At 70.1% G+C, this 56,007-nt stretch carries 51 protein-coding genes and 1 tRNA gene (2 of these 52 running past the window's edge); 21 read left to right on the forward strand and 31 right to left on the reverse strand.

Annotated elements, in window-relative coordinates; translation table 11 throughout:
- The 3 genes from phoU to CVO96_RS09085 all read right to left on the reverse strand — a co-directional run.
- On the reverse strand, nt 1-236 hold the 5' end (the start) of the coding sequence (phoU, locus tag CVO96_RS09075; RefSeq protein ID WP_103311959.1) for a phosphate signaling complex protein PhoU. It extends 409 nt beyond the left edge of the window; the window shows 236 of its 645 coding nt (coding positions 1-236); the start codon lies at nt 234-236; its stop codon lies beyond the left edge, outside the window.
- A 96-nt stretch (nt 237-332) separates the two neighbouring features.
- On the reverse strand, nt 333-1,265 hold the full coding sequence (locus CVO96_RS09080) for a sensor histidine kinase (protein ID WP_243398247.1): 933 nt from the start codon (nt 1,263-1,265) through the stop codon (nt 333-335).
- Nucleotides 1,266-1,291: 26 nt separating this feature from the next.
- Entirely contained in the window at nt 1,292-1,981 is a 690-nt protein-coding gene (locus CVO96_RS09085) for a response regulator transcription factor (protein ID WP_103311961.1), read from the reverse strand.
- A gap of 536 nt (nt 1,982-2,517) precedes the next feature.
- Here CVO96_RS09085 and metK point away from each other — a divergent pair.
- The gene (gene metK / locus CVO96_RS09090) at nt 2,518-3,750 is read left to right on the forward strand and encodes a methionine adenosyltransferase (RefSeq protein ID WP_103311962.1); all 1,233 of its coding nucleotides are present in this window, start codon (nt 2,518-2,520) and stop codon (nt 3,748-3,750) included.
- A 130-nt stretch (nt 3,751-3,880) separates the two neighbouring features.
- Nucleotides 3,881-5,422 (forward strand): hypothetical protein, encoded by a 1,542-nt coding sequence (locus CVO96_RS09095; RefSeq protein WP_103311963.1) that lies wholly within the window; start codon nt 3,881-3,883, stop codon nt 5,420-5,422.
- A 145-nt stretch (nt 5,423-5,567) separates the two neighbouring features.
- On the opposite strand, the gene CVO96_RS09100 is transcribed toward CVO96_RS09095, so the two are convergent.
- The 5 genes from CVO96_RS09100 to CVO96_RS09120 all read right to left on the reverse strand — a co-directional run bounded on the left by CVO96_RS09100 (nt 5,568) and on the right by CVO96_RS09120 (nt 9,423).
- Nucleotides 5,568-6,287: a LuxR C-terminal-related transcriptional regulator gene (locus CVO96_RS09100; protein WP_243398249.1), complete on the reverse strand. Its 720-nt coding sequence runs from the start codon at nt 6,285-6,287 to the stop codon at nt 5,568-5,570.
- Nucleotides 6,280-7,767 (reverse strand): sensor histidine kinase, encoded by a 1,488-nt coding sequence (locus CVO96_RS09105; RefSeq protein ID WP_243398252.1) that lies wholly within the window; start codon nt 7,765-7,767, stop codon nt 6,280-6,282. Before CVO96_RS09105 ends, CVO96_RS09100 begins: the two co-directional genes overlap by 8 nt.
- 117 nt (nt 7,768-7,884) lie before the next feature.
- The gene (gene coaD, locus CVO96_RS09110; RefSeq protein ID WP_103311964.1) at nt 7,885-8,433 is read right to left on the reverse strand and encodes a pantetheine-phosphate adenylyltransferase; all 549 of its coding nucleotides are present in this window, start codon (nt 8,431-8,433) and stop codon (nt 7,885-7,887) included.
- Complete coding sequence (locus CVO96_RS09115; RefSeq protein ID WP_103311965.1) at nt 8,430-9,077, reverse strand: RsmD family RNA methyltransferase; 648 nt, start codon at nt 9,075-9,077, stop codon at nt 8,430-8,432. Before CVO96_RS09115 ends, coaD begins: the two co-directional genes overlap by 4 nt.
- A 10-nt stretch (nt 9,078-9,087) precedes the next feature.
- The gene (locus tag CVO96_RS09120) at nt 9,088-9,423 is read right to left on the reverse strand and encodes a hypothetical protein (protein WP_243398254.1); all 336 of its coding nucleotides are present in this window, start codon (nt 9,421-9,423) and stop codon (nt 9,088-9,090) included.
- A gap of 43 nt (nt 9,424-9,466) precedes the next feature.
- Here CVO96_RS09120 and CVO96_RS09125 point away from each other — a divergent pair, with 43 nt between their 5' ends.
- Together CVO96_RS09125 and CVO96_RS09130 are read left to right on the forward strand one after the other, a co-directional pair.
- Nucleotides 9,467-9,775, forward strand: a complete 309-nt coding sequence (locus tag CVO96_RS09125; RefSeq protein ID WP_103311966.1) for a DUF3248 domain-containing protein — start codon at nt 9,467-9,469, stop codon at nt 9,773-9,775.
- Between the two features lie 24 nt (nt 9,776-9,799).
- The gene (locus tag CVO96_RS09130; RefSeq protein ID WP_243398257.1) at nt 9,800-10,399 is read left to right on the forward strand and encodes a DUF3809 family protein; all 600 of its coding nucleotides are present in this window, start codon (nt 9,800-9,802) and stop codon (nt 10,397-10,399) included.
- Nucleotides 10,400-10,760: 361 nt separating this feature from the next.
- Here the strand turns inward: CVO96_RS09130 and rsfS are convergent, their stop codons facing one another.
- The 5 genes from rsfS to cdaA all read right to left on the reverse strand — a co-directional run bounded on the left by rsfS (nt 10,761) and on the right by cdaA (nt 15,325).
- Nucleotides 10,761-11,165, reverse strand: coding sequence for a ribosome silencing factor (gene rsfS / locus CVO96_RS09135; protein WP_103311967.1), 405 nt, complete (start codon nt 11,163-11,165; stop codon nt 10,761-10,763).
- Nucleotides 11,162-12,484: an LCP family protein gene (locus CVO96_RS09140; protein ID WP_243398259.1), complete on the reverse strand. Its 1,323-nt coding sequence runs from the start codon at nt 12,482-12,484 to the stop codon at nt 11,162-11,164. Before CVO96_RS09140 ends, rsfS begins: the two co-directional genes overlap by 4 nt.
- Nucleotides 12,415-13,017, reverse strand: a complete 603-nt coding sequence (yqeK, locus tag CVO96_RS09145) for a bis(5'-nucleosyl)-tetraphosphatase (symmetrical) YqeK (protein WP_103311969.1) — start codon at nt 13,015-13,017, stop codon at nt 12,415-12,417. The genes CVO96_RS09140 and yqeK overlap by 70 nt, the downstream gene beginning before the upstream one ends.
- Before the next feature lie 311 nt (nt 13,018-13,328).
- Entirely contained in the window at nt 13,329-14,348 is a 1,020-nt protein-coding gene (locus CVO96_RS09150) for a CdaR family protein (RefSeq protein WP_243398262.1), read from the reverse strand.
- On the reverse strand, nt 14,345-15,325 hold the full coding sequence (gene cdaA, locus CVO96_RS09155) for a diadenylate cyclase CdaA (RefSeq protein ID WP_423739361.1): 981 nt from the start codon (nt 15,323-15,325) through the stop codon (nt 14,345-14,347). The genes CVO96_RS09150 and cdaA overlap by 4 nt, the downstream gene beginning before the upstream one ends.
- Before the next feature lie 407 nt (nt 15,326-15,732).
- Here cdaA and CVO96_RS09160 point away from each other — a divergent pair, with 407 nt between their 5' ends.
- A complete protein-coding gene (locus CVO96_RS09160; protein ID WP_103313392.1) occupies nt 15,733-16,413 on the forward strand; it encodes a metal-dependent hydrolase in 681 nt (226 codons plus the stop codon).
- A gap of 160 nt (nt 16,414-16,573) precedes the next feature.
- Here the strand turns inward: CVO96_RS09160 and CVO96_RS09165 are convergent, their stop codons facing one another.
- Nucleotides 16,574-17,482 carry an acyltransferase gene (locus tag CVO96_RS09165; RefSeq protein WP_165795253.1) on the reverse strand — a complete coding sequence of 303 codons (909 nt, stop codon included), beginning with the start codon at nt 17,480-17,482 and terminating at the stop codon, nt 16,574-16,576.
- Between the two features lie 277 nt (nt 17,483-17,759).
- Between CVO96_RS09165 and CVO96_RS09170 the strand changes: the two genes are divergently transcribed.
- The 5 genes from CVO96_RS09170 to CVO96_RS09190 all read left to right on the forward strand — a co-directional run bounded on the left by CVO96_RS09170 (nt 17,760) and on the right by CVO96_RS09190 (nt 23,235).
- Nucleotides 17,760-19,589, forward strand: a complete 1,830-nt coding sequence (locus CVO96_RS09170; protein ID WP_103311970.1) for a DUF4900 domain-containing protein — start codon at nt 17,760-17,762, stop codon at nt 19,587-19,589.
- Entirely contained in the window at nt 19,586-20,080 is a 495-nt protein-coding gene (locus tag CVO96_RS09175) for a pilus assembly FimT family protein (RefSeq protein WP_165795254.1), read from the forward strand. Before CVO96_RS09170 ends, CVO96_RS09175 begins: the two co-directional genes overlap by 4 nt.
- A 28-nt stretch (nt 20,081-20,108) precedes the next feature.
- Nucleotides 20,109-20,567, forward strand: a complete 459-nt coding sequence (locus CVO96_RS21060) for a type IV pilus modification PilV family protein (RefSeq protein ID WP_103311972.1) — start codon at nt 20,109-20,111, stop codon at nt 20,565-20,567.
- Nucleotides 20,560-21,360, forward strand: a complete 801-nt coding sequence (locus CVO96_RS09185; protein ID WP_103311973.1) for a PilW family protein — start codon at nt 20,560-20,562, stop codon at nt 21,358-21,360. The genes CVO96_RS21060 and CVO96_RS09185 overlap by 8 nt, the downstream gene beginning before the upstream one ends.
- 141 nt (nt 21,361-21,501) lie before the next feature.
- A complete protein-coding gene (locus CVO96_RS09190) occupies nt 21,502-23,235 on the forward strand; it encodes a dynamin family protein (RefSeq protein WP_103311974.1) in 1,734 nt (577 codons plus the stop codon).
- A 9-nt stretch (nt 23,236-23,244) separates the two neighbouring features.
- On the opposite strand, the gene CVO96_RS09195 is transcribed toward CVO96_RS09190, so the two are convergent.
- Nucleotides 23,245-23,763, reverse strand: coding sequence for a DinB family protein (locus tag CVO96_RS09195; protein WP_103313394.1), 519 nt, complete (start codon nt 23,761-23,763; stop codon nt 23,245-23,247).
- Nucleotides 23,764-24,000: 237 nt separating this feature from the next.
- On the opposite strand from CVO96_RS09195, the gene CVO96_RS09200 reads away from it, so the two are divergent.
- The 3 genes from CVO96_RS09200 to CVO96_RS09210 all read left to right on the forward strand — a co-directional run bounded on the left by CVO96_RS09200 (nt 24,001) and on the right by CVO96_RS09210 (nt 26,772).
- A complete protein-coding gene (locus tag CVO96_RS09200; protein WP_103311975.1) occupies nt 24,001-24,750 on the forward strand; it encodes a ThuA domain-containing protein in 750 nt (249 codons plus the stop codon).
- Nucleotides 24,747-25,796, forward strand: a complete 1,050-nt coding sequence (locus tag CVO96_RS09205; protein ID WP_103311976.1) for a Gfo/Idh/MocA family protein — start codon at nt 24,747-24,749, stop codon at nt 25,794-25,796. Before CVO96_RS09200 ends, CVO96_RS09205 begins: the two co-directional genes overlap by 4 nt.
- Before the next feature lie 94 nt (nt 25,797-25,890).
- On the forward strand, nt 25,891-26,772 hold the full coding sequence (locus CVO96_RS09210) for a hypothetical protein (protein ID WP_133161772.1): 882 nt from the start codon (nt 25,891-25,893) through the stop codon (nt 26,770-26,772).
- Between the two features lie 54 nt (nt 26,773-26,826).
- On the opposite strand, the gene CVO96_RS09215 is transcribed toward CVO96_RS09210, so the two are convergent.
- The 6 genes from CVO96_RS09215 to CVO96_RS09240 form a co-directional block, all read right to left on the reverse strand.
- Nucleotides 26,827-28,683 (reverse strand): glycoside hydrolase family 43 protein, encoded by a 1,857-nt coding sequence (locus CVO96_RS09215; protein ID WP_103311978.1) that lies wholly within the window; start codon nt 28,681-28,683, stop codon nt 26,827-26,829.
- Nucleotides 28,684-28,928: 245 nt separating this feature from the next.
- Nucleotides 28,929-29,645: an IclR family transcriptional regulator gene (locus CVO96_RS09220; RefSeq protein WP_103311979.1), complete on the reverse strand. Its 717-nt coding sequence runs from the start codon at nt 29,643-29,645 to the stop codon at nt 28,929-28,931.
- Between the two features lie 305 nt (nt 29,646-29,950).
- On the reverse strand, nt 29,951-31,021 hold the full coding sequence (locus CVO96_RS09225; protein ID WP_103311980.1) for a M42 family metallopeptidase: 1,071 nt from the start codon (nt 31,019-31,021) through the stop codon (nt 29,951-29,953).
- Nucleotides 31,021-31,440: an isochorismatase family protein gene (locus CVO96_RS09230; protein WP_112778683.1), complete on the reverse strand. Its 420-nt coding sequence runs from the start codon at nt 31,438-31,440 to the stop codon at nt 31,021-31,023. Before CVO96_RS09230 ends, CVO96_RS09225 begins: the two co-directional genes overlap by 1 nt.
- A gap of 47 nt (nt 31,441-31,487) precedes the next feature.
- Entirely contained in the window at nt 31,488-32,036 is a 549-nt protein-coding gene (locus tag CVO96_RS21270; RefSeq protein WP_112778684.1) for an ankyrin repeat domain-containing protein, read from the reverse strand.
- 449 nt (nt 32,037-32,485) lie between these two features.
- On the reverse strand, nt 32,486-33,271 hold the full coding sequence (locus CVO96_RS09240; RefSeq protein ID WP_103311981.1) for an enoyl-ACP reductase FabI: 786 nt from the start codon (nt 33,269-33,271) through the stop codon (nt 32,486-32,488).
- A 141-nt stretch (nt 33,272-33,412) separates the two neighbouring features.
- Here CVO96_RS09240 and pgeF point away from each other — a divergent pair, with 141 nt between their 5' ends.
- The 4 genes from pgeF to CVO96_RS09260 all read left to right on the forward strand — a co-directional run bounded on the left by pgeF (nt 33,413) and on the right by CVO96_RS09260 (nt 38,805).
- Nucleotides 33,413-34,174: a peptidoglycan editing factor PgeF gene (pgeF, locus tag CVO96_RS09245; protein WP_243398264.1), complete on the forward strand. Its 762-nt coding sequence runs from the start codon at nt 33,413-33,415 to the stop codon at nt 34,172-34,174.
- Nucleotides 34,171-34,677, forward strand: a complete 507-nt coding sequence (locus CVO96_RS09250) for a YqeG family HAD IIIA-type phosphatase (RefSeq protein WP_103311983.1) — start codon at nt 34,171-34,173, stop codon at nt 34,675-34,677. Before pgeF ends, CVO96_RS09250 begins: the two co-directional genes overlap by 4 nt.
- Nucleotides 34,678-34,862: 185 nt before the next feature.
- Entirely contained in the window at nt 34,863-37,541 is a 2,679-nt protein-coding gene (locus CVO96_RS09255) for a type II/IV secretion system protein (protein ID WP_103311984.1), read from the forward strand.
- A gap of 25 nt (nt 37,542-37,566) precedes the next feature.
- On the forward strand, nt 37,567-38,805 hold the full coding sequence (locus CVO96_RS09260; RefSeq protein WP_103311985.1) for a type IV pilus twitching motility protein PilT: 1,239 nt from the start codon (nt 37,567-37,569) through the stop codon (nt 38,803-38,805).
- 132 nt (nt 38,806-38,937) lie between these two features.
- Here CVO96_RS09260 and lon read toward each other — a convergent pair whose 3' ends face one another.
- The 3 genes from lon to clpP all read right to left on the reverse strand — a co-directional run bounded on the left by lon (nt 38,938) and on the right by clpP (nt 43,341).
- Nucleotides 38,938-41,373, reverse strand: a complete 2,436-nt coding sequence (gene lon / locus CVO96_RS09265) for an endopeptidase La (RefSeq protein WP_103311986.1) — start codon at nt 41,371-41,373, stop codon at nt 38,938-38,940.
- Between the two features lie 151 nt (nt 41,374-41,524).
- On the reverse strand, nt 41,525-42,739 hold the full coding sequence (clpX, locus tag CVO96_RS09270; RefSeq protein WP_103311987.1) for an ATP-dependent Clp protease ATP-binding subunit ClpX: 1,215 nt from the start codon (nt 42,737-42,739) through the stop codon (nt 41,525-41,527).
- Nucleotides 42,736-43,341: an ATP-dependent Clp protease proteolytic subunit gene (gene clpP, locus CVO96_RS09275; protein WP_165795255.1), complete on the reverse strand. Its 606-nt coding sequence runs from the start codon at nt 43,339-43,341 to the stop codon at nt 42,736-42,738. Before clpP ends, clpX begins: the two co-directional genes overlap by 4 nt.
- Before the next feature lie 179 nt (nt 43,342-43,520).
- On the opposite strand from clpP, the gene CVO96_RS09280 reads away from it, so the two are divergent.
- A complete protein-coding gene (locus CVO96_RS09280; RefSeq protein ID WP_103311988.1) occupies nt 43,521-44,462 on the forward strand; it encodes a hypothetical protein in 942 nt (313 codons plus the stop codon).
- Between the two features lie 52 nt (nt 44,463-44,514).
- On the opposite strand, the gene CVO96_RS09285 is transcribed toward CVO96_RS09280, so the two are convergent.
- Entirely contained in the window at nt 44,515-46,188 is a 1,674-nt protein-coding gene (locus CVO96_RS09285) for a ribonuclease J (protein WP_103311989.1), read from the reverse strand.
- A gap of 596 nt (nt 46,189-46,784) precedes the next feature.
- Nucleotides 46,785-46,859 (reverse strand) — tRNA-Glu (locus CVO96_RS09290).
- Between the two features lie 306 nt (nt 46,860-47,165).
- Between CVO96_RS09290 and dnaX the strand changes: the two genes are divergently transcribed.
- Complete coding sequence (gene dnaX, locus CVO96_RS09295; RefSeq protein ID WP_103311990.1) at nt 47,166-49,589, forward strand: DNA polymerase III subunit gamma/tau; 2,424 nt, start codon at nt 47,166-47,168, stop codon at nt 49,587-49,589.
- 63 nt (nt 49,590-49,652) lie between these two features.
- Here the strand turns inward: dnaX and CVO96_RS09300 are convergent, their stop codons facing one another.
- A complete protein-coding gene (locus CVO96_RS09300) occupies nt 49,653-50,120 on the reverse strand; it encodes a hypothetical protein (protein ID WP_103311991.1) in 468 nt (155 codons plus the stop codon).
- A 138-nt stretch (nt 50,121-50,258) separates the two neighbouring features.
- On the opposite strand from CVO96_RS09300, the gene CVO96_RS09305 reads away from it, so the two are divergent.
- Nucleotides 50,259-51,995 carry a glycoside hydrolase family 10-like protein gene (locus CVO96_RS09305; protein WP_103311992.1) on the forward strand — a complete coding sequence of 579 codons (1,737 nt, stop codon included), beginning with the start codon at nt 50,259-50,261 and terminating at the stop codon, nt 51,993-51,995.
- 126 nt (nt 51,996-52,121) lie between these two features.
- On the opposite strand, the gene CVO96_RS09310 is transcribed toward CVO96_RS09305, so the two are convergent.
- The 3 genes from CVO96_RS09310 to CVO96_RS09320 form a co-directional block, all read right to left on the reverse strand.
- Nucleotides 52,122-53,147: an aldo/keto reductase gene (locus tag CVO96_RS09310; RefSeq protein WP_103311993.1), complete on the reverse strand. Its 1,026-nt coding sequence runs from the start codon at nt 53,145-53,147 to the stop codon at nt 52,122-52,124.
- A 112-nt stretch (nt 53,148-53,259) separates the two neighbouring features.
- Nucleotides 53,260-54,051 (reverse strand): hypothetical protein, encoded by a 792-nt coding sequence (locus CVO96_RS09315; protein WP_103311994.1) that lies wholly within the window; start codon nt 54,049-54,051, stop codon nt 53,260-53,262.
- Nucleotides 54,048-54,428, reverse strand: coding sequence for a RidA family protein (locus CVO96_RS09320; protein ID WP_103311995.1), 381 nt, complete (start codon nt 54,426-54,428; stop codon nt 54,048-54,050). Before CVO96_RS09320 ends, CVO96_RS09315 begins: the two co-directional genes overlap by 4 nt.
- Nucleotides 54,429-54,570: 142 nt before the next feature.
- Between CVO96_RS09320 and CVO96_RS09325 the strand changes: the two genes are divergently transcribed.
- Nucleotides 54,571-55,851, forward strand: a complete 1,281-nt coding sequence (locus CVO96_RS09325) for an MFS transporter (RefSeq protein ID WP_103311996.1) — start codon at nt 54,571-54,573, stop codon at nt 55,849-55,851.
- A 31-nt stretch (nt 55,852-55,882) separates the two neighbouring features.
- Here the strand turns inward: CVO96_RS09325 and CVO96_RS09330 are convergent, their stop codons facing one another.
- On the reverse strand, nt 55,883-56,007 hold the final stretch of the coding sequence (locus tag CVO96_RS09330) for a hypothetical protein (RefSeq protein WP_103311997.1). 1,420 nt of this gene lie beyond the right edge of the window; only the last 125 of its 1,545 coding nucleotides appear in the window; its start codon lies off the right edge, out of view — the gene reads right to left on this strand; the stop codon is at nt 55,883-55,885.

Genomic DNA, 56,007 nt, shown 5'->3' on the forward strand with positions numbered 1-56,007 from the left:
ATCCGCAGATCGCGCGCCACCGGCTGGTGCAGCGCGATGATCCGCAGGCACTCGGCCTCGATCTGCGCCTCCTGCGCATCGACCTCCAGATCCAGGGCCTGTACCTCGCCCAGGCGCTCGATCTTCTCGTGCAGCAGGACGTCGGCCGCCACCGGCATCATCCGCTCGACCGTGCCGAGCATGTTCAGGGCGCCGCTCAGCACGGCGCGCAGATCGGTTTCAAGGGCTTCACGCATAGTCAGGACTCCTGAGAGGAACGTACCATCTGGAAGGTCTGGGCGAGGTCAGGGCGCCGGGACACCCGGCCAGGCAGGAGGCAGGCGGCGGCAGGGCTATCCCAGCCCCGCCACGCCGGGCAGCGTGAAGCAAAAGGCGTTGCGCTCGCCGCGCCGCTCGACCCAGGCCTGTCCACCCCAGCCCTGCACGATGCTCCGCACGATGTACAGGCCCATGCCGCTGCCCTGACCGGGCGCGCCCGCGCCGCGCGTGTGCGCCTGGAACAGGCTGTCGGTGTCCGGAATGGAGGGGCCGTGGTCGAGCACGCAGACCTCGATCCAGGTGCCCCGCTCGGCGGTCTGCACCTCGATGCCCTTGCCGACCGGGCCGTATTTCAGGGCGTTCTCGATCAGGTTCAGCAGCACCTGCAGCAGCTTGTCCGGGTCGGCCCGCACCAGATGATCCGGCCCGAAGGTCAGGGAAGCCTGCCGGGCGCCCAGCTCGGTGCCCAGCAGCCGCTCGGCGCGGGTGAAGGCCTCGGCCAGCGGCAGGGTGCGGGCGCGGGTGGGCCGGAAGCCCACCGCGAGGTCTTCGACCAGCCGGGCCAGGCGCTCGGTTTCCTGCAGCCCCTGGCGCACGAAGTTCTGCGAGAGTTCGCGCGGCATGTCGTACTCCAGCGCCTCCAGCACCCCGCGCAGCGCCGCGACCGGGGTGCGGAACTCGTGGCTCAGCACGGCGGTCGCCTCGCGCAGCTCGGCCTCGCGGCGGCGGTGTTCGGTGACGTCCTCCACGATCAGGGCCGCCGCCGTGCCCTCGCGGGTGGCCGCGCAGCGCAGGGTGCGTCCGCTGACCTCCAGCTCCAGCTCGCCGCCGCGCTCCAGCAGGGTCTCCAGGGTGTGGCGGCGCACGACCTCCAGCACCGGGCGGCCTTCCGCGCGTTCCTGCGGCACGCCCCACAGCCGGGCGGCGGCGGCGTTCAGGCGGGTGACCACGCCGCCCTCGGTGAGCAGCACGGCCTGCGCCAGGGTGTCCATCCAGAGGTCAGGCATCGACGTTCCTCCCCGCACGGCCCCGGTCATGCGCTGTCCGTCCAGGGACGCATCCGGTAGCCCTTACCACGCACGGTTTCCAGAAAGCCGGGGCGCCCCGGGTCGTCGCCCAGGTGGGCGCGCAGCTGCGTGATGTGCTGATCCACGGTGCGCTCGCCGCCCAGGAAGTCCGCGCCCCAGACCTTATCGAGCAGCTCGGTGCGCGAATAGACCCGGCCCACGTTCTGCGCCAGGAAGGTCAGCAGATCGAATTCGCGGCGGGTCAGGTTCAGCCGCTGGGGGCCGATCCGGGCCTCGGCCGCGCTGATCTCCACGATGAGCGGCCCGTTGGAGAGCACCGCCTGCGTCTCGGGCTGGGAACGGCGCAGCAGCGCCCGCACCCGCGCCACCAGTTCCGCCGCGCTGAAGGGCTTGGTGAGGTAGTCGTCGGCGCCGGATTCCAGGCCCTCGACCCGCTCGGCCTCGGCGGCGCGGGCGGTGAGCATCAGCACCGGCAGGCGGCGCAGCTCGGCGTCGGCGCGCAGACGGCGCAGGAAGCCCAGTCCGCTCTCGCCGGGCAGCATCCAGTCCAGCACCAGCGCGTCCGCCTCGCCCAGAACCTCGAAGGCGCCCGCCGTGGAGGGCAGCGCCGTGACCTTCAGCCCGGCCCGCTCCAGGTGGAAGTGCAGGACGTCGCGTACCGTCCCCTCGTCCTCGATGACAACGACGTGGCTCATTCCCCTCCATTCTGGGGGCAGAGGTCAGGTCGGTGTCAGCCCCGCAGCCCCTCTCCTCCGGGTGTCCCGCGAGGGACGGGGTGCATGACAACGGGGGAAACGAGTGGGCCTAAACACTCCAAGCGTCAAAAAAGCGCCCGGAGTGACAGCTCCGGGCGCCTGGAAAGGAGGTGAATCCTTAGGGCTAGACACCGTAAGGATACGCCGAACCGTCCGCGCAGGCAACTCAAACCCGCCGAAATCGCGGCCCTCGGGGCAGCGGTCGGCGCGGTGCCGAGCGGTCTGGCGGCGATGCTGGCAGCCCTGAAGTCAAGCCCTCCCGGCCCCCGGTCGTGCCCCTTCCCCCCGAGCGCCCGGTGTGGGCGTTTTCCTGTTCTCCATGATCCGGTCTGCCTGGGGCCACTTGCGTTACCCTGGAGGGCACGGCGCTTCCCAATGGAGCGCGGGCCGGCCGGGCACACGAGGCTTGACTGTGGGGCGACATCCCTCTCCAGGTGGTTCTGTGAGACGCACCCGGCACGGATCAGGAGTGAGTTATGCGGAAGTTCTATACCTCGGAATCGGTGTCGGAAGGGCACCCGGACAAACTCGCGGATTTCATCTCGGACAGCATTCTGGACGAGTTCCTGCGCCAGGAACCCACCAGCCGGGTGGCCGTGGAGACCCTGCTCACCACCGGCATGGCGGTCGTGGCCGGCGAGGTCACCGCGCACGACGCCCGCGTGGACATCCAGAAGACCGTGCGCGACGCCGTGATGAAGGTCGGCTACACCCGCGCCAACTACGGCTTCGATGCCGAGTACAGCGCGGTGCTGGTCGCCATCCACGAGCAGTCGCCGGAGATCGCGGGCGGCGTGAGCAGCTCCGAGGAGTGGCGGGCCATGAGCAAAGCCGAGCGCGCCCGCCCCGAGAACGCCTTTTCCGAGGTCGGCGCCGGCGACCAGGGCCTGATGTTCGGCTACGCCACCGACGAGACGCCCGAGCTGATGCCGCTGCCGATCTCGCTGGCGCACAAGCTCACGCGGCGGCTGGCGCAGCTCCGCAAGGACGGCACGCTGACCTACCTGCGCCCCGACGCCAAGGCCCAGGTTACGGTCGTGCGCGACGGCGAACCGCACGAGGCTGGCGACACCTTCGTGGATACCGTGGTGATCAGCACCCAGCACAGTGACGACGTGACCCAGGAGCAGATCCGCGCCGACATGATCGAGCACGTGATCCGGGCCGTGATTCCCGCCGGGTACCTGACCCCCGAGACCAAGTACTTCATCAACCCCTCCGGCCGCTTCGTGATCGGCGGGCCGCACGGCGACACCGGCCTGACCGGGCGCAAGATCATCGTGGACACCTATGGCGGCGCGGTGCCGCACGGCGGCGGGGCCTTCTCGGGCAAGGATCCCACCAAGGTCGACCGCAGCGCGGCCTACTATGCCCGCTTCATCGCCAAGAACATCGTCGCCGCCGGGCTTGCGCGCCGGGCGCTGGTCGAGGTGGCCTATGCCATCGGCCGGGCCGCGCCGGTCAGCCTGCGGGTCGATACCTACGGCACCGGCACCCTGAGCGACGAGCGGCTGGCCGAGCTGGTCGCAGCGCACTTCGACGCCCGCCCGCAGGCGATCATCGCGGAGCTGGAGCTGCGCAGGCCCATCTACGCCCAGACTGCCGCCTACGGGCATTTCGGCCGCGAGGAATTTCCCTGGGAGCAGACCGGGAAGGCGGCGGTGCTGCGGGCAGCGGCGGGCGAGCTGCGGGAGCCGGTGGAGGGCTGAGGGCAGACAGCTCAGGGTGGAGAGGGCCGGGGCAGACGCTTCCGGCCCTGTGCTTTGACCATGCTCTGCGTGAGGTGATCATGGACTGGTCACGGGGCCCAGCGCAGGCTGCAGGTAGGGGGGAACCACTATGCCGCACCTTCGTTCTACGACCGCCCTGTCCAGAACCCTCACGCTGAGCCTCGCCCTGACCTTCGGCGGAGGCGCCCACGCCTTCGACACCGGGCACCACGCCGACCTGACCCGCGAGGTGATGGCGGAGGCCGGCATGAACGACACGGCCATCCGCGCCGCGCAGGTGGAGAACTGGCTGGTGGACTACTACAGTACCGACGCCTTCAACATTCCGGCAAGCATCCGTCGGGAAGCGGCCAAGCTGCACGCCGACAACCTGTTCTCCCGCGCGGCGGTGACGAACTACTGGAACCGCTACGCGGCGAACGCGAAAGCCGCCTTTCAGGAGGCAGCCCGCAACAACAATCCCCGGCAGGTGGTCGCGCTGCTGGGCATGAGCCTGCACACCGTACAGGACTTCTACACGCACGCCAACTGGCCCGAAACCCAGGCCCCACCCGCCGGGGCGGATTACGCCACCGTCACGTGGTTCGACGCCACGTCGGCCCAGCGCGAGGGCGTCAAGACCGGCAAGGCCAGCACCAGCCCCGACACCAGCCAGACGCCGCACGGCGGCTACACCAGCGGCATGAACCACGATTCCTACGTGCGGCCGAACTGGGATCGGGCCTACGTGTTCGCCTACGCCGGGGGGCGCCAGTGGGTCAACCAGGCCCGGTTGTGGGTTGCGGAGATCAACCCGGCGGTGTGGGAGAGCGCGAAGGGGCTGAGCCTGGAAGGCAAGTACCTGAGCCGCCTGAACAGCGACTACACGGCCATGTACCGTATTTCCGAATGGGTCAAGGATGGCCCCGAGGACGGGCACTGGAAGGGCAACCGCAGCGGTGTCCGCAAGGATTTCCTGGCCTACGCTGCAACGTGGGTGGCCTTCACACTGGATTCGGTGTTTGTGGAAGACTTCAAGAACCGCAGGTGGCACCAGCTGCTGTCCGGCGGCCTGCGCGGCGCGCTCGACCTGAACGTGAACGCCCCGCCGCCGAGTCCAGCGCCCAGCGTGGCCCGGGTCGGCCTGAACAAGCGCGCCGTGTTCCTGAGGACGGTCGCCGTGCGCGACCTGAACGGCGCAGACAAGCGGCTGGGTCTGGGCTCAGACGCCGACATGTTCGCCCGCATCAAGGTGCAGAACCAGGAGTTCATCGAGGCCATGCAGCTGGACAGAGAGAGCATCCGCCCGGCCTGGACGACCATCCGGTTCATCGATGCGGATATTCCCACCGTGATCGTGCACTACGAACTCTGGGACGAAGATCTCCCGTACAGCGGCGACGAGCACCTGGACGTCCACCCGGACGGACGCTTCAAGGATCTGGACTTTTTTTACAACATGAACACCCACCAGATGGGCGGGATTGGCATCGAAGGCGTGTTCGACTCGGCGGCGCGGCCGTTCACCACCCAGGGCACCGCCGATGACCGGGCGCGGCTCCAGTTCTTCGTGACCACGAAGACGCTGGCCCGCACGGTGGTGCGCCCATTCCAGCCACCCGTGGGGCCGCTCCCGCCGATCACTCCGGTGGAGCCGCCGGTCGTCCGCTAGAGCATTTGTCCGAATGGAAGCATCAGACCAAGGGCGTCTGATGCTTCCATTCTCTGCTTCGCAGCTTTGCAGGCCCCAAAGACTCCATTACATTCACTCACTCCGTTCGGTCAAAAGTGAACCGCTCTTTTGACAAAGTTGTAGGTCAGCGCCCGGCCTCGCGCTGGGCCAGCAGGGCGGCCTCCACGCGGTTGCGTACCTGGAGCTTTTGCAGGATGTTGGTCATGTAGTGCTTGACGGTCTTTTCGGTCAGCTCCAGGGCGCGGCCGATCTCCTTGTTGCTCTGGCCGTTGGCCACCCCTTCCAGGATCTGCAGTTCGCGGGGGGTCAGCTCGCTCAGGGGGTGGTGCTGGGCCCGGCCGGGGCCGGCCATCTCGATCAGCACGCCCGCCGCCAGGGTCGGGGTGATGTAGACCTCGCCGGCCTGCACGCCCCTCACGATCCGCCTGAGTTCGCGCCCGGACACGCCCTTGAGGATGTAGCCGCGCGCTCCGGCCTTGAGCGAGGAGAGCACGTCGGCCTCCTCCTCGCTGAAGGTCAGCATCACGATCTTGGTGACCGGGCAGGCGGCGGTGACCGCCCGCGCCGCCTGCAGGCCGCTGCCGGGCAGGTTCAGGTCGAGCAGCAGCAGATCGGGCAGCAGCTCGCGCGCCAGCCTCAGGGCGTCGTCGGCGCTGCCGCCCTCGCCCACCACCTCCAGATCGGGGTCGGTGCTCAGGGTGGCCGCCACGCCCTCGCGGAACAGGGGATGGTCGTCGATGATCACGATGCGGACGGAATCCGTCCGGGCCAGCTCGGGCGGGGCCGGATCGGTGCGGCTGGCCTCTGGACTTACGGGGAACTGGGGGCTCATCACGTCAGACATCGGTCTCCTCCGGCCGCAGCGGCAACCGGGCCTCCACACAGGTGCCGCCCTGGGGCCGCAGGGTCACGGTGAAGGTGCCGCCCAGGCTCTCGGCACGCTCGCGCATTCCCACCAGCCCCAGGTGCCCCTCCAGCGCCTCGCCGCCCCAGGTGAAACCGGGGCCGTGATCGAGCACCTGCAGGATCAGCCAGCCCTCCTGCACCGCCGCCGTGACCGTCACCCCGGCGGGGCTGGGCGCGTGCCGCGCGGCGTTGTTGAGCGCCTCCTGCACGATCCGGAAGGCGGTGATCTTGACCGGCAGGGGCACGTCGGCGGGGAGTGGGCCGGCGTCGAGCTGCGTGCCGGGGGGCGCCGCGCCGCCGGAAGGGGCCAGACTGGGCAGCAGCCCGTCGCGGCTGGCCCCGATGTCCGTGCGGCGGCGGTGGTCGCGGATGGCGCGCTCCAGGGCCTCGCGCAGCCCCAGGCCCAGCAGATCGGGCAATCTCAGGTCCGTGGCGATGGCGCGGATCTCGCGCAGGGCCGATTCCAGGGAATGCTCGACCGTGTGCAGGGCGCGCTCGGCCTGGGCGTGCCCCGCCGCGTGAACGGCCAGACTCTCCAGCCGCAGCAGCGCGAAGCTCAGATCCTGCGCGGGGCCGTCGTGCAGGTCGCTGGACACGCGCATCAGGAAGCGTTCGCTGTGGGCGGCGTTGCGGGCGGCGGCGCGGCTGACCCGGCCGTGCAGCTCCGCGTTCTGCGCCAGCACGCTCTCCAGGGTGCCTACATGCTCCTGCAGCGCCTGCTGCTGGCGCGCGATGGTGTCCGAGCCGCGCCGCACCAGACCGGAGAGCAGCACGTAGGCCAGCAGGGTGGTCAGCCCGACCACCGCCCAGGAGCGGCGCTGCGCCACGGCGATCTCGGCGTCCAGCGGCGCGGTGGACTGGTAGAACTCCGCCACGGCGATCACCCGGTCGGAGCCCTCGATCCGCATGGGCACGTAGGTCTCGATCAGGCGTGTGAACCGGCCGCGCTGGGAGGCGTTCTCGTGATCCTGCAGGTTGGTGATGTCCGACCACACCACGCCCTTCCAGGCCTGTTCCTGGTCGTCGGTGACCGGAAAGGTCTGGCCGGCGTTCTCGCCGTACACCACGCGCCCCCCCGGCGCCCAGATCTTGACGCTGACGATCTCGCGGCCCAGGGGCGTGCTCGCCAGCAGCTTCTCGATGGCCGCGACCCGCGCCGGGGAGAGCCAGGTCGAGGAGCCCAGCTCCTGCAACTGCACGACCAGGAAATTCTCGATATACAGAGCGGTCGTGGCCGCCGTGCGGTGGATCACGCCCTGACGGATCTGCGCGCCCACCCACCAGCCGGTCAGGCCCATGCTGAGCAGCAGTACCACCAGGCTGGTCAGGTTGTAGCGCGCCGCCAGGCTCAGGGCGTTCCAGCCCCGGCGCCGCGCCGCGTTCGCGCGGGGCAGCCTTCCAGAGACGGACAGGGCCATGGATCATTATCCGCCTGCGCGGCGTTCCTGGGAGCCGACCTTGGTCGGGCGGGGCCGGGGGTCGTCAGACAGGATCTTGATCGGAGGCGAACCTTCTCAGGGGGGGGTCGGGCTCGGTCAGACGGTCGGGGTCTGGTCGGCCGCGCTGCGGGCGGCCCCGGCCTGGGCCGCCTCGCGCTCGGCGTACACGTCCGCGAACTTCTGCCGCAGGGCGCCGGCACTGGCTCGCGGCACCATCTCGCTGACGTCGCCGCCGTAGCTGGCGATCTCGCGCACCATCGAGGAACTGACGAAGCTCCAGCGGGTCGCCGCCATGATGAAGACCGTCTCGGCGTCGCCGATCTGGCGGTTGAGGTGCGCGATCTGGAGTTCGTACTCGTAGTCCGACACGGCCCGCAGGCCACGCAGGATCACGCCGCCGGGCTGCCGGGCCATGTAGTCCACCAGCAGCCCTCCGAAACTGTCCACCGAGACGTTGCCGAAGTGCGCGGTGGCCTGGCGCAGGATCTCCAGGCGCTCGTCGAGCGTGAACAGGTGGCGGCCCTGCTTGCGGGCGTTGTGCATGACCGTCACGGTGACGTGGTCGAAGATCTTCACGGCCCGCGTCAGCACGTCCATGTGTCCGCTGGTGATCGGATCGAACGATCCTGGAAAGACGGCGTTCATTCGGCTGACAGCTTAGCCTGTCCGCCCGTGCCGGCGTCCCTGGGCTGGTCGTCCCCGTCCTGGGCATCGGGGCTGTCCACACTGGGGCTGTGCACGTCAGGGCTGTGGGCGTCAGGGCTGCGGGTGTAGAGGCTCAGGGTGTTGCTGCCGTACTCGCGCACCTCCCGCCCGAAGCCCGGCACGTCCGGCAGGCGCAGGCGATCCGGATGCTGGCAGATCAGCAGGCCGCCGGGGGCGAGCAGCCCGCTGCCCAGCACCCGGAGGGTCAGTGCGGGGATATCCGCCTCGTAGGGGGGATCGCTGAACACCAGATCGAAGGTGCCCAGCCGCCCCAGCAGCGTGCCCGAATCCCCCCGCACGATCCGCACGCGCAGCGAGAGGCTGCGGGCATTGGTCTCCAGATCCTTCACGGCCCGCGAGTCCTTCTCGACCAGCGTGACCGTGTAGCCCCGGCTGGCGGCTTCCAGGCCCACCGCGCCGCTGCCCCCGTGCAGATCCAGGAAGCTGGGGAAGGCCGAGACCGGCGCGCGGGCGGCGAGCAGGTCGAACAGACTCTTGCGGATACGCGCGCTGCTGGGCCGGGCGCTGGCGGGCACGCGCAATTCGCGGCCCTTGGCGCTGCCGCCCAGGATTCGCAGACTCAAGTGGACACCTTCATGGCTCCAGGGTACTGCCCCCTCCACTGCCGGCCGCTCCCGTGCTGTCCGCTCCGGGCCCGCCGAGCGCCGCCAGGGCCGGGAAGCCCGCCAGCGCGCCGGGCTCCAGCCACCAGTCCTCACCCTCGCGCCGGGCCTGACCTGCCTGCACCAGCCGGTTGAGTTCGGCCTCCACGCGCTGCTGCACGCGCCGCAGCGGCATGGCCCCGGCGCCCTCCAGCCCGCGCCAGCTCAGAAAGGCCCGGTGGAAGTCGGGCAGGGCGTCCAGGCCCACGCGGGTCTCCAGGGCCCGCCAGCTCAGTGGGCCCGCCTTGTCGCCTGGGGGGTGGGTCATGTCCTCTGTTTTACCCCCGCCCCTGGCCGCGTACAATGCCCGCATGACCGATCTGCCCGGCGACCCTGGCGACCTGGCCCTGCCGGAGCCGCCCCAGGACACCCCTGCCGTTCCCGGAGAGCCGACTGGAGCGCCGGGCCCCCTGGAACTCCAGCGGCAGCTCGAGGCCCTGGGCGGGCAACTGGTGTGGCGGATCGGTAAGGACGAACTCAGCGACGAGGTGGTGGTGCGCCTGGGCTACGCCTCGGCCACGCCGCGCTTCGCCCACCTGTCGCGGCTTCGCAGCGCCGGCGACGCCGAACTGCAGGCCGCCCTGGCCGAGCACCGCGTCGTGATCGAGTGGGTGGACTGAGATGACGGGTGGACGGATCGGGAGATGCGGCGCGCCGAGAAGCCCCGCCCGGTGATCATCGAGTCCGCGCAGCAGTTCACGCTGGTGTACCCCGGCCCCCCGGAGGGCGCCCTGGCCTTCGTCCGTGACCCGGCGTGGTCGCTGTCGCGGGTGCGCTTCCTGAGTGGGCTGCGGGCCACCGCCCGCGAGCTGCGAGGTGACCTGCTCGTGCATCTGCCGGTGCTGGGCCAGGTCGATCTGCCCTTTTCCAGCGTGCTGCAGCTGACTCCTGTGGGCGCGGCCCTGGATCCGCAGTCCCTGGAGCACGAACGAGCCTGGGTCGAGGTCAGCGGTGTGGCCCAGGTCGAGCTGGTGACCTCGGTTCCGGACACAGGTGCCCCGGACAGAGGCGCCCTGACCCCGGTGAGGTTCAGCTTCCAGTTCCGCGCGCATCTGGCGACTCCGGACGGCGGCGGGCCAACGGGCGGCGGCGGCGTGGGATGGGGCGGAGCCGCCTTCGGCAAGATGGTACGCGCCGCCGCCACTCGCACGCTGGAGCGGGTGGCGCAGGAGTTGCCAGAGGGGATCCGTCAGGCGATGGAGGCGGGGCCACGGTCACGGGCCATGCAGACGGACTCCGACTGACTCCGGAAACAGAACGGATTTAACAATGATTCGGACACTTCCGATGAACAGCAGGGAGCCGACTTGAAGCGCTCCATCTGGAACGTCATGCCCGCTCACCCCCTCTGTTGCACAGCTCTGCGAGTCCCAACCTCCCCCCTCCAGGAGGAGGGGTGAAACACACTGTCCAGATCGGCATTGAGGGGTGAGCGGTTTGGAAAGTGTCCGCAAGATTGTTTAAGCGGAACCACTCCCGGTCTCCCACCGCTGCTTCGACGGGCCTGTGCTCCGATGAATCAGCACACGGCACAGAGCCACCCCCGAACGGTGCCCGGAGCTGTGTCCGGGGGGTTCGGGGGTGGCAGACGGTGCGGAATCCGGCTCAGGCGTGCTGTTCGGGGAAGTCCAGCGAGCGGGCGTCGCTCCAGAGGCCTTCGAGGTCGTAGTACTCGCGGGCGTCCTTGGTCATGATGTGCACGACCACGCTGCCGCCGAAGGCCAGCAGCAGCCAGCGCTCGCTGGGGCCTTCCACGCTGGGGCGGGGCAGGCCGGCTTCCAGCGCCTTCTGGCGCACGTTCTCCTGCACGGCGTTGAGCTGCAGGCCGGCAGTGGCGGTGCAGATCACGAAATAGTCCAGCGTGGAACTGACCTGGCTCAGGTCGAGCACCACGACGTCCTCGGCGCGGCGTTCACGGGCGGCGTCCACGATGGCGCGCAGCTGCTGCTGGATGCCGGGCTGCGGGGTGGGTTCGGAAGTGGTGGTCGATGGTGCGGGATCTGAATTCATGGGGTCTCCGGGGTGGGGCTCAGCCGCTTGAGCGCAGCCAGAGGGGTGAGGGCGTCCGTGCCCAGCAGGATACCGACCTCGCCTGCGCCAACCGGGAAACGTTCACCCTGCAGTCGGGGCAGGTTCAGCGCGTCGGCCAGCACCGTCGCCTGGGCGACGTCCTGCTGCGTGAACACCTGGCTGGGCTCGCGGCTCGCGGGGGAGACGCTCACCTGAACCCTACGGTATCCCAGCGCGCGCAGGGCCTGGGCCAGCCCGGCGCCGTAGCCCTGCCCGCTGGCGTCCATCACGCTGACCTGCACGTCCGGCAGCTCGCCCTGGGTGGCGGCGCTGACCCCCCAGACCTGCGCCAGCCGCTCCCGGTTCACCGCCAGATTGAAGGTGCCGGGAATTGGGTCGGTCGGCAGCGTGGCGAAGCTCAGTTTGAGCTGCGAGAGGTAGGGGCGCAGCGACAGCAGCAGGTTGGGATCGGCGTTGGTCTCCACGCCGTTGTCCACGCCGCCCAGGATCACGGGCAGGGCCGCCAGCCCCTGCGCGCTCTTGAGGCGCCCCGCGAGCTGCGCCAGCGCCTGCTTCTGGTGGTCGATGCGGCCGTAGTCGTCGCCGAAGCCCTTGCGGACGCGCAGGAACAGCACGCCCTCGGCGCCCCCCAGGTGGTGGTCGCCCGGGGCGAGTTTCAGGTTCACGCCCGCCGCCTGATCCACCCACTCGATCCCGCCCTCCGGCACGGTCACGTCCAGCCCGCCCAGCGCGTCGATCACCCGCTCGACGTAGTCCGAGCGCACCACCACGTAGCTGTCGACCCGCTCCCCGGTGATGGTCTCGACCGCGCTCACCAGCGCCTGGGGGCCGCCCGCCCAGTAGCGGCTGTTCACCTTCTGCTCGGCGCGGCCCAGAGTGGGGTCGAAGTCGCCCACGTTGGTGTCGCGGGGGATATTGAGCACATGCACGTCCGGGCCGCTGACCTTGACCAACATCAGGGTGTCGGTGTTGGGCACCTGGATCAGGCCGGTGCGCTGGTTCTGATCCTTGCAGGGCTGGCGGTAGTAGCAGTAGCTGATGTCCCGGCCGGCGATCAGCACGCTGAAGCTGGGGGCCTGGCCGCTGGGCAGCGCGGCCGCCGCCGCGGTTCCGGCCTGGCTGACCACCGCCAGCCCGCCCAGCGTGAGGGCCGCCACGCTCAGCCCGAAGACCTGCAGGGCCCGCAGGGCCGCGAACTGGCGCCCACGGTGTCCGGAGGGCGGCCCGCTCATCCGCCGGGACTGGGCGGCAGTGGGGTAGAACTCTTGGGGGTGGTGGGGGAGGTCGGGACGCTGCACGGCAAGGCATGATAGGCCCGCAGGGTGCGCGGATGTACCTGGATGCCCCGCCCCTGCAGATACGTGACCTTGGACACGATGGCCCGCTCCAGCGCGGCGTTCAGGTCGCGCAGCGCCAGCTCGCGGATATCGGCGTTCACGCCCCGGCCGGGCTCCGACACGTCGGCGATGTACACGCAGGCGGCCACCGGATTGCCGCCCCGGGGGCCGGTGGTGTGATCCTCCACCGCTTCGAGCACCGTGGGGTCGGCGTAGCCCCAGTGTGTCAGCAGCGTGCGGGCGGCCCGGCCGTGCAGGGCCAGCGGATGCGCGGCGTCGATCTCGCACTCCGGGGGCGCCAGCCTCAGCAGTTCGCTGTCCGGCAGGTCGCGGGCGATGTCGTGCAGGAGCCCGGCGGCGTAGGCCCGGCCCTCGTCGAGGCCGTTGCTGCGGGCGATCTGGGCCGAGAGGTCGGCCACCCGCTGAACGTGTTCGTAGCGCCGTGGCCGCACCATCAGCCGGACGCGCCGTTCCCAGGCCCCCCAATCGGTCATGCGACAATCCGCAGACACCTGGGGGGGGAGGATGTAGGCAATCACTGCTTCATGTGGTCGCTTCCCCACATCATGAGCAAACTATACGACGCTGACTGGCCAGTCACCTGACGAAGCCGTCAGTTTGTCTGAAAAATTCTCTTAGTGACCGCTCATGGCCTCCGGGGGCGGCACCGCGCGTGGGGGCTGCACACCGTCCAGCGCAGATCCGGTGCGGCCCACGTCTCGTCGGCCTCCCCCCAGCGGTGGCGGGCCCTCCGACTTCTGTCCTGATCGGCCGGACATGTTGACCTGGGGATGAGCCTTCAGGCTCAGGGGGAATCGGGTTGCCTCAGCGGCGCCGGGGTCGGGGGCGCGGCGAGCGCCTCCACCGTCAGGCGCACGCTCACCGGCTCCAGCGCCTGGGCCCCGGCGGGCAGGGTCAGGGTCACGGGGGCCGTGTAGGTGCCCACCCGGTAGGCCACGCGCCCGCCGACCTCGCGCAGCCGGGAGAGCAGTTCGGGCGCGGCCACCACCCGCACCGTGCTGGGCTGCACGCTCACGGCCCGGATCCGCAGGGTGGCGGGCGGATCGCTCAGCACCACCGGCAATGTCTTGACCGGCAGCTCGCCGGTGTCCAGGCGCCGGAGCGTGACCGAGGCGGGCCGGGTCACCACGCCGTCGACCGGCCGGCCCTCGGCGTCCAGCGCGATCAGGGTGGTTTCCCGCTCCGAGCCGGCCGGCACCAGGGCCGGACTGGTCACCAGCCGCTGCACCGTGGCGACCACCCGGCCCGGCCCCGCCACGCTGGCGCTGGCCGGACTGACCTCGTAGCGCGGCAGACTGCTTTCAGACGGGGTGCTCACGCTCAGGGTCACGGGCAGGGTGCGGACGATCTGGGTGTCCACGAAGCCCTGCACCCGCTCGGGCGTGCGCCGGCTCACGGTGGTGCCATTGGGCGGCGAGACCGTGACCGGCCGGGTGAAACTGCCCTCGGGCTCCCCGGTCACGTCCACCACCGCCTCGATGCTCTCGGGCCGCAGTTCGCGCAGCCGCTCGGGCCGCCCCGACAGCGTGACCCGCACGGTTTTCGGGTTCAGGTCGCTGACCGCCCGGGTGCCCTCGCCGCGCCCGCCGGTCGTGTCGCGCACCGTGACCTCGACGTCGAAGCCCTGTTCCACGTTGGCCCGCCGATCCTGCGTCGCCAGGAACCAGAGGGTCGTGGCGACCAGCAGGGCCAGCAGTTTCAGCCCCAGGTTGTGCACCCCGCGCGCCCAGATGTAGCGGGGCTCCAGCCAGCGCCGCCCCGCCTCCAGTGTGGCCTTCCAGGCCGGCCCCTGCGGATCGCTCACGCCTGCTCCCTCACCGTCTCGGGCTCCCGCACTGTCTCTGGCGAGGCCGCGTCCGGTCGGGCGGCCTCCGGCGGCGCGGCTCCCGGTGGGCCGGCGTCGGGCAGCGCTCCCTCGGCGGCGGCCCTGTCTCCAGCGGCCCTGTCTCCAGCAGCCCTGTCTCCGGCCGCCCCACTGCCTTCCTCCCGCTGCGGTCTGTCCCGGAGCAGCACGCCCCCGCTGCCTTCCGAGGACGCGCGGTCGTAGATCAGGCTGCGGAGCTGCTCACGGAGTTCCGCGCCGTTCAGATCCGGCCCCAGGCGTCCGCCCAGCGCGATCCGCATACTGCCGCGTTCCTCGCTGACCACCAGCACCACGGCATCGGTGACCTCGGACAGCCCGATCGCGGCGCGGTGGCGGGTGCCGTAGCGGCGGTAGGTGCCGTCGCTGGACTGCAGCGGGAACAGGCAGCCGGCCGAGACCACCCGCGAGCCCTGGATGATCACGCCGCCGTCGTGCAGCGGCGCGTTGCGCGCGAACAGCGCCTCCAGAAAGGGCACGCTGACCAGCGCGTCCAGCGTGACCCCGGTCGCGGCGTATTCGCCCAGCGGCGTGCGGCGCTCCACGGCGATCAGCGCGCCGATGCGGCGCTCGGCCAGCCGCTCCATGGCGCGGGCCAGGGCCTGCAGCGCGGCCACCCCGGCGCTCAGATCCCGCCCACGGGGGCGGCCGACCCGCTCCAGCGCGGCGCGCAGCTCGGGCTGGAAGAGCACGACCAGCGCGAACAGGCCCACCGTGCCGGCCCGGCCCAGCAGATAGCTCAGGGTGGTCAGGTTGAGGAGCTGCGCTGCCGCCCACACGCCCGCGAACACCAGGATGCCGCGCACCACGTTCACGGCCCGTGTGCCTTCCAGCAGCAGGTAGGCCTGGTACACCAGGAAGGTGACCAGCAGAATGTCCAGCACATCCCGGACACTCACCTGACCAAAGACTGTGGACATCGGGCGGGGCGGGCTCCTTTCGGGCGAGGGCAGACGGACGACGCGGGTGCTGCGCGCCCACTATACGTCCTGCGGATGTGCTCCTGCTGCGGCCTGGCCTGCTGCACAGCCTCGCGGCCACGGGCACCGGGATGCCCGGAAGCCGGGGGCGCCGCCCAGCCTGTCTCCGGCCGCGCCCGCGTCCCGTGCCGACGTGGCCGCCCCAGCGAACCGGCGGCGTTGCCCAAGCCTTTAGGCAGGCCGGGTGCGGAAAAGCCGGTGACCTATCCTTGGGCGCAGTGTTTTCAACGGCAGTGTCTTTATAGACAGTGCTTTGGGGGAGCAGTGGGCCGCGCCCGTGGTGGCGTGCCCCGGATTCACGGAGACCCTCCGTGGTTCGCCTGCCCCCGACCCTGGAGGTCATCCCCATGCAGATCCGGTTCCTGGGCCACAGCGCCTTCCTGTTGCAGAGTGGCGAACACCGCCTGCTGATCGACCCCTTCATCCAGGGCAATCCCGGCTGCCCCGTGACCCTGGCCGAAGCACTGGCCTGGGAGGTCAGCGCCGTGCTGATCAGCCACGCCCACGGTGACCACTGGGGCGACGCCCTGGAGTTCGGCCGGGCCGGAGTGCCTATCATCGGCACGGCCGAAATCGGCGGCTACGCCCAGAAGCACGGTGCACACAGCGCCGTCGCCATGAACATCGGCGGCACCTACCGCGCCGACTGGGGCAGCCTGACCCTGACGCCCGCCTGGCACAGTTCCTCCTTCCCCGACGGTACCTACGGCGGGATGCCCACCGGCCTGCTGATCGAACTGGGCGGCCAGCGCCTCTACTTCGCCGGCGACACCTGCCTTTTCTCGGACATGCGCCTGATCGGCGACCGTGGCCTGGACGCCGCGCTGCTGCCGGTCGGCGACCACTTCACGATGGGGCCCGAGGAGGCCGCCCGCTGCCTGGAACTGCTGCGCCCCAGGGTGGCGGTGCCCATGCATTACGGCACCTTCCCGCCCCTGACCGGCGACCCGCAGGTCTTTGCGCGGGCCGGGCAGGCGCTGGGCGTGGACGTGCGCGTGCTGCGTCCGGGAGACCGCACCGAGCTGTAGCGTTCGGGAGCTGGTGAGCGGGCAGGCCGAACGCCGGCCCAGACCCCACACCGATTCCGGCCTCCCGGTGCGCTGCCGGGAGGCTGCTTCATCGTCCAGCAGGGCCTCGCCCGTTCCGTCAGTCCGGGCGCCTCAGGTCTGGGATCTCAGGACTGGGATCTCAGGACTGGCGCACGGTCTGACCCGGCGCGGGCGGCGCGTCGCGCTCGTCGGGCAGGCGGGTCTGGGCGGGCGTGGGCTCGGGGAACTGGGGATTGGCCTTGCGGCCCGGATCGTGCGGATAGCTGCGCGAATCCACGTGGACTTCGGCGGGGGGGCGCAGCTTGAAGCGGGTGGTGCGGGCCGGCACCCCCATGGCGATGCCGTGCGGCGGAATGTCGTCGCGCAGCAGGGCGCCGGTGGCGAGCATGGCGTCGTCGCTGACCACACTGCCCGCCAGGATGGTGCTGTGGTAGGTCAGCCGGGCGCCGCGCCCGATCACGGTGCGTTTCAGGGTCACGTCCGGGCCGTCCAGCACCGAGTGGGTGTGGCTGTAGATGTTCACGAAGTCGCTGACACTGGCGCCGTCGTGGAGTTCGATACCGCCGATGTCGTCGAGCAGCACGTAGCGGTGCACGACCACGTCGTCCCCGACCTCCATGTTGTAACCGACCGAGAATTCCACGTTCTGCCAGCACTTGAAGTTGCGGCCCACGCGCCGGAAGATGTGCGCGGCCAGCACCCGCCGCACCGGCAGCCCCGTGACCGGATTCTGCCCGATGGGTGTGAGATCCAGCGCCTTCCAGAGCCACAGCAGCGGCTTGACCTGGGCGAACCGCGCCTGATCGGTCGCCATGTAGTACTCGGCCTCGAAGGTCACGTTGCGCGGGTCGAGGTTCAGGGCGGCGATGGGCGCGTCGGCCAGCAGCTGCTCGTAGGAGCGGCCGTAGGTGGCCTCGGCGAGCACCTCGCGGGTCAGGAGCGCGCGGTCGGTGGCCGGGTCGGCCAGACGCCCCTCCAGATCCCGGACGAAGCTGTTGAAGGCTGCCTGGGCACCCGCGTCGATGTTTACCGGCTTGAGCCAAGTCACAGCCGATACTGTAGCGCTCCGCAGTAGAAAATAAAGTGGGATGTGGGCGAAGCCCGGATCAAGGCGCCCGGGCCGCCTGTGCCGGTGCCCGCCCCTGGGGTGAGCCGGGCTGCGGCTACCGGGAACAGGGCGCCGGATCGGCGGGGGGCTGAACCGGGAGTCCAGACTCTGACAGAAACGTCACTCGACGCCCACCAGATGGGCATTTTCCCCCCCTGAATGGCCTCACCTGGGTTGGGGATAGCTTCAGGATCAGGCGGGCCCGACAATCGGCACGATGAAGCGCTCTCTCGCCACCGAAGGCGCCACCCTGGTCTATACCAGCCTGCTGGTCATGATGCTCGTGGCCATGACCCTGGTCGTTACCAGTCAGATCGCCCTGCGCTCGCGCTCCAGCAGCCAGGAGCAGAACCAGTTGCTGGTCGCCCAGTATGCCGCGGAAGCCGGGATCGCCCGGGGGCAGAACCAGCTGGCCCAGGTGCAGAAGGCGCTGGGGGCCATCGCGCTTCCACATCCCACCAGCGAGACCGCCCTGCGGAGCTACGTGGCCAGCTTCTGTGGGGTCAGTGTGGGCTCCGTGCCGGCCTTCTCCAAGGTCGCCCTGGCGCAGCCCCTGAAGCTGTGCAGCGCGGGCCCCGGCTCCACGACGGGCACCCTGCTGGCGGGCCTGATGCCGGCTGCGGCCATGCCTGCAGGCTGGACGGCAGCCACCTGGACTCAACTGTTCGGCACCGGCTACGCCCTGCCCGAGGGCACGGTCAACGGCGCCAGCGTGAATGTCAAGAACAGGCTCGTGGCTGTCGATGTGCTGCAGACTGACATCTCTGAGCTACAGCTGCGGATGAGGGTTGGCAGTGTTCAGAGCACCGGCGTGAGCAGTCCGGCCCGGCGCGTGCTGAACGCCAGCTCGGACGGCCTGTTCGTGCTGACCTTCAGTCGGCCCTCGTTCGCGACCTACGCCCAGTTCCGCAACCACACGACCAGCGCGACCACGGGCGGCGCCCTGTACTTCAGCGACGGGGAAGAGTTCCGGGGGCCAGTGCACACGAATGAGACCCTGCGCCTGTCGGGCAACCCCAAATTCTACGGGGAGCTGACCACCGCGGGCGCGGCGGTGGATTACCAGGGCCTGCCCTGTACCAAGACCGTGCTGGACGCCGGTACGTGCGCCAGCGTATTTCCCGAGGGCGGCAAGCCCACCTACAACACCGGCGTGATCCCCCTGCCGACCAACAGCAACAACCAGATGCGCGCGGCCCTGGGCCTGAGCGACACCACCAACACGAACGCGGTCACCTCCACTGAACTCAACAGCGCCCTGGGGGTCAGCACGGTGGGTACCGGCGTGTACATGAGCAAGCCCGGCACCCCCAACACCCTGTTTGGAGGCCTCTACGTGCAGGGCGACGCCAAGATCACGCTCTCCACGACCGGCAACAACCCCACCAGGCAGATCATCGAGATCTCCCAGACCGTGGGCGGCGTGGTGCAGCTGACCAAGTTGCAGGAGGGCGCCAGCGGGAACTGGACGCGCCGGATCTACAACGGAGCGACCATGACCTCCAACACCCCCATGCAGGGCAGCTTCAACGGCGTGATCTACGTCAACGGATCCGTCGATCTGTACGGCGACAACACCACGGCCCCCGATATCGGGGAGAACTCGGCCCTGAACATCAGCCTCAGCAACGGCGACATGAAGCTCAAAAACAGCGTGACCTACTCGCAGGATCCCACGCTCAACCCCGACGCGCTGAACGTGCTGGGCCTGTTCAACTCGACCGGCACGATCCTGCTCGACGGCCCCAGCAATCAGGACATGAACGTCAACGCCACCATCCTGGCCTCGGCCAATGGCAAGGGCTTCGGCACCGTCAACGCCAGCTCCTCGCGCGGCAGCCCCAAGCCCAATGTCAACCTGATCGGCGGCGTGGTCGAGGATCAGTCGCAGACCGTTTCGGCGGGCTCGGGCGGCTATAACCGCAAGTACAAATACGATCCGCGCTTCAGCGACGGCTATGGGCCCCCCTACTTCCCCACGCAGCAGAAATGGGAATCGAACGCCGATGCCTTCTTCGATACCGGCGTGCTCAAGCAGGGCCGATGAAGGCGGCGCGACGGCTGCCCGACCCCCATAGCGGGCGGCGCCAGGGCTTCACCCTGATGGAGATCCTGACCGTGCTGGCGGTGCTCGCCATTGCCCTCATGATCGGCGCCCCCCTGGGCATCTCCGCGCTGCGCCAGAGCCAGCTGCGCGACGGCGCCACCCAGGTCGTGACCGAACTCCAGCGCCTGCGCAGCCAGGCCCAGCGCGATTCGGCCGAGCTCAAGTTCTCGCTGAGCACCAGCAATCCGAACAGCTACACCCTGACCAAGAACAGCGTCGCTGAGGTCCGGACGCTGCCCCACAATCTCCAGCTCTCGGCCGACAGCGGCGGGAGCAGCGCAATCTTCTCGGCTCCCTACGCCGAACTGAATCCCAATGTAAGCCCCCGCGTGGGGCTCGTCTGGGTCGTGTCAGCTCCCGGGTCGAGCAAAAAGCTCTACGTGAAACTCGTGGGCGTCACAGGAAAGGTGGTTCTCAGTGCTACGAATTGATTCCGTCCGGGTGCCTCGCCCCAGCATCATGTCCCGGCAGGCCGGCTTCACGCTCATCGAGGTGATGGTCGCCACCATGATCCTCGGCGTCATCATCACGGCCGTGCTCGGGCCGCTGACCGGCATGTTCGGCCTGACCCGCAAGAGCATGGCCCAGACCGACGCCACCTCGGTCGCGCAGGCCACGCTGGAGGATGTCCGGGGCCAGTGGCTCAACTGGGGCAAATACGACGCCGGCTGCGTGACCGGCGACGCCTTCCCGGCCACGGTCACGGTGAGCGTGCAGAATCTGGACACCCAGCTCGGCCTGGTCGGCAGCGCCACCCCCCTGACGCGCAGCACCCTGGCCGCCTGCCTCGGCTCGACCGGCCCGCGCACCGACCCCGCTCCCACCACCTCGCCCGCGCTGCGCCGCCTCACCGTGACCGCCACGGTGGGGGGCCGCCCCTCCACGCTGGTCACCGAAGTGGCCCAGTCCAATGACTGACTTCCTGAGCCGCCCCCGCAGGCGCCGTCAGCAGGGCCTGACCCTGGTGGAGCTGCTGGTGGGCCTCGCCCTGGCCGGCGTGGTGACCAGCGCCCTGCTCTCGCTGAACATCTCGACCAGCCAGACCTCCAGCCTGCTGAACAGCCGCAACGATCTGGTGGCTGAAACCCAGCTGGCCCAGAACTATGTGGCCGCCAAGCTCCGCGAGGCCGCCTACGTGTTCCCGACCGGCACCGCCCTGACCCTGAGTGCCACCAACAGCTTCTCCACCCAGAAGCCGGGGGCGGGCAGCAGCACCTGGACGGTCGGCACCGACCCCATCGTCGCGGTGATCCTGCCGCCCGAGGAGAGCGGAAGCTGCGTTACTGGCGGGCCGCAGTTCTGTTATACCTTCTACGCCTATTACCCGGTGCAGCGCGGCACGGTGACCGCCAACGCGACCGGGGCCGCCCAACCGGGGCCCGACGCCCGCAACGATTCGTCGGCCTGGCTCCTGATGGAATACCGGCGCCCCTACGCCTCGCTGGCGCTGGGCACCGTGCTGGGGCCGGCGCAGGCCACCGGCATCAGTGGCGAGGATGGGCGGATCGTCATGGATTATCTGCGCCCACCTGCAACCAGCGAGAGCGCTCTGTTTTCCCAGGTCGACGGGCAGCAGCAGGGGGTGAGCCGCCTGACCATGCGTCTGGCCAGCGCCCGCCTGGGGTCACGGGAGACGCGGGTGCCGCAGACCGGGCGCTACGAGGTCGCGGTCTATCCTCGCAACGTGGGCAAGCCGGTCAGCCCGAACTAAGGCCCGTCAGGGCTGCGTGCAGGGGGCTGGGGAGCTGATCTCCGGCCCCCTGCCCTGCGCCGGGGAGCAGCGGGCGCGGGGCTCAACGTTTGATCTGCCCCGCCCCACCCGGCCCGGAGTGCAGGCTCTACACTGACCCCCATGCTTCCTTCTGGGCTCACCTCCGGGCTCGTGTCCGATCCTGTCCAGGCGCTGCTCTCGCGGGAGCGGACGCTGCTGGCCGACATCCAGGCCTTTCTGGAGGCCCAGGGCGCCCCGCCCGAGGCCGTGGAGCACGCCCGCACCGCCGCCCGCGCGCTCGACGAGACCTTCCTGCTGGTCGTGGTGGGCGAGTTCAACGCCGGCAAGAGTTCCTTCGTGAACGCCCTGCTGGGGGCCCCGGTGCTGCCCGAGGGGGTCACGCCCACCACGGACCGCATCTACGTGCTGGTGCACGGCGACACGCCGGGACAGATGGAGCCCACCCGCGACCCCTTCGTGAGCCGCCTGACCTACCCGCTGCCCAGCCTGGAGGGCGTGGCGCTGGTCGATACTCCGGGCACCAACGCGATCATCCGCCAGCACCAGGCGCTGACCGAGGGCTTCCTCCCCCGCGCCGATCTGGTGCTGTTCCTGACGAGTTCGGATCGGCCCTTCACCGAGTCCGAGCGGCAGTTCCTGAGCCTGGCGGCGCGCTGGGGCCGCTCGGTGATCATGGTGGTGAACAAGGCCGACCTGCTGGAAACCCTCGAGCAGAAGGCCCAGGTGCGCGAATTCGTCGAGGCCGGCGCGCGGGGCGTGCTGGGCCTGACCCCGCCCGTGCTGCTGATCAGTGCGCGCGGCGAGCAGCGCGGCCAGCCCAGCGGGCAGCACGACCCCGGTTTCCAGGCGCTGCGCGAGGTGCTGCGGATGCGCCTCTCGGAGACCGAGCGCACCCGCCTGAAGCTGCAGAGCCCGCTGGGCATGGCGGCCGAACTGCTGGGCGGCGAGGACACGCGCGCGGCGGCGGCCAGCACCACCCTCACCGAAGACCTCGCCATCCTGAAGGATCTGGAAGCCCAGCGCGAGCGGCATGGCGTCGCCATGCTGGGCGAACTGGATGGGCAGCTCAACCGCGTGGCCCGACTGCTGGGCGAGTTCGAGCTGCGTGCCGACCGGTTTATCGACAGCAAGCTGCGCTTTTCCAACCTGCGCGGCCTGATGAATCCGCGCGATCTCGAAGAGGGCTTCCGGCGCGAGGCGGTGGCGGAGCTGCCCGACGCCATCGACCGGCAGTTCGGCTCCATGATCGACCGCTTCGTGGAGGCCAACCTGCATTTCTGGGAAGACGTGCAGACCTTCCTGATCCGCCGCCAGCCCAGCAGCGAGGTGGCGCGCACGCGCTTTTCCTACGACCGGGGCGCGCTGCTGGAGGGCATCGCCGGAAGTGCGCGCGAGCACCTGGAGCTGACCACCGAGCACGAACTGGGCCGCCAGCTCTCGCAGGACGCCGAGGACGCCATGAAGGGCGCGATTGGCGGGCTGGCGGGGGGCGTGGGCATCGGCGCGGGCATCGGCGCCCTGATCGGGGCCAGCGCGCTGGATTTCACGGGCGGCATCCTGGCCGGGCTCACGCTGGGCTCGCTCGGGCTGTTCGTGCTGCCCAACAAGCGGCTGCAGGCGCACCGGCAGCTGCGCCAGAAGATCGCCGAGCTGCGCGAGGCCCTGGAGCGCATCGTGCGGCGTGAGTACGAGCGCGAGCAGGAACGCGCCGACGCCCGGCTGCGCGACGCCATCAGCCCCTACACCCGCTTCACCGAGCAGGAGCAGGCGCGGCTGGCCGGAGCGCAGGTCAGGGCGGCCGAGCTGCGGGCCGAACTGGAGGCGCTGCAGGGTGAAGTCAAGGCGCTGGGCTAGGGGAGAGGCTCAGCCCTCCAGCGCCCACCTCGGCGTCTTCACCCAGCCCGGCGTGGCGTCCACACGCTGGCGCAGGAGCAGATGCAGTTGCGCGGCGTGATGCTGCACATGCCGGGTGGTGAAGAGCACCAGATGCAGCAGGCTGAAGTTCTGGAACTCGTTTTCGAAGCGCTGCGCGGCCTTCTCGGGCGTCAGGCGGCGGATCAGGGCGCGGTTCTTGTCCATGACGAACGCCAGATAGTCCAGCAGTTCCTCCTTCGTGTAGACCCGCTCCGGGAAGACGCCCTGGGGGTCGAGTTCGCTCAGGGTGAAGGGCGGGGGTGGCTTGAAGTCGTGGGTCGATTCGCTGCCGTAGAAGTCGGTGAAGAACAGCGTGTGATAGGCGATGTACCAGAACTCCTGAAAGCCGGCCTCGCTGCCCCACACGTCGGCCGGGCAGGCGGTGATGGCGCTTTCCAGCATCTGCAGGGCGCTGCCGAATTCCGTCCAGAGGAGATCGGGCAGGGTTTCGGGGTGTGGGGTGGTCATGGCACTGAGCATATGGATGACTGAGCGTAGGTGCCGAGGAGACGTCGAGCCATGAGCCATGTGGCGTAAATGCAGGTGGGCGGGCGCAGCCCACCACTGCGGTTCGCAGATGCCGCTCCAGGGGATTTTCGGCTAGCATCATCCGCAGCTTTGGCCTGTCCACCTCCCCGCCCGGCCATCCACTACACTGAATCGATTCAGACCCCATCCCCAACGCCCCGCCCCCAGGAGACATCCATGACCCAGTCCATCCCGACTCAGCCCCGCGTGACCGTCTGGCACGAGTACCGCCACGAGCACGAGAACCCTAAGGTGAGCAGCATCTACCCCGATGGAATGCACGTCGCGCTGGCCGACGGCCTGAAGGCGCACGGCTACCAGAATGTCCGCACCGCCACGCTGGACGAGCCCGAGCACGGCCTGACCGACGAGGTGCTGGCGAACACCGACGTGCTGCTGTGGTGGGGCCACAAGGCGCACGGCGACGTGCAGGACGACATTGCCGAGAAGGTCGTGCGGCGCGTGTGGGACGGCATGGGCCTGATCGTGCTGCACTCCGGGCACTTCTCCAAACCCTTTACCCGCCTGATGGGCACCGGCTGCGACCTGAAGTGGCGTGAGGCGAACGACCGGGAGCGCCTGTGGGTCGTGAATCCCGCGCACCCCATCGCGCAGGGGGTCGGCGAGTACATCGAGATCGAGCGCGAGGAGATGTACGGCGAGCACTTCGACATCCCCACGCCCGACGAACTGATCTTCGTGAGCTGGTTCTCGGGGGGCGAGGTCTTCCGTTCGGGCTGCACCTTCACGCGCGGCAGCGGCAAGATCTTCTACTTCCGCCCCGGCCACGAGACCTACCCGACCTACTACCACGAAGGGGTGCGGCAGGTGATCGCCAACGGCGTGCGCTGGGCCGCGCCGACGGCGAGTGCGCCGCGCTCGTTCGGCAACCGCCAGCCTCTGGAAAAGCTCCCGGAGGACGTGTGAGCGCCCCCACCCCCAGGCTCCTGAACGCGGCCATCATCGGGGCGGGCGGCATCTCGCAGCGGCACTTCGAGGGCTACAAGCAGGCCGGCGTGAACGTGGTCGCCATCGCGGACGCCTCCGAGGCCATCCGGCAGCTGCGCGAGAAGAACTGGGAAGTGCGGGCCTACGCCTCCTTCGAGGAACTGCTGGAGCGCGAGGACGTGCAGGCCGTGAGCATCTGCACCCCCAATGCCTTCCACGCTCCCGCCTCCATCGCGGCGCTGGAGCGCGGCATCCATGTGCTCTGCGAGAAGCCCCTCTCGCTCGATCTGGACGCCTGCGACGCCATGATCGCGGCGGCCAGGGGGGGTGGCGCGGTGCTGCAGACCGGGCACCATCTGCGCTCCAACCCGCTGGCCCGCACCGCCCGGAGACTCATCGACGAGGGCCGGGTGGGCAAGGTCACCCACATGCGGCTGCGCCAGGCCCACGACTGGGGCGGCGCCGAGACGGTGCGCGGCGTGTTCGGCAGCCTGGCGGCCTCGGGGGGCGGCACCCTGCTCGACAACGGCTGCCACATGATGGATCTGGCCCGCTATTTCGGCGGCGATGTCCGCTCCATCTACGCCCGCATGGCGACCCTGAAGTTCGAGATCGAGGTCGAGGACACGGCGCTCGCCACCCTGGAGATGGAAAGCGGCGCGCTGGCCTCGGTAGAGAGTGCCTGGACGGCCACCGGCTGGGAGGAGAGCTTCCACGTCTACGGCACGCAGGGCGCCCTGGAGTGCTCGAACCGGCTGGGCAAGGCCCGGCTGCGCTTCCTGAACCGCGAGTTCGGCTTCAGCGAGTGGCACGCCGCCGACGAGACCTGGTACGACTTCGCCACGGTGGACAACGCGCACGTGCGCTCGGTGGGCCATTTCGTGGAGTCCATCGAGCGCGGCGCCCCGGTGGTCTGCAGCGGCGAGGATGGCCGCGAGAGCGTGCGCCTGGTGCTGGGCGCCTACGAGAGCGCGCGCACCGGGCTGCCGGTGCCCGTGACGCTGGCCCCGGTGCAGGTGGGCTGAGGGTCGAGCTGAGTACATGGTTCCTGAACACACGGCTGAAGATTCCGGGTTCCGCCGCTCACCTCGGCGTCAGGCCCGGATGCTGAACTGGGCTATGCCCACAACTCACCGCTGGACGGCGCTGGCCGCAGCCGCACTCCTCTCGTTCGCTCCGGCCCAGAGCGCCCCTCAGCCCAGCCTGCGAGAGGAACTGGTCTCGCAGGCGCTGGCCGGCTGGGACGGCTCCGCGACCGTGACCCTGCTGCCGGGGGCGCTGCCTGGGGGGTTCGCCATCCAGCTCTCGGGGCTGCCCGGGGTGCGGCTGGTGGGCACGGTGGATCGCCGGGCGCCCACACCCGAGCAGGGCGGGCAGACCGTCATCCTGAGCGGCTCCGATGTGGGTGGCCTGGACAGCGCCGTGCGCCGCGCCCTGACCGGGGCCGGCTTCCAGCCCTTCCCGCAGCCGCGTGACCGCGAGATGGGCGGGGGTTTCCTGCCTACCGGCGGCGGCAGCTTCTCTACGGTGTATTTCCGGCGTGCCTCCGGGGCGGGGCCAGGGGGCCTGCGGGCCTCCCTGACCGTTTACCAGCAGGGGGGCCGCCCTTACGCCCAGCTGGGCGTGAACGAGGCGCCTCAGCTGGCCGAGGAGATCCGCACCGCGCAGGGGTTTGCGGAGCTTGGCCTGTACGGCTCCCTCCCGGCACTGACCCCGCCGGCAGGGGTTACGGTGTTCCCGACCGGTGGGGGCGGCGGCAGCGGGGGCTTCACCGTCTCCGCACGGATTCAGGGCACCCTGACTCCCGCCCAGCTCAGCGACCATTACAGCGCCCAGCTCCGCGCGAAGGGCTGGCAGGCGCTCAGCCGCGTCACGCCCAGGGATCAGGTGGTCACGGTCTGGTCGTTCCAGCAGGACGGACAGGCCGTGACCGGCATCCTCGCCTTCCGGCAGGGCGCGCCCGGCACCGTGACGGCCATGCTCAGCACCATCACCTACTGAAGACCGGGAAAGGGGCGTCCGCGTGCTGCCGGACGCCCCTCTCCAACGACCCTGCTATTCCAACTTCTTCTGCTTCAGGTCGTAGACGCGCAGGTAATCGAAGCGGGCGGTGAAGCCGGGCCCGCCCAGCGACACCAGCCCGATGCGCGCCGCGCCTCCCAGCGTGTGCGTCCAGGTGCCGCCGCGCGTCCAGGTCTGCCCGTCGCGGCTGGAGAAGGCGGTGTAGTGCTCCTCGCCGTCTTCAAGGGAGCGGGCGATCCGCAGCCAGACGGTCTCGGCGCCGGCACTCAGCACGGTGCTGCCGTAGCGCGGGAAGCCGGGGGCGCCGGCCGGCACCTCCTTGGCGAACTCGAGCTGGCGCGTCTCGAAGATGCTGACCTGGGCCAGCTTGACGTAGCGGTCGTCGTCGCCGTACACCACCAGCCCGGCCTGCCGGAAATTGAAGCAGCAGCCCTGGGGGGGCAGGTTCAGGGTCAGGCGCGTTTCGACCAGGTAGTCGTCCTGCGGGGCAGCGCGCAGCAGCACCGAGGCGTCGTCGCGGTCTTCGAAGAGGTCGGCGTCCTGGGTACTGAAGCGCAGGGCGCCGCCCTCCAGCGCGGCCACGCCCTGGGCCGGCGGGCGCACCCAGCTCCAGTCCGGGCTCAGGGTGCTGGCCGTGAATTCGTCGCTGTAGGCGCCGAGCAGCTTGCCGGGTACCTCCACGCGCACCCTGGGGGTGCGGTATCGGCTGCGCTCGCCGGGCTGCGCGGCGGGCGCGGGCATGGGCTCGTCGGAGGCCCACAGGCCGCCGCGCACGGTGGGCCAGCCGTCCACCCAGTCGAGCGGATCGAGCAGCGCCGGGCGTTTGTTGATGCCGCCGGCCTCGGCCAGATAGGGGTCGGCGCGGTCGATGGCGTGGTAGACCGTCCAGTCCTGCCCGGCGGCGTCGGTGAAGACCGCGTTGTGACCGGGGCCGACCCAGCGGTTGCCGTTCATGCTGATGACCGGGGTGCCGCCCACGTAGGCGGCGTTCAGATCCACGCCGCCCTTGTCGAGGAAGGGGCCGTCCGGAGTCCGCGACCGCCCCGCGAACACGCTGTAGCCGGTCAACGGCCCCCGGCAGCAGTCCGAGCTGGACACGAAGAGGTAGTAGTAGCCCCCGTGGCGGAAGACGTTGCTGGCCTCGTAGCGGTTGGCGCTGGCGACCTGCGTCTGGCTGGCCGGATCGGAACGCAGCCCGTCGGCCGAGAGCTTGCGAACCGAGATCCCGCCGAAATACGAGCCGTAGTAGATCCAGCGCTGCCCGCGGTCGTCCTGGATCACGGCCGGATCGAAGGTCCAGCGGCGGCTGCCGGGGCAGCAGGGCGCCGGATGGGGCTCGACCACCGGAGCGCCGGAATCCACCCACGGCCCCAGCGGGCTGTCGCTGGTCGCCACTCCGATGGCGCTTCCGCCCTCCACGGTCTCGCTGGCGGTGTAGTAGAGGTGGTATTTGCCGTTCAGGTACTCGACGTCCGGCGCCCACAGTCCCGCGTCGGGGCGCACCCAGGCGGGTTTCTGCGGCAGGGCGTCGCTCACGTACGTCCAGTTCACCAGATCGCGCGACCTCGCCATGCTGATGGGATGGAAGATGAGGTTCCCGTTCGCGTCCCGGTCGCGGCCCGAGTGCGGATCGGTCGTGCAGTAGAGGTACCAGTCGGTGTCTCCGGCGGTCTGGCCCCGCACAATCTCCGGATCGGCGCAGGTCTCGATGGGCCCGCCCGGCGTGCGGATAGGCAGCGGGTTGCTGTAGGTCTGGGGCCGTCCCTGGGCCTGCAGCGCCGCGCCCGCAGGCGTCTGCTGACAGCCCGTGAGCGTGAGGGCGGCGAGGGTGACCAGGGCCCAGTGGGGCGGGCGGAAGCGACGAGAACGGCCGGCCAGAGTTCCAGGCATAGAGTCCCCCTTGGATTGTGGTGCTCCTGAACTCTAGGCCCCCTGTGGGGGGCGCGCGGTTCGCCGGCCCTTGAGTCTTCCATCACCGTTGGGCCGCTGCACTGGGCCGGGCCAGTTGAGTTCCCCCGTTCTGGGCGGCATTGTTCTGTCCGGCGTGGTGCGGGCCGCCCCCGGCGCGGCGTCGGCGGCAGGGGGCGGGGACAGCGCTGCTTCAGGGAGTGGCCGATTCAGGGCGCAGCTCTGGTTTAGCCTTCCTCGGCTTCCCGCACGATGCTCAGCACCCGCTCGCGCACCGCGCGTTCCTCGCGCAGATAACGCTGGGCACTCATCTGCACGCCGATGGCGGCGACCACCGGCTCCCCCTGCCCCGTGTCCGGGGCGCGGTAGGGTACCCCCAGCGTGCATTGCCCCGGAATCCATTCCTCGATGGAATAGGCGTAGCCCAGCTTGCGCACCTTGGCGACCTCGGTGCGCCATTCGTCCTGTGAGGTGATCGAGCTGGGCGTGCAGGCCGCGAAGCTGCGCGGCGTGAGGTCGGCGTGGGCGTACAGGATCTTGCCGCTGGCGGTGGCGGTGGCCGGCAGGTAGACGTCCAGCGGCAGGTCGATGTCGGCGTCGGGGTGGCGTTCGCGGATCGCCGCCACCACCTCCTCGCCCTCCAGGATGCACAGGAAGGCCACCGAGCGCACCTCCAGCGCCAGCCGGGTGATCAGCGCGCGGGCCTCCGGGAACCAGGGCAGGGCGGCTGTGAGCTGCGCGCCCATCTCGGCCAGGTGCCACGACAGGCGGTACTTGCCGGCGGGGGTGCGGCGCAGGAAGCCGGCGTCGGTCAGCCCGGCCAGGTAGGCATGGGCCGTGGCACGCGGCACGCCCAGCTGGGCCGAGAGCGCGCGTACCCCCCACTCGGGCTGTTCGGCACTGAAGGCGCCCAGGATGGTCGCCGCTTTCTGAAGGGACAGCACCTGTCCAGCCTACAGGGACGTCATGGCTTTGTACACGCCCAGCGGGGCGGTGATCAGGGCAACCGCACAGTCAAAGGGATTGCTCTTGGCGCGGAGACCCTTCTCCTGCGGAGCTGTGCCAGTCAGTCACCTTCAGTGACAGCTCCTCTCAAGGGGAGCCAAGAAAACCATTTGGGTCGGGCTGTTCCTTGCCTCCCCTTAAGGGGAGGTGCCCCGGAGGGGCGGACTTGCAGAGCTGCGGAGCAGAGGGATCCTCCGCAGCGTCCTTCCAGCGGGCCTGGCGGCGAGGGCAGTCCTGCAGGGCGCTACTCGCTGTCCGGCGCCTGCACATGCGCCAGCATCAGCGCGGCGGTGGCCTCCAGGGCGTCGGTGTGGGTGCGCTCGTAGGCGTGGCTGGCGTCCACGCCGGGGCCGATCAGGGCCACCGGGTAGTCGCCCCCGGCGCGCCAGGCGGCCGTGCCGTCGGAGGAGTAGAAGGGGTAGAGGTCGACCCGCAGCTCCAGGCCAGCCCGCTGCGCCGCCTGCCGCAGCCGGTTGCTCAGGGCGTGGTCGTAGGGGCCGCCCGAGTCGGCCACGCACAGACTCACATGGTGCTCGCTGCTCTGCTGACCCTCGCCCACCGCCGCCATGTCCACCGCGATCAGTTCGCCCGTGTGCGGGGGGATGCCGGTGGCCGCGCCGTGCCCGACCTCCTCGTAGGTGGTGACGTGGAAGGCGATCGTGCAGGCCGGCGGGCGGCCCAGCAGGGCCTTCGTCACGCCCAGGAAGACCGCCACCGCCGCCTTGTTGTCCAGGTGCCGGGCCTTGATATAGCCGCCCGGGGTCACGCGGGGCCGGGCGTCGAAACTCACGAAGTCGCCCACCTCGATGCCGTGCGCGCGGGTCTGGGCCGCGTCGGCGGTGCGCTCGTCCAGCCGCACCTCCATGACCGACGCCTCGCGCCGCAGCTCGCGCAGCGCCGCGCCGTGCACATGGGTGCTCTGGCGGATGTTGACCACCGTGCCCGTGACCACCCGGCCGCTCTGGGTGTGCACCCGCACGTCCTCCCCCTCCACGGTCGCCCAGTCATAACCGCCCAGGGCGCTGAGCTGTGGCCGGCCATTTTTCTTGATGAACTTCACCATCGCGCCCAGGGTGTCCACGTGCGCGCTGAAGGTCACGTGGCGCGCCTGCGCCTCACCATCGCCAGTGCCGCGGCCGGGCACCTCCCAGGTCAGGGCGCCCTTGCGGGTGCGCTGCGTCTCCAGGCCCAGGGCGCGCACCTCGGCCTCGATCAGCGCGACCGCCTGCCCGGTGAAGCCGGTCGGGCTGGGCGTGTCCAGCAGCCGGATCAGGACGTCCAGGGTGGACGGCAGATCGAAGCCTGGGGCGGGCATCAGGCGTCCACCGGGGTGGGCAGCAGCACCACGCCGAAGCCGGCCTCCTGCGCCGCGCGGGCGGTCACCTCCAGTTCCGGCGTGCCCTCCAGTCCCAGCAGGAACACGTCGCGCACCGCCCGGCCATGCAGCAGGGCGCCCAGATCGGCGCTCCGGAAGGGGTCGGGGCGCACGGCCCGCACCAGCAGGTCGCCGGCCTCGGCGCGGAAATCCGGGTGCAGCGTCCAGCCCTTGCCGAAGGTTTCCCCCGGCGTGTCCGGCGCGCCGTCCCACTGCACCAGCACGATCAGGTCGCGGTGCTCCCTGGCGCTCTCGACCCGGTGCGCCCAGTCGCGGGCCAGCTCCCGCTCCTGCGGGTGACCTTCCAGTTCATGGCGCTGCACGTTGAGCAGGACGAGGGCGGTGGGCGTCAGGGTCATGGGCTGGATGATAGCGGCCCGGCGTTCACGGCGCCCTCACGGATCGGTCAGGAATCGCCCAGCAGCGTGGTTCCCTCCTCCCAGCCCCGCTCGCGGGCGGCCTCCAGGGGCGTCTGGCCCCGCATGTCGCGGGTGTCCAGCGCCGCGCCGTGGGCCAGCGCCCAGCGCAGGGCGTCCAGACTGCGGGCCTGCACCGCCGCATGGGGCGTCTTTTCCAGCCCCGCCCGCGCCCCTGCGTTCCAGGCGGCGTCCAGCGTTTTCGTGTCTCCGCTCAGCGCCGCGTGGTACAGCAGCCCAATACCGTGGGCGCCGGGGATCTGGGCCAGGGCCGGATCGGCGTCCAGCATGGCCCTGAGTTCGTCCACCCGCCCCAGCATCGCCCAGGCCACGTGGTTCGGCGCCGCGCCCCGTACGAGCAGCAGCTCCGCGATCTCGCGCCCGCCGGTGTGCGCGGCCGCCTCCAGCGGCGACTCGTTCCAGACCGCGTAGCGCGTGTCCGCCAGCTCCGGATGCGCGTCCAGCAGTGCCCGCACCCGCTCCAGGTTGCCGTGGGCGTTCGCCACCAGCTCATGCGTGGGACTCTCGAAGTCGCTCATGGCTCAGGGTACGCCGGGCGGGGGAGAGGGAAGGGGGCCTGACCGGCTGGTTCAGCTTCGGTGGACGGCGTTCAGGGTGACACGGTGACGCTCCCGGCAGGGACGCTCTGGGCATCGGCGCCACCTCGGGACTGTCCCGCGGGGCGGACACGCTGGCCTGAGCGGATTCGCTGCGGATGATACGGGACTAAAGTGATGGCAAGACATGGCGGAGTCGCCATCAACAGACCCCTCACCCCAACCCTCTGCTTCGCAACTCTGCGAGCCTCCCCAGGGGAGAGGGGGTCGAAGACCTGCGAAGCAGAGGGAGCCGCACCGCGGCGGAAGGGTGAGGGGTCTCGGATGGCGCAGGATCACTTTCACTTCGGATGACCCCTCTGCTGAGCGGTATCAGCCAGTCCGGGCTGTGGCCCGCCTCGAAACGCCCGAGGTCAGAGGAACTTGCCGGCTCAGTCCTCTTTCACCGTCATGATGCTCAGGCCGGCGTCCACGTACATGGTCTGGCCGGTCACGCCGGAGCCCAGGTCGCTCAACAGGAACAGCGCGAGCTTGCCCACTTCCTCGGGCGTGGCGTTGCGGCCGAAGGACGCGTTGCGCGCGCCTTTGTCGTACAGGCCGCCGAAGCCCGGAATGGAACGCGCGGCGATGGTCCGCATGGGGCCGGCGCTGACCGTGTTCACGCGGATCTCGCGCTCTCCGAAATCGGCCGCCAGGTAGCGGGTGGCGGCCTCCAGGGCGGCCTTCGCCACGCCCATCACGTTGTATTTGGGCACGACCTGCTGAGAGGCGTGGTAGGTCAGGCTCACGATGCTTCCGCCGTCGCGCAGCAGCGGCTCGGCGTGGCGCGAGGCCGAGACCAGCGTGTAGGCGCTGACCTGCAGGGCGGTGTTCCAGTCCTCCGGGGTGGTGTCGAGAAAGCGGCCCTCCATGGCCTGCCGGGGCGCGTAGGCGATGGAATGCACGAGGTAGTCCAGGTGCCCGAACTCCTCTTTCACGCGGGCGAACAGGGCCACGAGGTCGGCTTCGCTGGTGGCGTCGGCCTGCTGCGACCACACGCCGTCCTTCCCGGCCAGCAGCTTGTCCAGCTCGGGCCTGAGGCGCTCGCCCTGGTAGGAGAAGCCCACCCGGCAGCCCGCCGCGAGCAGTTGCTGGGCGATGGCCCAGCCCAGGCTGCGCCCGTTCGCCACGCCCATGACCAGGGCCGTCTTGTTGCTCAAGTCCACGCTCACACTCATAGGCGGACTCTAGCAACCCGGGCGGCCGGAGGGCTGGAGTGGACAGGGCAGGCGGCCGGGCGAATGCGACCCGCCTTCCCGCGCGCGCCGGCCCGCAGCGTCAGAATCCGGTGAGAGATGGGGGGGGATACTACGGGCCTGATGTTGCTGCGCGCACCGCACCTGACCGCGCCACACGCCTTTTCCACGCGTGTGGGCGGCGTGTCGTCGGGGGTATACGCGGGGCTGAACCTGGACGACCGCGAGGACGACCCCCGGGCCGTGGCCCGCAACCGCGAGCTGCTGGCGGGCGCGCTGGGGCTGCCGGCCTCCTTCGCCCGGCTCGATCAGGTGCACGGCACCCAGGTCGTGACCGTGACCCAAGCCGGGCTCTGGACGGCGGACGCGCTGGTCACCGCCACGCCGGGCGTGCCCCTGGCCATCGGCACCGCCGACTGCTACCCGCTGCTGCTGCAGGATGAGCGCGCGGGCGTGGTCGGCGCCGCGCACGCCGGCTGGAAGGGCACGCTGGGCCGGATCGGGGAGAAGACCGTGCAGGCGATGGTGGCCCTGGGCGCGCACCCCAGCGGTATCCGCGCCGCCGTCGGCCCCGGCATCTGCGGCGAGCGCTATGAGGTCGGCCCCGACGTCGCCCGCCAGTTCCGGGACGCCGGCTTGGGCGACTTCGTGCTGGACGTGCAGGGCCGCGCGCACCTCGATCTGGCCGGGGCCAACCGCGCCGTGCTGCGGGACGCCGGCCTGGACGACGCGAACATCTGGCTCAGCGGGCGCTGCTCCACCGAAGAGGACTTCTACTCGTATCGCCGTGACGCCGGGCGCACCGGCCGGATGTGGGCTGTGATCTGCCTGCAGGGTTCCAGCCTACCCGGTGCCAGCTCACCCAGCGCCGGAGGAGCGGCGTGAGCCTCCTGCAGCCCCGCGACGTGATCGACCACGTGACCGAGATCACCCCCGAGTTCCTGCGGGCCCGCGGCCTGCACGGCCTGCTGATCGACCTCGACAACACCCTGATCCCCTACGGCAGCTACGAGGAGCGCCAAGCGGCCGGGATCATCCGCTGGGCGCGCGATCTGCAGCGGCTGGGCACCGGGCTCTACCTGCTCAGCAACGCCACGGGCAGGCGCGCCGCCTACTGGCTGGAGCGCCTGGAGTTCAACGGGGTCGGGCTGGCGGGCAAGCCCAATCCGCGCGCCTACCGCCGGGCGGTCGGTGCCCTGGGCCTGCCGCCGGGGCAGGTGGGCATGGTCGGCGATCAGCTGTTCACCGATGTCCTGGGCGGCAATCTAGCGGGGCTCCATACCATCCTGGTCAGGCCACTGGCGAACAACGCCCTGCCCCACACGCGCCTGGCCCGGCAGCTCGAACGCCTGGTGCTGAGGAGATACGGCCATGACTGGAAGACCTGAGATGCGGCGCCCCGTGTGTCCACCCGGTCGTCCCGGCCTGAGGCCCCGGCCACCGTTCCAGCGCGCGCCCGGCTTCCCTGTCCGAACCCTGCCCGGGCCGCTCCCACACCCCCCTCAGCCCCTGTCGCCGCCCCTTCCCGCTCATTCTATCCAGCACAGGCCCGTCCAGCTCAAGGAGGAACATCATGGCTCTCTCAATCGGTGACCGTCGCCTCGGCGCCATTCTGCTCGAACAGGGCTACGTCAACGACGCCGACCTGCAAAAAGCGCTGGTGCGCCACGCCGAGGTGGGCGGTCGCCTGGCCGAGATCCTGATCGGCTCCGGCATGGTCGGCGAGAAACGGATCGCCCGCGCCATCGAGGAAGCGCTGGGCATCCCGCTGGTCAATCTGATGGTGGTCAACCCCGATCCGCAGGCGGTCACGGCCGTGCGCGCCCAGACGGCGCTCAGTTCGCTGGCCTTTCCGTTCGCGCTGGAGGGCGGCACGCTGCGGGTCGCGCTGGTCGATCCGCTCTCCAGCCTCGCCATCGAGGCGCTGGAGGACGACTGCGGCCTGCTGATCGAGCCCTATCAGGCGCTGCGCGACGAGATCAACTGGGCCATCGCCACCCACTACCCCGAACTGGGCCTCACGCCCACCCAGCCCGCCGAGATGGCCGACAGCGCCGGCGGCGGCATGCTGGGCCAGCGCCTGATGTCTCGCGGCCTGATCACCGACGCCCAGTTGCAGGTCGCGCTGGACGCGCAGCAGCAGACCGGCGAGCCGCTGGGCTCCACGCTCTACGCCCAGAAGGCGATCACCGAAGATCAGCTCTACGAGGTGCTGGCCGAACAGATCGGGGCCGTGTACCTGAAAAATCCCCGCGATTTCAAACCCAGCGAGGAAGTGCTGGGCTCCATGCTGCGCGCCGACGCGCTGAGGCTCTCGGCCGTGCCGGTCGACGAGAGCGAGGGCGGCGTGACCGTGGTCGCCTCGGATCCGCGCAAACGCGAGGACATCGAGGCCCTGATCGGGCGGCGCACCCAGTTCCTGCTCGCCAAACCGAGGGACGTGGAGAGCCTGATCGAGCGCTACTACCCGCAGCGCGGCCGGCTGGGCGAACAGATGGTGCAGCAGGGCACGCTGTCGCGCGCGCAGCTGCGCGAGGCGCTGCAGGTGCAGGCCCGCGAGGGCCGGGTCAAGCCGCTGGGCGAGGTGATCATCGAGCTGGGCTTCGCCGGGGCCGAGGAGATCGACGCGGCGCTGCAGAAGCAGAACGCTGGCGGCGGGCGCCTGGAAGACACCCTGGTGCAGTCGGGCAAGCTCTCGCCCGAGATGCTGGCCAGATCGCTGGCCGCACAGCTGGGCTACGAGTTCCTCGATCCGGTGCAGAACCCGCCCGATCCCAAGGTCGCGCTGATGATCCCCGAGGCCACCGCGCGCCGCTACGCCGTGGTGCCGGTCAGGCTCCAGGGCGAGGCGCTGGTCGTGGCCATGAAGGATCCACGCAACGTGTTCGCGCTGGACGACCTGAAGCTGATCACCGGCCGTGAGGTCATGCCCGCCGTGATGGCGGAAAAGGACATCATCCGCCTGATCGAGCGCTACTTCGGCAGCAAGGACATGGCGGACCTAAACCAGCGGCTGGTGCAGGAGAGCAACAAGCGCGACAAGGACAACAAGCGCGCCGAAGATGTCGATGTGTCGGCCGGGCTGGACGACAACGCCGTGGTGCGGGTGGTCGACAACCTGATCCGCGAGGCCGCCCTGCAGGAGGCCAGCGACATCCACATCGAGCCGACCGAGCACGAAGTCCGTATCCGCTACCGCATCGACGGCGTGCTGCGTGAGCAGAACTCCCTGCCCAAGGGCGCGGCGCAGAGCATGCTCGCGCGCATCAAGATCATGGGCCAGCTCGACATCGCCGAGCGCCGCATTCCGCAGGACGGCCGGGTGCGCTTCAAGAAGGGCTCGATCGACATCGACCTGCGGCTGTCCACGCTGCCCACGGTGTACGGCGAGAAGGCCGTGATGCGTCTGCTGCAGAAGGCCGCCAACATTCCGGAAGTGGAGCAGCTGGGCTTTTCCGAGCACAATTTCCAGCGCTACCTCGACGTGATCGAGAAGCCCAACGGCATCTTCCTGGTCACCGGCCCCACCGGCTCGGGCAAGTCCTTCACTTCGTTTTCCACCCTCAAGCGCATCGCCAAGCCCGAGAAGAACACCACCACCATCGAAGATCCGGTGGAATACGAGATCCCGGGCATCGTCCAGTCGCAGGTCAACTCGGTCGCGGGCCTGACCTTCGCCCGCGCGCTGCGGGCCTTCCTGCGCCAGGATCCCGACATCATCTTCGTGGGGGAAATCCGGGACACCGAGACGGCCAAGATCGCCGTGGAAGCGGCGCTCACCGGCCACCTGGTGCTGGCCACGCTGCACACCAACGACGCGCCCGGCGCCATCGTGCGCCTGGAAGAGATGGGCGTGGAGCACTTCAACATCGGCGCCTCGGTGGTGGGAGTGGTCGCGCAGCGACTGGTGCGCAAGGTCTGCCCGGACTGCAAGGCCCCCACCAACGCCGACCCGGACGTGCTGCGGCGTCTGGGCATCACCGAGCGCGACCTGCGCGGCGCCCAGCTCATGCGCGGCGCCGGCTGCCCGCGCTGCGGCGGCACCGGCTACAAGGGCCGCATGGGCATCCACGAGCTGATGGTGGTGGACGAGCCCCTGCGGGTCGCCATCAGCATGGGCAAGAACGCCTCCGAGATCAACGACATCGCCATGACCCAGAGCGGCATGAAGACGCTGCGCCAGGACGGGATCGGCAAGGCGCTGCAGGGCCTGACCACCCTCGAAGAAGTGCTCGCCGTCACCAGCAAGTAACGCCCCCCACCCCCCGAGGTCATCCATGAACCATCCCAGTGCCGATATCACCGACATCCTGCGTTTCGCCGCCGAGAAGGGCGCCTCCGACGTGATCCTGACTGTGGGCCTGCCGCCGCAGTTCAAGCTGCACGGCGTCTACGACGGTCAGGGCTTCTCCGAGCTGGTTGCCACCGAGACGAGGCGCCTGATGTACTCGATGATGAACGAAAAGCAGCAGCGCACCTTCGAGGAAAAGCGCGAGCTGGACTTCTCCTTCGCGCTGGGCGAGAAGGCCCGGTTCCGCGTGAACGCCTTCATGCAGCGCGGCAACGTGGGCGGCGTGCTCCGGCTCATCCCCACCAAGATCAAGAGCGCCCAGGAGATGGGCCTGCCGCAGAACGTGATCGACATCTCCGGGGCGCCGCGCGGGCTGGTGCTGGTTACCGGCCCCACCGGCTCGGGCAAGAGCACCACGCTGGCGGCCATGATCGACCACATCAACACCAACAAGAAGCTGCACATCATGACCATCGAGGATCCCATCGAGTTCATGCACACGCACAAGCAGTCGATCATCAACCAGCGCGAGGTCGGCTCGGACACCATGGACTTCAACAACGCCCTGCGCGCCGTGCTGCGTCAGGCCCCCGACGTCATCCTGGTGGGCGAGTTGCGCGACTACGAGACCATCAAGGCCGCCGTGACCGCCGCCGAGACCGGCCACCTGGTCATGGGCACCCTGCACACCAACTCGGCGCCCGAATCCATCGACCGCATCGTGGACGTGTTCCCGGAAGAGCAGCAGGAGCAGATCCGCGTGCAGCTCGCCAACAACCTGGTCGCCGTGATGACCCAGCAGCTGCTGCCCAAGCTCGAGGGCGGCGGGCGCATCCTGGCCTACGAGCTGCTGGTCGCCAATCCGGCCGTGCGGTCGCTGATCCGCGAGGGCAAGACCTACCAGATCGTGTCGGTCATGCAGACCGGCGCCCGCGAGGGCATGATCACCATGGACGCCTACCTCGCCAACCTCTACCGCCGCCGCCTGATCTCCTTCGACATCGGCGTCGAGCGCGCGGTCGACCCCAAGGAATTCGCGCGGCTCGCCAACGACCCCACCGTGGGCAGCAGCCTGCCCGTGGGTGGCCCGGCCACCGCCAGCGCGGGCCTGGGCGGCGCGGGGGTCGGGGGCGGCCGCGAGCCGGCCCGTGGCGGCGTGGCGGAGACCAGCCGTCCGGCGGCGCCTGCGGGGGCCAGCACGTCCAGCTCGTTCGGCCGCCGCTGAGGCGAAGGCGAACTGGCCTGCAAGCGCGCCCAGGGCTTCCTGATGGGCCGCCCGCTGCCCCACAAAGAGACGTCCCCAGCAGCTCCGGGGACGTCTCTTTCAGGTTTGTTCTGGTGCGCTGCCGCTGTGGGCTTACGCGCCGGGCTGGGTGGCGGCCTTGCCGGTCGCGGGCGGGATGACCGGCTGGTCGCCCTCGGGCTTGGGCAGTAGCAGCAGATCGAGCACCTCGCCGACCTGCTCGACCGCGTGGATCTTCAGTTCGCCGCGGATCGACTCGGGCACGTCCTGCAGGTGCGGCTCGTTGTCCTTGGGGAAGATGACCTCGCGGATCCCGCCCTGGTGCGCGGCGAGCAGTTTTTCCTTGAGGCCGCCGATGGGCAGCACGCGGCCGCGCAGGCTGATCTCGCCGGTCATGGCGACGTCCATCCGAACCGGGCGCCCGGTGATGGCGCTGATCACGGCGGTGGCGATCGTGATCCCGGCGCTGGGGCCGTCCTTGGGGGTGGCGCCGTCGGGGAAGTGGACGTGCAGATCCATGGTCTTGTGGAAGTCGGGATCGGCGCCGTGGCGGTGGGCGTTGGCCCGCAGGTAGGCGATCGCCGCGCCCACGCTCTCCTTCATCACGTCGCCCAGCGAGCCGGTCATGACGACCTTGCCGCTGCCGGGGGTGGCCAGCGCCTCGACCAGCAGCATGGTGCCGCCGACCGACGTCCAGGCCAGACCCTGGGCCACACCCACCTGGGGCTCCTTCTCCATCCTGTCCGGGCGGTGCATGGGCACGCCCAGGTAGTCCGGCACCTGCGCGGCGTCGATGACCTTCAGGCCCTCCCAGGGGCTTTCCAGCAGCTCACGGGCAGCCTTGCGGGCCAGCTTGCTGACCTGCCGATCCAGATTCCGGACGCCCGATTCCTGGGTGTACTCCTCGACGATGCGGTTGAGCGCCGCGTCGGTGATCTCCAGCCGGCCGACCAGCCCGTGGGCCCGCACCTGCCGGGGCACGCGGTAGCGCTTGGCGATCTCGACTTTTTCCACCTGCGTGTAGCCGGGGATCTGGATGACCTCCATGCGGTCGAGGAGAGGCCGCGGAATGGTCTGCAGGGTGTTCGCCGTCGTGATGAACATGACCTGCGAGAGGTCGTAGGGCACCTCGAGGTAATGATCCTGGAAGGTGTGGTTCTGTTCGGGGTCGAGCACTTCCAGCATGGCGCTGGAGGGGTCGCCGCGCCAGTCGCTGCTCATCTTGTCGATCTCATCGAGCAGGATGATCGGGTTGGTCACACCCGCAGTCTTCATCGACTGGATGATGCGGCCGGGCATGGAGCCGATGTAGGTGCGGCGGTGGCCGCGAACCTCGGCCTCGTCGCGAACGCCGCCCAGCGACATGCGGATGAACTTGCGGTTCAGGCTTCTCGCGATGCTCTTGCCCAGCGAGGTCTTGCCCACTCCGGGAGGACCGACCAGACACAGGATCGGGGCGCGCAGCTCGGCGTCGTCGGTGCGCTCCTCGGCGGTGCGTTCCTGGCGCTGCTCGGCGGTTTCCTCGGGCTTGTGCGTCAGCTGGCGCACGGCCAGGAACTCCAGGATGCGGTCTTTCACGTCGTCCAGCGCGTAGTGGTCGTCGTTCAGGATGTCGCGGGTGCGCCCGATGTCGAGGATCTCCTCGTCGCGCTTGCTCCACGGCACGTCCACCAGCCAGTCGATGTAGTTGCGCACCACGGTGCTCTCGGGGCTGCCGCCGGGCGTGCGCTCCAGGCGCTGCAGCTCCTTGAGGGCCTTTTCCTTGACCGAGTCGGGCATGCCGGCGCCCTCGATCTTCTCGCGCAGGGCCTCGACCTCGGCCGGGCCGTCCTCGCCGCCGCCCAGCTCCTTGCCGATGGCCTTCATCTGCTCGCGCAGGTAGTACTCGCGCTGGTTGGCGTCCATCTGCTCTTTCACGCGTCCGGCGATCTTCTTGTCCATGTTGAAGCGCTCGGTGTCGCGCGCCAGGAACTTCAGCACGGCTTCCAGGCGGGCGCGCAGCGACACGGCCGAGAGCACTTCCTGCTTCTCCTCCGGCGTCCAGGTGGCGTGGTGCGCGACCTGGTCGCTCAGGGCGCCAGCGTCGGTCAGGGCCTTCAGCCCCTCGAGCTGGTAGTTGTCCAGGCGCAGGTTCTTGTTCTGGCGCTGGTACTCCTCGAAGGCCGACTTGACCTCCTGCACCAGCACGGCGACCTCACGGCTCTCGTCGGCGGGCGCGGTCTGGGTCTCGGCGCGCACGCGCATGTAGGCCGAGGGCACCTCGTCGGTGACCAGGGCGCGTTCCTGCGCCTCGACCAGCACCTGGTAGGTGTTGTCGGGCATCCGCACGACCTGCTTGACCACGGCCAGCACGCCCATCTCGTACAGCTCCGAGCGGGTGGGGTCGTCGGTGCGGGCGTCGCGCTGGGTCAGCAGCAGCACCCGGCGGTCACTGGCCTGCGCCTCGTCCACCGCCCGCTTGCTCTTGGGACGGCCGACGTCGACGTTCATCGTGACGCCGGGCAGGATCACTATATTTCTGAGTGCGACTACGGGAAGTTCCCAGATCATGCTTGCTCCTTGCGGGCCGCGGCCTCCTGAAAACAAAAGGTGCGGGAATACGAGAGTCTAACGCGATCGGGGAAACAATAGACACCCCCGACCGCTGGTACCCAGAAAGTCTAGGGACGGCGGCCGGGGGGCGCTGTAATCTCTGTTGCGTTTAGGCAGACTTCTTGAGTCCCTTAGACTCAAGGAGCCCCAGCGGCGAGTCGATATGGCCGGCATCGAAACGCAACTCCTTGAGGTTTTCGACAGGCAGCTCGAAGAGCAGGTCGGTCATGGCTCTTTCCAGCACCGCCCGCAGCCCGCGCGCGCCGGTCTTGCGTTCCCTGGCCCGCTGGGCGACCTCCCGCAGCGCGCCCTCGGTGAAGCTCAGATCCACGTTCTGGAAGCCGAACAGCGCCTGGTATTGCTTGACGATGGCGCCCTGCGGCTCGGTCAGGATGCGGACCAGCGCTTCCTCGTCCAGCTCCTGCAGCTGCACGACCAGCGGCAGGCGACCCACGAACTCGGGAATCAGCCCGAACTTCACGAGGTCTTCGGGCAGGAAGCGCAGCTCGGCCTTCTCGTCGCCCTTGTGCTCGGCGCCGAAGCCCACCGCGCGCACGTTAGTGCGGCTGCGCCCGATGTCCGCGATGCCGTCGAAGGCCCCGCCCACGATGAACAGGATGTTGCGGGTGTTCACCTGCACGAGTTCCTGCTGCGGGTGCTTGCGACCCCCCTGCGGCGGCACCTGCGCGACCGTGCCCTCGATGATCTTCAGCAGGGCCTGCTGCACGCCCTCGCCCGATACGTCGCGGGTGATGCTCGTGCCCTCGGACTTGCGCGCGATCTTGTCGATCTCGTCGATGTAGATGATGCCGCGCTCGGCGGAGGCCACGTCGTATTCGGCGGCCTGCAGCAGGCGCACGATCACGTTCTCCACGTCGTCGCCCACGTACCCGGCCTCGGTCAGGGTGGTGGCGTCGGCGATGGCGAAGGGAACTTCCAGCATCTCGGCCAGCGACTGCGCCAGCAGGGTCTTGCCCGTGCCGGTCGGCCCGATGAGCAGGATGTTGCTCTTCTGCAGGTTCACGTCGGGGTGCGCGAGGCGCTGGTAGTGGCTGACCACCGCGACCGCCAGCGCCTTCTTCGCCTCGTCCTGGCCGATCACGAAGTCGTCGAGGTAGGCCTTGATCTCCTTGGGGCTGGGCAGTTCCTCCAGCCGGAATTCGCTGCCGGCCTTCTTGTTCTGCTTGACCAGCTCGTGGGCCCGGTCCGTGCATTCGTTGCAGATGAAGGCCGCGCGGCCGGGGGCCTCGATCAGCTGGGCGATCTGCGGGTGTTGACGGCCGCAGAAGGAGCAGCGGTCTCCGCCGGTACTGGCTTTGGTCATCCCTGGGCCTCCTCGAGCTGGCGGGTGGTCTCGATCACGGTGTCGATCAGGCCGTACTGCTTGGCCTCGTCGGCCGACATGAAGTAGTCGCGCTCCATGTCGCGCAGCAGCTTGTCGTGCGGGATGTCGGTGTGCTTGTGGTAGACGCTGACCAGCCGGTCGCGCAGATGCAGCACTTCCTTGGCCTGCACCTCGAGGTCCGGCGTGTTGCCCCGGAAGCCCGCCGAGCCCTGATGGATCATGATCCGGCTGTTGGGCAGGGCCATGCGCTTGCCCTTGTCGCCGGCCATCAGCAGCACCGAGCCCATGCTCATGGCGATGCCCACGCAGATGGTGCTCACCGGGGCCTTGATGTAGCGCATGGTGTCGTAGATCGCCAGCCCGGCGTAGACCTCGCCGCCGGGGCAGTTGATGTACATCTGGATCTCCTGCTCGGGGTTCTGCGAATCCAGCAGCAGCAGCTGGGCCACGATGGAGTTGGCCATCTGCGATTCGATGGGCGTACCCACGAAGATGATCCGGTCTTTCAGGAGGCGGGAGTAGATGTCATAACTCCGCTCGCCCCGCCCGGTCTGCTCGATCACGTAAGGAATGATGCCCATGCGGGCGATTATCGCACGGGCCGCGCGGGCGAACGTAGGGAAAGGCGGTATGGAAACTGTACAGGTGGGCAGTCTCCTCCCCGTTGTCGCTGCAGTCCGCCTGAGCGGGTCGGCTCTATGAAGGCTCACCCAGCGTGGAGATCACGGGGGCGTCAGCTCCGGGCCCTACGGTCTCGGAAATGCGGTTCCTCCTGACCCTCTCGCTGGCGCTGACGGGCGCCCTTCAGCCTCCACCATCCACGGTGCCGACTCCCTACGCTCCAGCGGTCGGCGGGTATGTGCTGCTGACCGAGAGCGTCTCTACGGCGGGCAACGTCGTCCGGAGCACGCCTTTCCTGACCGATGCCCAGGGCCATGGGGTCTCGCGTTTCGGCTGGCTGAACCGGCCTCTGAGGGTGCTGCGGGAGACAGTCTCGGCATACGTCCTGTCCAGCGGCACGGGGCAGGTATGGCTGCCCAAACGCAATCTCCAGGCCAAGGCGGCCTTCCCGCTGACCCGAACCCGGGAGACCGAACAGCTTAGTCAGGCGCTGGTTTCGCAGCAGGTCTATGTCGACGGCCACCCCATGTTTCCCTGCGGAATCGCGCCGGGATACACCGCCTACGTGACTCTCGAGAGCGCGCGGGTGGAGAGCATCTGGCAGATCGAGGTCTCGCCCCAGGGTGGATTCGTGTCTGGCAACGAGGTGCGGAACCAGCGTGTCAGCAGGGCAGCGGTGCTGGTGATGCTTCGGCCGCTGGCCGGTGTCCGCGCCCTCGCCGGTCAGCCAGACCCATCCCTTCAGGAGCAGAGCGTGGCCCTGATGGCCCAGGCGCCGCAGCGCTGCACCCGCCTGCCCGGCGTGTTTGGCAGCGCCGACGATGTGTACCGTAGCCTGAGCCTCGCCCCCCTGCCCATACGGCCCCCACTCCCGAACGATCCAGACGCCGCACAGAAAGTTCTGATCGGCTGGACGAGGGCGCAGGTGCTGGCGCAGTACGGCAACCCCAACGAGGAGGGCAGTCTGGCCGACCTCCTGAACCACACCCACTGGACGTTCGGGTACGACTACGGTCTGGTGTCCATCACCTTCGGCCCGGATGGACGGGTCAGCGAGGCCCGGATCGCCCGCAGTCCCTGAGGGACGCAAAACAGCCGCCCCCTTACGGAGCGGCTGCCCTGCAAACCTTCGCTCAGTCCACGATCATCGGGATCAGCACGGGGTTGCGCCCGGTCACTTTGCGGACAAATCGCCGCACCGCGCCGTACATGTCGTCGCGGATATCTTCCAGGCGCTTCTTTTCCTTCATGCCCTGTTCCACCGCTTCCAGCGCGACCTTGCGGATCTGGTTGTCCAGATCGCGGTTCGAGCGCACGAAGCCGCGCGACACGACCTCTACGTGCGGCACCGGATGCAGCACGGCGGTCATGATCAGGATGCCCTCCTGGCTCATGTTCACGCGGTCGAGCAGCACGTCGTCGCCGATGTCACCCACGCCCAGGCCGTCCACGTACACGGCGCCGGCCGCCACCGTGCCGGTCACCTTGAATTCGTCGGCCGCCAACTTCACCACGTCGCCGTTTTTGGCGATCAAGGTGCGCTTGGGCGGGCGCGGCAGGGTCTGGGCCAGCTTGGCGTGGTTGATCTGGTGGCGGGGCTCGCCGTGCCAGGGCAGGAAGAACTTGGGCCGCGCGAGGTTCAGCACGGTCGCCAGTTCCTCCTGCGAGCCGTGCCCGGAGGCGTGCACCTTGAAGGCGGGCGGGTAGACCACGTCCACGCCGATCTCGTACAGGCGGTTGATGACGAGGTTCACGGCTTCCTCGTTGCCGGGGATCGGGTTGCTGCTCAGGATCACGGTGTCGCCCCGGCGCAGCGCGATCTTGGCGTGCGTGCCGAAGGCCAGGCGCGAGAGCACGCTCATGGGCTGGCCCTGCGAGCCGGTGCAGACGAAGAGGATCTGCTGATCCTGCAGCTGCCCCACGTCCTCGCTGGTCAGGAAGGGATCGGGCGCTTCCATGTAGCCGAGCCCCGTGGCGACCTGGGCGTACTTGAGCATCGAGCGGCCTTCCATGACCACCCGGCGCCCGCAGCGGTGCGCCACGTTCAGGGTGTTCTGGATACGGTGGACGTTGGAGGCGAAGGTGGTCATGAACACGCGGCCCTTGCAGTTCCTCACGACCTCTTCCAGCGCGCGGGTCACGGCGGCCTCGCTGACCGTGCGCCCCGGACGCTCGGCGTTGGTCGAGTCGGAGATGAGCAGCAGCACGCCCTCTTTCCCGGCCTGCTCGATCTTGTCGAGGTCGCTCAGCTTGCCGTCGCTGGGTTCCTCGTCGAGCTTGAAGTCGCCGGTGTGCACGATCTTGCCGACCGGCGTGGTCAGGATGTAGCCGGCGTTGTCGGGAATGGAGTGCGTCATGCGGATGAACTCCACATGGAAGCTCTTGCCGATCCGCACCTTGGCGTCCAGCGCGGTCTCACGCAGATCGACGTCGGCGTCCTTGATGCCGAATTCGGCCAGCTTCTCGCGCACCAGCCCCAGCGTGAGGGGCGCGCCGTAGACCGGCACCCTGGGCAGCCGGGGCAGGATGTACGGCAGTCCGCCGATATGGTCCTCGTGGCCGTGCGTGAGGATCCAGCCCTTGATCAGCCCGGCGTTCTGCTGCAGGTAGTCGATGCGCGGGATGATGAGGTCGATGCCCATCTGGTGCGAATCGGGGAAGGCCAGCCCGCCGTCGACGACCATGATCTCGTCCTCAAAGCGGTAGACGGTGATGTTCTTGCCGATCTCGCCCATGCCGCCCAGCGGAATAACCTCCAGATGGGGGGCGGCTGCCTGGGGCGGGGCGCCCTGTTCTACTTGTGTCATGCCTTGCTCCGTGTGTCGGGCCAGCCCAGAACCGGGCCGGTGTCTTGAAAGAGGCGTCGGCCCGTCGGTGTGGCCTGTGATGCGGTTGTGTCGTTTGCCCCCAGCACGGCAGGCAGACGCGGTTCACTCAAGGTAGCACAGGGGGAGAGCAGGAACCCGGGTCAGGGCCACGCAGGGCAACCGCGAAGTCCCGAGCTTTGCCCTGTATGCCTGGCCTGTAGGCAAACCCCACTGCTCCGCAGCTGTCCCAGTGAGTCAACTTCGGTGCCAGCTCCCCTTGAGGGGAACCAAGAACACCATTTGGGTCGGCTGTTCCTTGCCGCCCCTTCAGGGGAGAGGCGGACTCGGAGAGCTGCACAGCAGCGGGGTCGTCCGCAGCGTGATCGTGCTCACCCCTTCCCTGACTGTGCGGTGGCCCTGCAGGGCCAGCCCCGGCCTCAGACCCCTGCTCCGTCGCCTCTGTCCCTCTTCGGCCGTACGCTCCGCAACGGTGTGGCTCTGGCAGGATGCAGACGCCACGCCAGGCACCCCGGCTCATGGGCGGCGGCGCGGTCGGCTCAAAACGAAAACACCCCCGCTTGCGCGGAGGCGTTGACTGGTGACCCCAACGGGATTCGAACCCGTATCGCTACCTTGAAAGGGTAGTGTCCTAACCGTTAGACGATGGGGCCACACCACTTCAGTTGTCGCATCCAGTTCCTGCTCAGGGGGTCGCCTGGGGTCAGGGCTGTCTGCGGACTGCCTTTCAAGGGGCGCCTTTTCAGGCACCACAGAACTTTACCCGCACTCTCCCGTTCCGTCAATAGGCGTTCATCCACCCTGGGAGGGCTGATGGCTGGACTGGTGATGGGGCTGGTGGCTGGGCTCACTCCGCACTGCGCCCGGCAGCACTAGACTGGACGGGTGAAGGACGCAGCGGAGCAGGGTCGGTCGTTAGCAAAGGATGAAGCAGGCCTCTTGCTGGCGCGGGGGCCGCTGTGAGCGCCATCTACCAGCGTGCCCGGCCGATCCGCTGGGATCAGGTGGTGGGCCAGGAGCATGTCAAAGACGTACTGAAGGTGGCGCTGGAGCAGGGGCGGGTCGGGCACGCCTACCTGTTCAGTGGGCCGCGCGGGGTCGGCAAGACCACCACCGCCCGGCTGATCGCCATGACCGCCAACTGCACCGGCCCGCTGCCCAAACCCTGCGGCGAGTGCGAGTCGTGCCTGAGCGTGCGGGCGGGCTCGCACCCGGACGTCATGGAGATCGACGCGGCCTCCAACAACTCGGTCGACGACGTCCGCGAGCTGCGCGAGAAGGTCTCGCTGGCGGCCATGCACGGCGGCAAGAAGATCTACATCCTCGACGAGGCGCACATGATGAGCCGCGCGGCCTTCAACGCGCTGCTCAAGACCCTGGAGGAGCCGCCGGGCCACGTCATCTTCATCCTGGCGACCACCGAGCCCGAGAAGATCCTGCCGACCATCCTCTCGCGCTGTCAGCACTACCGCTTCCGGAGATTGACCCCCGAGGAGATCGCCGGGAAGCTCTCGGGGCTGGCGGCGCAGGAGGGCATGACGGCCGAGCCCGCCGCCCTCCAGCTGATCGGCCGCCTCGCCGACGGCGCGATGCGCGACGGCGAGAGCCTGCTGGAACGGATGCTGGCCGCCGGCTCGGCCATCACCCGCGCGGGCGTGGAGGAGGCGCTGGGCCTGCCCCCCGGCGAGCGGGTGCGCGGGGTGGCGGCGGCCCTGGTGGCCTCGGACGCGGGCACCGCCCTGGCCGGCGCCGCCCATCTGTACCGCGACGGCTACGCGGCGCGCACCGTGGTCGAGGGCCTGGTCGCGGCCCTGGGCAGCGCCCTGCACGCCGAACTGGGCCTGGGCGACGAGGGCCGGCTGGAGGGTGCCGATGTGCCCCGGCTGCTGCGGTTGCAGGCCGCGCTGGACGCCCAGGAGTCGCGTTTCGCCCGCTCGGCCGATCTGCAGAGCCTGGAACTCGCGCTGACCCACGCCCTGCTCGCCGCCGACGGGGGCGGCGGGAGTGCCGGCGCCGCGCTGGGAGCTGCGAGCGTCCCCGCCGACCTCGTGCAGCGCCTGAACCGGCTGGAGAAGGAACTCTCCACCCTGCGGGCCTCCGGCGCGCGGCCCGGCGGCGCACCCGCGCCGGTGGCCGAGTTCGATCCCACGGCGCGGCGTGGCCCGGCGCCCGTGCGGGAGGTCATGCAGGCGGCGGCGCAGGGGGTGACGGGCGCGGTGCCCGAGCCAGCGGCCCCGCCGGCCGAGCTGCAGGGCACCTGGGCCGACGTGATCCGGCAGGCGAGCATGCAGGTCAGGGCCTTCCTGAAACCGGCCCGCACGCACGCCGAGAGCGGCTACGTGAGCCTCACGTACGACGGCAAGAACGCCTTCCACGCCAAACAGGTGGTCGGCAAGTTCGACGATCTGGCGGGGCTCGTCCTGAAGGTCTTCGGGCCGGTCACCTTCGAACTGATCGCCCCGGAGGGGGGGCGCAAGGTCAGGCTGGGCGGGCCGCCTGGCAATGGTGGGGGAGGTTCCGCTCCAGCGCCCGCTGCTCCGGCTCCCGCTGCCCCGTCCTCGCCCGGGGTGGCCCAGACAGGGCCGGCACCTTCAGGGCCCTCGTCTGGCGACCGGAGCGCTGCCCCCGCGCCGGCCGAGGTCGCTCCGTTCAACCCGGCGCCCGGCCGCTCTCCCCGGGCCACGGCCGCCGGAGCGCCGGAGGCCCCCCAGGGGTCGGCCCAGCTGCCGACGCCCACCCTGCCTCCGCCGTCCCTCTCCCAGACCGCCCTCTCCCAGAGCGGCCTGTCCCAGACGCCGCCCCCCCGGCCGCCCCTGCGCCCGGCGAGCGTGGCGACCCTCGACCCTCCGGCGCCGCGTTCCCCGCAGCGCGCCAGCCCGGACGACCTGGGCCCCGCGCCGCTGCCCGAGGCCAGGGCGGCCTTTCTGGATGAACACCGCGCCGATTACCACAGCGCCGACCCGCCGCCCGCCCCCGCCGACGCGCAGGGGGGCGACCGGCTGGCCCCCCCCCAGGCTGCCCGCGACCTCTACCTGGGCGAGATCATCACCGAGGAGCCCGACTGGGACGATATCGGTGTGCCGCTGGAGGCGAGCGGCCCGGTGAACCTGGACGACGCTCCCTTCGCCGGCCTGAGTGTGGAGCGCTCCGCGCCCCGCGCGGCCGCCCCTCCTTCGGCGCCTCCCGCTCCGGCACCCGGCCCGGCGGCGGCCGCCACGCCCTCCCGCCCCGGCGATATCCGCGCCCACCCCATGTACGAGGACATCAAGGGCCGCTTCTCGGGGCGCGTGCGTGAGATCGGCAAGAACCGCAGCCCGCAGGCGGCCGCCGCCGAGATCGACCTGCCCGACGAGGAGACCGAGGCGGACAGCGCCCTGGGCTGACCCAGAACGGATCAGCGGGGCCAGCCATCGAGGGCGGCCCCGCTGTGTCCTACCCGCTTCTGGTCAGATGTCCGCGCACAGGGGGATGACGCCCGGAGCGAGCGCCTCATGGATGTTGATGTACGCGGCGCCGCTGAGGGCCGAGATGGGCTGGAGCCCCTTGATGGTCAGCGCGCCGGTGCCGTCCGTGGTCACTGCGGCGCCGCCGATCAGGCCGCCCACGACGCTGCCGCTCGAAGCGCAGTCCGGTGTCGTGGCGGTCACGGCCGCTCCCGTGCCGCGCGAGTGGTAGTGCGAGATGTAGGCGGTGTTGGGCTTCAGGCCCGTGGCTGTGAGGGTGGTCGCGCGGTCGCCGCCGGTCAGGTCGACATAGACGGCCTTCCCGGCGTCGTCCGGGTAACCGGCGGCGGCCTCCAGCTGCGAAGCGAAGGGCTTGGTCACGGCCGTGCCCGTCACGTCGGGCACTTTGGCGCGGTTGCAGGATGCCAGGACAAGGGAACCGACCAGGGCCAGGAACAGTGTTCTCTTCATAGGAGACCTCCGGGTTGTGAAGTACGCTCCCACCCTAACACCCCCGCTCCATGAAGGGGGTCGGTTTGTGGCCGCAAGCGCTGCCGGGGCGCCCTTCACCCGCTGGCGGCCGGGGTGCGCTAGCCTGCCGCCAGACCCATGACCCTGTTCGCCGCGCGCCGCGCGCTGCTTTCCCTGTTCCTGCTCGGTTCCGGCCTGGCGCAGGTCAGCCCCGCGCCGGCCCCGCTGCCGGCCGCCACGCCGCCCCCTGCGCCCGTGACGCCGGCCTCCCCGGATCCGGCCCTGCCCGGCCCACCCCCGGCCGATCCGCGGCCCGCCCGCCCGGCGCTGCCGCCGGGGCCGGGCGGTGGGCTGCGGGGGCTGTGGGTGGACGCCTTCGGGCCGGGCCTCAAAACCCGCGCCCAGGTGACCCGAACCGTGGACGACGCCGCGCGGCTGGGCATCAACACGCTGTTCGTGCAGGCGGTGCGCCGCTCGGACTGCCTGTGCCGGCTCTCCACCTTTCCGGTCGTGACCGACCGCGACCTGGAAAAGGGCTTCGACCCGCTGGCGGTGGTCGTGAAGCTGGCCCACGCCCGCGGGATGCGCGTGATCGCCTGGGTCAGCGTGACCGGGGCCTTCAACACCAACGCCCCCAACACCAACCCCCAGCACGTGTTCCGCACGCACGGCCCGGACGCCGGAGCGCGCTCGTGGCTGGCCCGCCGTCCGGGCGGCCAGTGGCAGGAGGGCCGCGACGGCTGGCTCGACGTGGGCATTCCCGAGGCCGCCGACTTCATCACGCAGGGCATCGTGAGTCTGGTCAGGAACTACGCGGTGGACGGCGTGCAGCTCGACCGCATCCGCTACCCGGACGGCGCGGTGTGGGGCTACGACGCCAAGGTGCTGGCCCGCTACCAGGGCGAGACCGGCCGGGACGGCGTGCCCACCCCTGAAGACCCCGCCTGGGCCGAGTGGAAGCGGACGCAGGTCACGAATCTGGTGCGGCGGGTCGCGCTGGAGGTCAAGGCGGTGCGCGCGGGCACCTGGGTCAGCGCCGCGACCATCACCTACCTGGAACCGCCCAGGGAGGGCGATCTGGTCTCGTTCCGGCGCACCCGCACCTACTGGGACGTGCTGCAGGACTGGCCCACCTGGATGCACGAGGGCCTGCTCGACCTGAACGTCCTGATGAACTACAAGCGCGACAGCGTGGCCGATCAGGCGGGCTGGTTCGACGGCTGGAACGTCTTCGCCCGCTCGGTGGCGGGGCGGGCCGACGGCGCCCGGGCGGCCCTGGCGGCCGGCAGCGCCATGTACCTGAACGAGCCGGCCGTCACGGCGGCCCAGGCCCGGCGCTCGGTGGACGCCGGCCTGGGCTGGGTCGGCTACTCCTACCGCACCCCCACGGCCGGCGTCTACGGCGAGAAGGAGAGCACGGCCCAGGGCCTGGAGACCCTGAGGAAGCTGCTCACCGCGCCGGGCGCCCCGCTGGCCCGCCCGCTGCCCTGGACGGAAGCGCCCCCGACCACCCGGGGCCTGCTCGGGCGGATCACCGGGACGCCGGTTCCCGGCTCGCGTCCGGTCGAGGTCTGGCAGGGTGGGCGCCTGCTCGCCCAGGGGGTCACGGACGGCAGCGGGTACTTCGGCTTCGCGGCCCTGCCGGCCGGCAAGACCGAGATCCGCGTGAGCGGCCAGCGCTGGATCGACACCGTGCCGGTGCGCGGCGTGGTGCGGCTGCCCGACCTGCTGGTGCACGACCTCCAGCCGGTGCCCGGCCAGCCCGCCCCGCCCGCCACACCGCTGGAGCCCCAGCCGCCGGAAGGGCCGCTCCCGGGAGTGCAGTCCCCCGAAGTGCCGCCGACCAGCACCCCGCCTGTCCCCAGCGTGCCCTGAGCCCCGGAACCGTCCGGGACGCCGCACCGGCCTCCTCCCCTGGACGCTGCCTGCTCAACCCCAGGCCGCTCAAGATCCGCTCTCCACACCCGGGCAGGCCGCGGCTGCGTCAATTCCAGGTCTGCGTCAATTCCAGGCCAGCCCGCCCCGCTGCGCCCAGTAGGCCTCAGGACTGAGCGTCAGCTCGCGCAGGTCGTCTGAACCCACCCCGCCCGCCCCTACACCATCCGCGCCCACAGCGATCTGCAGCGCCCGGAGGTTGTCGGCCAGCTGCCCCGGGGTCGCCGCGCCGCTGAGCACCACGTCGGCCCAGGGCTGGGCCAGGGCGGCGGCCAGGGCCACGGCGTCGGGCGTGAGCTGCAGTGTCCGGGCCCGCTCCGCCAGCGCCGGGGGCACGTCGCCCACACCGCTCAGGCCGTGTGCGCTCAGGCGGCCGTTCGCCACGCCCTCCTTGACCACGACCGCCCAGCCGGCGGCGTGCGCCTCTGCTAGCGCCGGCCCCGCCGACCTCTCCAGCAGGTTCCAGGTCGCCTGCACCACGCTCAGGGGGTTCACGCCGTCCACGCGCACGTCCAGCGCGCGGCGCAGGGTGTCGGCCTGCCGGGGGCCGCTGGTGCTCAGCCCGACCCGCACGCCCGATCCGGCCAGGGCCGAGAGCCGGGCCAGCACCCGCTCGTCCTCCAGCACGCCGGTCTCCAGGATCGCGGAGTGGATCAGGTAGATGTCCGGGGCGCGGCCCAGCGCCGACAGGGTCTCGGGCCACTGCCGCTCCAGCGTGGCGAGGTCGTGGCTCTTGACCTCATGGGTCTCGGCCCGGGCGCGCCAGCCGGCCACGTAGGTGTAGCCCCACTTGCTGCCCACGCTGGCCCCTACATTGGCCCCTACATTGGCTCTGTGCCCGCGCGCCCGCAGCCAGCCTCCCAGGAACGCCTCGGCCCGGCCGTAGCTGCGCGCGGCGTCGAAATAGCGCACCCCGGCCTCCCAGGCGGCGTCCAGCACCGTCCAGGCCTGGGTCTGCATGGCCTCCACGCTCTTGTCGGGCAGATCGCCGTGGTGGCCCAGGTTGAGGTAGCCGGGACGGCCCAGGGCGGCCAGCCCCAGACCCAGGCGGGGAGTGGCGGGTGGCAGCAGGGGAGAGGACGGGTTCGGCATGAATCTATTGTCGCCATTGAACGGATCGGGATACTTCAGGCCCCCGCAGCCGCCCAGAGTGGGCCAGACCAGCCGGAACGGTCAGCGCCGGGAGCAGAGGGCTGAACCACCTTCAGGCTTCGAGCACTGAGCGCAGATCCTGGGCGAGGCCCGCGTTCACCCTGAGCCCCAGCCCCTCCGCCAGCTCCAGCGTCCACCGGGCGGCCCCGGCGTAACAGCGTTCCAGGTCGGCCAGACCGCCCGTGATGGCGGCGTAGCGCTCCAGGCTGGCCGCGTCCAGTTCCAGCTCGGCCCGGCGGGTGGCGTTCAGCCAGTGCTGGGTTCGGCCGCTGCGGAGCCGCGCCAGCATGAGCAGCCCGCTCTGCACCCACCACAGCAGCTCGTGCGCCCGCACGCGTTCGCCGCGTGAGAGCACGTTCAGCCCGAAGGCCAGCCAGTTCAGCAGGCGGTCGAGGACGGCCTGCGCCTCCGCCGCCGGGTCGCTCCGCCTCGCGGCCAGGGCGTCCAGCAGGGGCCGCAGGGCGCCGTCGGTGTCCTTGACCAGCATCCGGGCCGGCTCGGCGTGATCCCCGGGCCAGGTCGCCAGGGCGGCCAGCTCGGTGTTGGAGACCGCGTGCAGCTCCACGCGCAGCAGGCCCGGCAGCACGCCCACGAAGGTGCCGAACTCGTTCACCACGCAGTGCGTGAGCGGGGTCATCACGTCGAGCCAGGCGCGCAGGTCGAAGCTCTGCACACTTCCGGGGCTCAGGTACAGCCAGTATTCGAGGTCGCTGAACCCGTCCGCCGTGCCCTGCGTGAACGAGCCGTAGGCCAGCGCGTGGGTGATCCGCCGGTCGCGGTTCATGGCGGCGCGCAGGCGCTCGTCCAGGGCCTGATGGCGGCTCAGGTCACCGGATGGGCTCACGGGATGACCGCCTCCGCCTCGATCTCGACCAGGTGCGCCGGGTCGATCAGGGCGGCCACCTGCACCATGGTCGCCGCCGGACGGATCCTGCCGAAGACCTCGCCGTGCGCCCGGCCGACCTCCTCCCAGCGCGAGATGTCCGTCACGTAGATCCGGGTTCGCACCACGTCCTCCAGCCGCGCCCCGGCCTCCTCCAGCGCCCGGGCGATGATCTGCAGCGCCACGCGGGTCTGTGCGTAGGGGTCGCCCGGCGCCACGGCCTTCCCGTCCACCGTGGCGGTCGTGCCCGCGACCTGCACGGTCTGGCCCACCCGCACGGCGCGCGAGTAGCCGACCACCTCTTCCCAGGGGCTGCCGGAGGAGATGTTGCGTCTCATGGGGTTCAGCCTGACACCTGCGGCGCCCGGACGCAAAAAAAACGGGGCATCGGCCCCGCTCACGGCGGTCTGCCAACCGGCCGGGGGGGCCGTCCCCAGATCTGCTCGCCCGGAGCCCATGGGGCTGTCAGTCTGAGGGTTCATGATAGCCGCCTTCAGACAGCTTCATCCCAGCGTCCGGATCCGGCTGCTCACCACCTTTCTCAGCAAGGTCTTCGGCACCACCGTGGTGCCCTTCATGGGCCTGATGTTCGCGCGGGAGGCCGGGGCGCTCACGGCGGGCGCGCTGCTCGCCGCGCAGTTCGGGCTGCAGTTCGTCGTGGGCCTGTACGGCGGCGCGGCCTCCGACACGTATGGCCGCCGGCGCATGATGGTCTGGGGCGAGGCGGTCAAGCTGCTGGCCTTCGGGCTGATGCTGCTCGCGGCGCTGGGGGGTGCGCTGCTGTGGCCTATGTTCGCGGCCCTGCTGGTGCTCTCGGTCGGCAACGGCCTGACCAACCCGGCCGGAGAGGCCCTGCTGATCGACGCCAGCACGCCCGCCGACCGCGCCTTCATGTACAGCGTGAACTACTGGGGCAACAACCTGGGCTATCTGGTGGGGGCGCCGCTGGGGGCGCTGCTCTTCACGGATCACCTGGGCGTGCTGATGGGCCTGCTGACCGGCATGGCGGCCGTCATCCTGTGGGTCACGGCGCGTTTCATCCGGAACGTCCAGACCGCGGACGACCAGATGGCCGGCCCCCCCGCCGCCCCCCGGCCGGCCGGGTTCCGGGCACTGCTGGCGAGTTACCGCCAGGTGGCGACCCACCGCACGTTCCTGTGGTTCACGGCCGGCGGCACCCTGATCCTGAGCATCGAATACTCGCGCACCACGTTCCTGGCCGTGCGTCTTGACCGCGACCTGAGCGGCCAGACCCTCACCCTGCCCCTGAGCGGGCTGCCGCTGACGTTCGACGGCGCCCGCGCCCTGGCCCTGCTGAGCGCCGAGAACACCCTGCTGATCGTGCTGAGCACGGCCGCCGTGGCGCGCTTCCTGACTGGCCGCGACCCGCGCCGCTGGATGCTGGTGGGTTTCGCCCTCTTCGGCGCCGGCTACCTGGCCGCGATGGGCCTGGACACCCCGCTGGCCCTGCTGGGCGCGGGGCTGGTGCTCACGCTGGGCGAACTGCTCTACGTGCCCACCCGGCAGGCGGTGCAGGCCGACATGATCGACCCGGCCCGGCGCGGCGCCTACATGGCGGTGGGCAGCCTGGTCTTCCAGTTCGGCAAGCTGCTCGCGGCCGGCGGCCTGATGCTGTGGCCGCTGCTGGGCCAGGGCGGCCTGATGGCGGCCATGGCGCTGTTCACGGTGGCCGGCAGCCTGATCTCCTGGGGAGCCAGCGCCCTCGGCACGCGCGCCGCGCAGCCCGCCGCCGCCGACTGAGCCTGACTCCCCCTGGCACTACCGCCTCTCCTCATTCCCGGTACAGCTCGCCCGTGCGCGGGGTCAGCGTCCAGCGGGTCACGGCCCAGCCCCCCGCGCCCCGCGTCAGGTCGATGGTCAGGGTCATCCGCTCGCCGGGGACATACTGGCTGTCGG

This window comes from Deinococcus koreensis, assembly GCF_002901445.1.
Classification (GTDB): Bacteria; Deinococcota; Deinococci; order Deinococcales; family Deinococcaceae; genus Deinococcus; species Deinococcus koreensis.

Coding starts and splice junctions, on each gene's coding strand:
- CVO96_RS09080 (WP_243398247.1), bottom strand. CDS start 1,265: ATGCCTGACCTCTGGATGGACACCCTGGCGCAGGCCGTGCTGCTCACC.
- CVO96_RS09085 (WP_103311961.1), bottom strand. CDS start 1,981: ATGAGCCACGTCGTTGTCATCGAGGACGAGGGGACGGTACGCGACGTC.
- metK (WP_103311962.1), top strand. CDS start 2,518: ATGCGGAAGTTCTATACCTCGGAATCGGTGTCGGAAGGGCACCCGGAC.
- CVO96_RS09095 (WP_103311963.1), top strand. CDS start 3,881: ATGCCGCACCTTCGTTCTACGACCGCCCTGTCCAGAACCCTCACGCTG.
- CVO96_RS09100 (WP_243398249.1), bottom strand. CDS start 6,287: ATGTCTGACGTGATGAGCCCCCAGTTCCCCGTAAGTCCAGAGGCCAGC.
- CVO96_RS09105 (WP_243398252.1), bottom strand. CDS start 7,767: ATGGCCCTGTCCGTCTCTGGAAGGCTGCCCCGCGCGAACGCGGCGCGG.
- coaD (WP_103311964.1), bottom strand. CDS start 8,433: ATGAACGCCGTCTTTCCAGGATCGTTCGATCCGATCACCAGCGGACAC.
- CVO96_RS09120 (WP_243398254.1), bottom strand. CDS start 9,423: ATGACCCACCCCCCAGGCGACAAGGCGGGCCCACTGAGCTGGCGGGCC.
- CVO96_RS09125 (WP_103311966.1), top strand. CDS start 9,467: ATGACCGATCTGCCCGGCGACCCTGGCGACCTGGCCCTGCCGGAGCCG.
- CVO96_RS09130 (WP_243398257.1), top strand. CDS start 9,800: ATGCGGCGCGCCGAGAAGCCCCGCCCGGTGATCATCGAGTCCGCGCAG.
- rsfS (WP_103311967.1), bottom strand. CDS start 11,165: ATGAATTCAGATCCCGCACCATCGACCACCACTTCCGAACCCACCCCG.
- yqeK (WP_103311969.1), bottom strand. CDS start 13,017: ATGACCGATTGGGGGGCCTGGGAACGGCGCGTCCGGCTGATGGTGCGG.
- cdaA (WP_423739361.1), bottom strand. CDS start 15,325: ATGTCCACAGTCTTTGGTCAGGTGAGTGTCCGGGATGTGCTGGACATT.
- CVO96_RS09160 (WP_103313392.1), top strand. CDS start 15,733: ATGCAGATCCGGTTCCTGGGCCACAGCGCCTTCCTGTTGCAGAGTGGC.
- CVO96_RS09170 (WP_103311970.1), top strand. CDS start 17,760: ATGAAGCGCTCTCTCGCCACCGAAGGCGCCACCCTGGTCTATACCAGC.
- CVO96_RS09175 (WP_165795254.1), top strand. CDS start 19,586: ATGAAGGCGGCGCGACGGCTGCCCGACCCCCATAGCGGGCGGCGCCAG.
- CVO96_RS21060 (WP_103311972.1), top strand. CDS start 20,109: ATGTCCCGGCAGGCCGGCTTCACGCTCATCGAGGTGATGGTCGCCACC.
- CVO96_RS09185 (WP_103311973.1), top strand. CDS start 20,560: ATGACTGACTTCCTGAGCCGCCCCCGCAGGCGCCGTCAGCAGGGCCTG.
- CVO96_RS09190 (WP_103311974.1), top strand. CDS start 21,502: ATGCTTCCTTCTGGGCTCACCTCCGGGCTCGTGTCCGATCCTGTCCAG.
- CVO96_RS09195 (WP_103313394.1), bottom strand. CDS start 23,763: ATGACCACCCCACACCCCGAAACCCTGCCCGATCTCCTCTGGACGGAA.
- CVO96_RS09200 (WP_103311975.1), top strand. CDS start 24,001: ATGACCCAGTCCATCCCGACTCAGCCCCGCGTGACCGTCTGGCACGAG.
- CVO96_RS09210 (WP_133161772.1), top strand. CDS start 25,891: ATGCCCACAACTCACCGCTGGACGGCGCTGGCCGCAGCCGCACTCCTC.
- CVO96_RS09215 (WP_103311978.1), bottom strand. CDS start 28,683: ATGCCTGGAACTCTGGCCGGCCGTTCTCGTCGCTTCCGCCCGCCCCAC.
- CVO96_RS09225 (WP_103311980.1), bottom strand. CDS start 31,021: ATGCCCGCCCCAGGCTTCGATCTGCCGTCCACCCTGGACGTCCTGATC.
- CVO96_RS09230 (WP_112778683.1), bottom strand. CDS start 31,440: ATGACCCTGACGCCCACCGCCCTCGTCCTGCTCAACGTGCAGCGCCAT.
- CVO96_RS21270 (WP_112778684.1), bottom strand. CDS start 32,036: ATGAGCGACTTCGAGAGTCCCACGCATGAGCTGGTGGCGAACGCCCAC.
- CVO96_RS09240 (WP_103311981.1), bottom strand. CDS start 33,271: ATGAGTGTGAGCGTGGACTTGAGCAACAAGACGGCCCTGGTCATGGGC.
- pgeF (WP_243398264.1), top strand. CDS start 33,413: ATGTTGCTGCGCGCACCGCACCTGACCGCGCCACACGCCTTTTCCACG.
- CVO96_RS09255 (WP_103311984.1), top strand. CDS start 34,863: ATGGCTCTCTCAATCGGTGACCGTCGCCTCGGCGCCATTCTGCTCGAA.
- CVO96_RS09260 (WP_103311985.1), top strand. CDS start 37,567: ATGAACCATCCCAGTGCCGATATCACCGACATCCTGCGTTTCGCCGCC.
- lon (WP_103311986.1), bottom strand. CDS start 41,373: ATGATCTGGGAACTTCCCGTAGTCGCACTCAGAAATATAGTGATCCTG.
- clpX (WP_103311987.1), bottom strand. CDS start 42,739: ATGACCAAAGCCAGTACCGGCGGAGACCGCTGCTCCTTCTGCGGCCGT.
- clpP (WP_165795255.1), bottom strand. CDS start 43,341: ATGGGCATCATTCCTTACGTGATCGAGCAGACCGGGCGGGGCGAGCGG.
- CVO96_RS09280 (WP_103311988.1), top strand. CDS start 43,521: ATGCGGTTCCTCCTGACCCTCTCGCTGGCGCTGACGGGCGCCCTTCAG.
- CVO96_RS09285 (WP_103311989.1), bottom strand. CDS start 46,188: ATGACACAAGTAGAACAGGGCGCCCCGCCCCAGGCAGCCGCCCCCCAT.
- CVO96_RS09300 (WP_103311991.1), bottom strand. CDS start 50,120: ATGAAGAGAACACTGTTCCTGGCCCTGGTCGGTTCCCTTGTCCTGGCA.
- CVO96_RS09305 (WP_103311992.1), top strand. CDS start 50,259: ATGACCCTGTTCGCCGCGCGCCGCGCGCTGCTTTCCCTGTTCCTGCTC.
- CVO96_RS09310 (WP_103311993.1), bottom strand. CDS start 53,147: ATGCCGAACCCGTCCTCTCCCCTGCTGCCACCCGCCACTCCCCGCCTG.
- CVO96_RS09320 (WP_103311995.1), bottom strand. CDS start 54,428: ATGAGACGCAACATCTCCTCCGGCAGCCCCTGGGAAGAGGTGGTCGGC.
- CVO96_RS09325 (WP_103311996.1), top strand. CDS start 54,571: ATGATAGCCGCCTTCAGACAGCTTCATCCCAGCGTCCGGATCCGGCTG.